The sequence below is a fragment of the Nocardia sp. genome (assembly GCF_025465275.1).
Lineage (GTDB): Bacteria > Actinomycetota > Actinomycetes > Mycobacteriales > Mycobacteriaceae > Nocardia.
On the sequence record NZ_JAODNK010000171.1, the window covers coordinates 1 to 51,459 of the forward strand.

The 51,459-nt window shown below is 66.5% G+C and carries 47 protein-coding genes; 22 read left to right on the forward strand and 25 right to left on the reverse strand.

The window, feature by feature from the left end; genetic code table 11:
* From rpmA to proB, 3 genes are all read left to right on the forward strand, one after another.
* Positions 1-221, forward strand: a 221-nt coding sequence (gene rpmA / locus JWN03_RS35285) for a 50S ribosomal protein L27 (protein WP_297624340.1), incomplete at its 5' end; no start/stop codon positions are given.
* A 153-nt stretch (positions 222-374) separates the two neighbouring features.
* Positions 375-1,829: a GTPase ObgE gene (gene obgE, locus JWN03_RS35290; protein WP_297624343.1), complete on the forward strand. Its 1,455-nt coding sequence runs from the start codon at positions 375-377 to the stop codon at positions 1,827-1,829.
* Between the two features lie 100 nt (positions 1,830-1,929).
* A complete protein-coding gene (gene proB, locus JWN03_RS35295) occupies positions 1,930-3,063 on the forward strand; it encodes a glutamate 5-kinase (RefSeq protein WP_297624384.1) in 1,134 nt (377 codons plus the stop codon).
* Here proB and JWN03_RS35300 read toward each other — a convergent pair.
* Positions 3,053-5,449, reverse strand: coding sequence for a DUF6585 family protein (locus JWN03_RS35300; RefSeq protein ID WP_297624387.1), 2,397 nt, complete (start codon positions 5,447-5,449; stop codon positions 3,053-3,055). The genes proB and JWN03_RS35300 overlap by 11 nt on opposite strands.
* A gap of 362 nt (positions 5,450-5,811) precedes the next feature.
* Between JWN03_RS35300 and JWN03_RS35305 the strand changes: the two genes are divergently transcribed.
* Positions 5,812-6,330: a DUF4254 domain-containing protein gene (locus tag JWN03_RS35305; protein WP_297624389.1), complete on the forward strand. Its 519-nt coding sequence runs from the start codon at positions 5,812-5,814 to the stop codon at positions 6,328-6,330.
* 255 nt (positions 6,331-6,585) lie between these two features.
* On the opposite strand, the gene JWN03_RS35310 is transcribed toward JWN03_RS35305, so the two are convergent.
* The 4 genes from JWN03_RS35310 to JWN03_RS35325 form a co-directional block, all read right to left on the reverse strand.
* Positions 6,586-7,677 carry a methyltransferase gene (locus tag JWN03_RS35310; protein WP_297624392.1) on the reverse strand — a complete coding sequence of 364 codons (1,092 nt, stop codon included), beginning with the start codon at positions 7,675-7,677 and terminating at the stop codon, positions 6,586-6,588.
* Between the two features lie 167 nt (positions 7,678-7,844).
* Positions 7,845-8,255, reverse strand: a complete 411-nt coding sequence (locus JWN03_RS35315) for a hypothetical protein (RefSeq protein ID WP_297624395.1) — start codon at positions 8,253-8,255, stop codon at positions 7,845-7,847.
* Between the two features lie 15 nt (positions 8,256-8,270).
* Complete coding sequence (locus tag JWN03_RS35320; RefSeq protein ID WP_297624398.1) at positions 8,271-9,668, reverse strand: MFS transporter; 1,398 nt, start codon at positions 9,666-9,668, stop codon at positions 8,271-8,273.
* Positions 9,669-9,712: 44 nt separating this feature from the next.
* Positions 9,713-10,558: an NAD(P)H-binding protein gene (locus tag JWN03_RS35325; protein ID WP_297624400.1), complete on the reverse strand. Its 846-nt coding sequence runs from the start codon at positions 10,556-10,558 to the stop codon at positions 9,713-9,715.
* Between the two features lie 111 nt (positions 10,559-10,669).
* Between JWN03_RS35325 and JWN03_RS35330 the strand changes: the two genes are divergently transcribed.
* Positions 10,670-11,158 carry a MarR family winged helix-turn-helix transcriptional regulator gene (locus JWN03_RS35330; protein WP_297624403.1) on the forward strand — a complete coding sequence of 163 codons (489 nt, stop codon included), beginning with the start codon at positions 10,670-10,672 and terminating at the stop codon, positions 11,156-11,158.
* 140 nt (positions 11,159-11,298) lie between these two features.
* Here the strand turns inward: JWN03_RS35330 and JWN03_RS35335 are convergent, their stop codons facing one another.
* Positions 11,299-13,419, reverse strand: a complete 2,121-nt coding sequence (locus tag JWN03_RS35335; RefSeq protein WP_441343124.1) for a RecQ family ATP-dependent DNA helicase — start codon at positions 13,417-13,419, stop codon at positions 11,299-11,301.
* 135 nt (positions 13,420-13,554) lie between these two features.
* Positions 13,555-14,157 (reverse strand): TetR/AcrR family transcriptional regulator, encoded by a 603-nt coding sequence (locus JWN03_RS35340; protein WP_297624409.1) that lies wholly within the window; start codon positions 14,155-14,157, stop codon positions 13,555-13,557.
* A gap of 70 nt (positions 14,158-14,227) precedes the next feature.
* Here JWN03_RS35340 and JWN03_RS35345 point away from each other — a divergent pair, with 70 nt between their 5' ends.
* Positions 14,228-14,974, forward strand: a complete 747-nt coding sequence (locus JWN03_RS35345) for an MBL fold metallo-hydrolase (protein ID WP_297624412.1) — start codon at positions 14,228-14,230, stop codon at positions 14,972-14,974.
* Positions 14,975-15,193: 219 nt separating this feature from the next.
* Positions 15,194-15,595 (forward strand): hypothetical protein, encoded by a 402-nt coding sequence (locus tag JWN03_RS35350; RefSeq protein ID WP_297624415.1) that lies wholly within the window; start codon positions 15,194-15,196, stop codon positions 15,593-15,595.
* Between the two features lie 53 nt (positions 15,596-15,648).
* Here JWN03_RS35350 and JWN03_RS35355 read toward each other — a convergent pair whose 3' ends face one another.
* Complete coding sequence (locus JWN03_RS35355; protein ID WP_297624418.1) at positions 15,649-16,869, reverse strand: RtcB family protein; 1,221 nt, start codon at positions 16,867-16,869, stop codon at positions 15,649-15,651.
* 80 nt (positions 16,870-16,949) lie between these two features.
* Positions 16,950-17,504, reverse strand: a complete 555-nt coding sequence (locus tag JWN03_RS35360; RefSeq protein WP_297624421.1) for a TetR/AcrR family transcriptional regulator — start codon at positions 17,502-17,504, stop codon at positions 16,950-16,952.
* Between the two features lie 84 nt (positions 17,505-17,588).
* On the opposite strand from JWN03_RS35360, the gene JWN03_RS35365 reads away from it, so the two are divergent.
* From JWN03_RS35365 to JWN03_RS35375, 3 genes are all read left to right on the forward strand, one after another.
* On the forward strand, positions 17,589-18,017 hold the full coding sequence (locus JWN03_RS35365) for a nuclear transport factor 2 family protein (RefSeq protein ID WP_297624422.1): 429 nt from the start codon (positions 17,589-17,591) through the stop codon (positions 18,015-18,017).
* Between the two features lie 97 nt (positions 18,018-18,114).
* On the forward strand, positions 18,115-18,582 hold the full coding sequence (locus JWN03_RS35370) for a MarR family winged helix-turn-helix transcriptional regulator (RefSeq protein ID WP_297624495.1): 468 nt from the start codon (positions 18,115-18,117) through the stop codon (positions 18,580-18,582).
* Positions 18,579-18,947, forward strand: coding sequence for a DUF5313 family protein (locus tag JWN03_RS35375; protein ID WP_297624424.1), 369 nt, complete (start codon positions 18,579-18,581; stop codon positions 18,945-18,947). The genes JWN03_RS35370 and JWN03_RS35375 overlap by 4 nt, the downstream gene beginning before the upstream one ends.
* A gap of 113 nt (positions 18,948-19,060) precedes the next feature.
* On the opposite strand, the gene JWN03_RS35380 is transcribed toward JWN03_RS35375, so the two are convergent.
* The 4 genes from JWN03_RS35380 to JWN03_RS35395 form a co-directional block, all read right to left on the reverse strand.
* A complete protein-coding gene (locus JWN03_RS35380; protein ID WP_297624426.1) occupies positions 19,061-19,477 on the reverse strand; it encodes a DUF4189 domain-containing protein in 417 nt (138 codons plus the stop codon).
* 92 nt (positions 19,478-19,569) lie between these two features.
* Positions 19,570-20,523 carry an alpha/beta hydrolase gene (locus JWN03_RS35385; protein ID WP_297624428.1) on the reverse strand — a complete coding sequence of 318 codons (954 nt, stop codon included), beginning with the start codon at positions 20,521-20,523 and terminating at the stop codon, positions 19,570-19,572.
* A gap of 116 nt (positions 20,524-20,639) precedes the next feature.
* A complete protein-coding gene (locus JWN03_RS35390) occupies positions 20,640-21,392 on the reverse strand; it encodes an SDR family NAD(P)-dependent oxidoreductase (RefSeq protein WP_297624430.1) in 753 nt (250 codons plus the stop codon).
* Between the two features lie 30 nt (positions 21,393-21,422).
* Positions 21,423-22,553, reverse strand: coding sequence for an LLM class flavin-dependent oxidoreductase (locus JWN03_RS35395; RefSeq protein WP_297624432.1), 1,131 nt, complete (start codon positions 22,551-22,553; stop codon positions 21,423-21,425).
* A gap of 168 nt (positions 22,554-22,721) precedes the next feature.
* Here JWN03_RS35395 and JWN03_RS35400 point away from each other — a divergent pair, with 168 nt between their 5' ends.
* The 4 genes from JWN03_RS35400 to JWN03_RS35415 all read left to right on the forward strand — a co-directional run bounded on the left by JWN03_RS35400 (position 22,722) and on the right by JWN03_RS35415 (position 26,842).
* Positions 22,722-23,477, forward strand: a complete 756-nt coding sequence (locus JWN03_RS35400; RefSeq protein WP_297624434.1) for a glucose 1-dehydrogenase — start codon at positions 22,722-22,724, stop codon at positions 23,475-23,477.
* Between the two features lie 13 nt (positions 23,478-23,490).
* Positions 23,491-25,230, forward strand: coding sequence for a 3-oxosteroid 1-dehydrogenase (gene kstD, locus JWN03_RS35405; RefSeq protein WP_297624436.1), 1,740 nt, complete (start codon positions 23,491-23,493; stop codon positions 25,228-25,230).
* A 1-nt stretch (position 25,231) separates the two neighbouring features.
* The gene (locus JWN03_RS35410) at positions 25,232-25,963 is read left to right on the forward strand and encodes a glucose 1-dehydrogenase (protein WP_297624437.1); all 732 of its coding nucleotides are present in this window, start codon (positions 25,232-25,234) and stop codon (positions 25,961-25,963) included.
* Positions 25,964-26,026: 63 nt separating this feature from the next.
* Positions 26,027-26,842, forward strand: a complete 816-nt coding sequence (locus JWN03_RS35415; protein ID WP_297624439.1) for an SDR family NAD(P)-dependent oxidoreductase — start codon at positions 26,027-26,029, stop codon at positions 26,840-26,842.
* Between the two features lie 147 nt (positions 26,843-26,989).
* On the opposite strand, the gene JWN03_RS35420 is transcribed toward JWN03_RS35415, so the two are convergent.
* The 3 genes from JWN03_RS35420 to JWN03_RS35430 all read right to left on the reverse strand — a co-directional run bounded on the left by JWN03_RS35420 (position 26,990) and on the right by JWN03_RS35430 (position 29,594).
* Positions 26,990-27,424, reverse strand: a complete 435-nt coding sequence (locus JWN03_RS35420) for a hypothetical protein (RefSeq protein ID WP_297624441.1) — start codon at positions 27,422-27,424, stop codon at positions 26,990-26,992.
* Positions 27,421-27,681, reverse strand: coding sequence for a hypothetical protein (locus tag JWN03_RS35425; RefSeq protein ID WP_297624443.1), 261 nt, complete (start codon positions 27,679-27,681; stop codon positions 27,421-27,423). The genes JWN03_RS35420 and JWN03_RS35425 overlap by 4 nt, the downstream gene beginning before the upstream one ends.
* A gap of 293 nt (positions 27,682-27,974) precedes the next feature.
* A complete protein-coding gene (locus JWN03_RS35430; protein ID WP_297624445.1) occupies positions 27,975-29,594 on the reverse strand; it encodes a FadD3 family acyl-CoA ligase in 1,620 nt (539 codons plus the stop codon).
* A 371-nt stretch (positions 29,595-29,965) separates the two neighbouring features.
* On the opposite strand from JWN03_RS35430, the gene JWN03_RS35435 reads away from it, so the two are divergent.
* Together JWN03_RS35435 and JWN03_RS35440 are read left to right on the forward strand one after the other, a co-directional pair.
* On the forward strand, positions 29,966-32,131 hold the full coding sequence (locus JWN03_RS35435) for a pyruvate, phosphate dikinase (RefSeq protein WP_297624447.1): 2,166 nt from the start codon (positions 29,966-29,968) through the stop codon (positions 32,129-32,131).
* Positions 32,121-32,909, forward strand: coding sequence for a tyrosine-protein phosphatase (locus JWN03_RS35440; protein WP_297624451.1), 789 nt, complete (start codon positions 32,121-32,123; stop codon positions 32,907-32,909). Before JWN03_RS35435 ends, JWN03_RS35440 begins: the two co-directional genes overlap by 11 nt.
* A gap of 64 nt (positions 32,910-32,973) precedes the next feature.
* Here JWN03_RS35440 and trpS read toward each other — a convergent pair whose 3' ends face one another.
* On the reverse strand, positions 32,974-34,014 hold the full coding sequence (trpS, locus tag JWN03_RS35445; protein WP_297624454.1) for a tryptophan--tRNA ligase: 1,041 nt from the start codon (positions 34,012-34,014) through the stop codon (positions 32,974-32,976).
* Between the two features lie 366 nt (positions 34,015-34,380).
* Positions 34,381-35,472 carry a winged helix DNA-binding domain-containing protein gene (locus tag JWN03_RS35450; protein ID WP_297624456.1) on the reverse strand — a complete coding sequence of 364 codons (1,092 nt, stop codon included), beginning with the start codon at positions 35,470-35,472 and terminating at the stop codon, positions 34,381-34,383.
* A 119-nt stretch (positions 35,473-35,591) separates the two neighbouring features.
* On the opposite strand from JWN03_RS35450, the gene JWN03_RS35455 reads away from it, so the two are divergent.
* The 4 genes from JWN03_RS35455 (at position 35,592) to JWN03_RS35470 (ending at position 39,817) form a co-directional block, all read left to right on the forward strand.
* Positions 35,592-36,434 (forward strand): glycosyl hydrolase family 32, encoded by an 843-nt coding sequence (locus tag JWN03_RS35455; RefSeq protein ID WP_297624458.1) that lies wholly within the window; start codon positions 35,592-35,594, stop codon positions 36,432-36,434.
* Positions 36,435-36,524: 90 nt separating this feature from the next.
* Positions 36,525-37,943, forward strand: a complete 1,419-nt coding sequence (locus JWN03_RS35460) for an L-fucose/L-arabinose isomerase family protein (RefSeq protein ID WP_297624461.1) — start codon at positions 36,525-36,527, stop codon at positions 37,941-37,943.
* Position 37,944: 1 nt separating this feature from the next.
* Positions 37,945-39,426, forward strand: a complete 1,482-nt coding sequence (locus JWN03_RS35465; protein ID WP_297624463.1) for an FGGY-family carbohydrate kinase — start codon at positions 37,945-37,947, stop codon at positions 39,424-39,426.
* A gap of 220 nt (positions 39,427-39,646) precedes the next feature.
* Entirely contained in the window at positions 39,647-39,817 is a 171-nt protein-coding gene (locus JWN03_RS35470; protein ID WP_297624466.1) for a hypothetical protein, read from the forward strand.
* Here JWN03_RS35470 and xylB read toward each other — a convergent pair.
* The 5 genes from xylB to JWN03_RS35495 form a co-directional block, all read right to left on the reverse strand.
* Positions 39,808-41,196, reverse strand: coding sequence for a xylulokinase (xylB, locus tag JWN03_RS35475; protein ID WP_297624469.1), 1,389 nt, complete (start codon positions 41,194-41,196; stop codon positions 39,808-39,810). The two genes, JWN03_RS35470 and xylB, sit on opposite strands and share 10 nt — an antisense overlap.
* A gap of 16 nt (positions 41,197-41,212) precedes the next feature.
* Positions 41,213-42,223 carry a zinc-dependent alcohol dehydrogenase family protein gene (locus tag JWN03_RS35480; protein ID WP_297624472.1) on the reverse strand — a complete coding sequence of 337 codons (1,011 nt, stop codon included), beginning with the start codon at positions 42,221-42,223 and terminating at the stop codon, positions 41,213-41,215.
* Positions 42,224-42,391: 168 nt separating this feature from the next.
* Positions 42,392-43,417: a glycoside hydrolase family 172 protein gene (locus JWN03_RS35485; protein ID WP_297624475.1), complete on the reverse strand. Its 1,026-nt coding sequence runs from the start codon at positions 43,415-43,417 to the stop codon at positions 42,392-42,394.
* Between the two features lie 164 nt (positions 43,418-43,581).
* A complete protein-coding gene (locus tag JWN03_RS35490) occupies positions 43,582-44,532 on the reverse strand; it encodes a tyrosine-protein phosphatase (RefSeq protein WP_297624478.1) in 951 nt (316 codons plus the stop codon).
* Between the two features lie 189 nt (positions 44,533-44,721).
* Entirely contained in the window at positions 44,722-47,115 is a 2,394-nt protein-coding gene (locus JWN03_RS35495; protein ID WP_297624480.1) for a PEP-utilizing enzyme, read from the reverse strand.
* A 165-nt stretch (positions 47,116-47,280) separates the two neighbouring features.
* On the opposite strand from JWN03_RS35495, the gene JWN03_RS35500 reads away from it, so the two are divergent.
* On the forward strand, positions 47,281-48,789 hold the full coding sequence (locus JWN03_RS35500; protein ID WP_297624483.1) for an FAD-dependent oxidoreductase: 1,509 nt from the start codon (positions 47,281-47,283) through the stop codon (positions 48,787-48,789).
* Positions 48,790-49,024: 235 nt separating this feature from the next.
* Here the strand turns inward: JWN03_RS35500 and JWN03_RS35505 are convergent, their stop codons facing one another.
* Positions 49,025-49,390, reverse strand: coding sequence for an iron chaperone (locus tag JWN03_RS35505; RefSeq protein ID WP_297624486.1), 366 nt, complete (start codon positions 49,388-49,390; stop codon positions 49,025-49,027).
* Positions 49,391-49,458: 68 nt separating this feature from the next.
* Between JWN03_RS35505 and JWN03_RS35510 the strand changes: the two genes are divergently transcribed.
* Complete coding sequence (locus JWN03_RS35510; RefSeq protein ID WP_297624489.1) at positions 49,459-51,216, forward strand: alpha/beta hydrolase; 1,758 nt, start codon at positions 49,459-49,461, stop codon at positions 51,214-51,216.
* Between the two features lie 62 nt (positions 51,217-51,278).
* Here the strand turns inward: JWN03_RS35510 and JWN03_RS35515 are convergent.
* Positions 51,279-51,459 (reverse strand): hypothetical protein (locus JWN03_RS35515; protein WP_297624492.1); only part of this gene is annotated, 181 nt, incomplete at its 5' end.

Sequence of the window (51,459 nt, forward strand, 5' to 3'; positions counted from 1 at the left end):
CGAATGCGCAGCGACTCGGCGTCAAGCGTTTCGGCGGCCAGGTCGTCAAGTCCGGTGAGATCCTGGTTCGCCAGCGTGGCACGCACTTCCACCCCGGCGTGAACGTCGGCCGTGGCGGCGACGACACACTGTTCGCCCTCGAGGCGGGTGCGGTCCAGTTCGGCACCAAGCGTGGTCGCAAGACCATCAACATCGTGGTTCCGGAGCCGGTGTCGGCCTGAGCCGCACTGGAGCTAATCCACACGCACTTCGCGACGCGGGTCAGGGTGTTCACCCTGGCCCGTTTCGCTGTTTTCAGAGCTGAGAGTTCGAAACGTCGGCCACCTGGCCGTGCGATAGCAATCCGACTGTCCTGAAGGAGGATGATCACCGATATGTCCAAATTCATCGACCGTGTCGTATTGCACGTGCATGCGGGCAAGGGTGGGCACGGATGTTCCTCGGTACGCCGAGAGAAGTTCATGCCGCTCGGCGGACCCGATGGCGGTAACGGCGGTAATGGCGGTGACGTCATCCTCGAGGTCGACGGCAACGTCCACACCCTCCTGGACTTCCACTTCCATCCGCACGCCAGGGGTGGCAACGGCAAGCCGGGCGAGGGCAACGATCGCAGTGGCAAGCGCGGCGAGGGGCTGCTGCTGAAGGTGCCGGACGGCACGGTCGTCATGAGCGCCGACGGTGAGATGCTGGCCGATATGGTCGGTGTCGGCACCCAGTTCATCGCCGCCCTGGGCGGCCGGGGCGGGCTGGGCAATGCCGCGCTGGTGTCGAAGGCGCGTAAGGCGCCCGGTTTCGCGCTGCTCGGCGAGGACGGCCAGGAGCGGGAACTGGTCCTGGAGCTCAAGTCGGTCGCGGATGTGGGCCTGGTGGGCTTCCCGTCGGCCGGTAAGTCGTCGCTCGTCTCGGTGCTGTCGGCGGCCAAGCCGAAGATCGCTGATTACCCGTTCACCACGCTGGTGCCGAACCTCGGTGTGGTGCAGTCGGGGGATACCACCTTCACCGTGGCCGATGTGCCCGGTCTGATTCCGGGCGCGAGCGAAGGCCGTGGCCTGGGTCTGGACTTCCTGCGACATCTGGAGCGCTGCGCCGTGCTGGCCCATGTGGTGGACTGCGCCACCATGGATCCGGGCCGCGATCCGATCTCCGATGTGGATGCGCTCGAGGCCGAGCTTGCCGCCTACCGGCCGGCGCTGAAGGCCGATGCGGAGCTGGGCGATCTGGCGGATCGCCCGCGCGTTGTCATTCTGAACAAGTCGGACGTCCCCGATGCGGCGGAGCTCGCCGAAATGGTGACCCCGGAGTTCGAGAAGCGCGGCTGGCCGGTGTACACCATCTCGGCGGTGAGCCGGGATGGCTTGCGGCAGTTGACCTTCGCACTGGCGGACCTGATCAAGGAGTACCGCGAGCTGCATCCGAAGGCCGAGGCCAAGCGCGCAGTACTCCGTCCGGTCATCAAGGGCGACACCGGTTTCAAGGTTGTTCGTGATCCTGAGGTCGAGGGCGGCTTCGTGGTCACGGGTGAGCGTCCGGAGCGCTGGGTGGCACAGACCCAGTTCGACAATGACGAGGCCGTGGGCTACCTGGCCGATCGTCTGGCTCGCCTCGGTATCGAGGAGGAACTGGTCCGGCTCGGCGCCCAGCCGGGTGCGCCGGTGACCATCGGCGACTTCTACTTCGATTGGGAGCCGCAGATTTCCGCGGGCGTGGAGACCATGATGACCCGCCGCGGTGTCGATCCCCGGCTCGAGCAGGTCGAGCGTATCGGCGCCGAGGAGCGTAAGCACGCCTCGCGGGCTCGTCGAGGTCTGCTGGACGACAAAGGTCTGTAGTGAACGCCCGCACCCGATCCCACTACGGTGGGACGGGGGCGGTGCGAGTTGATTCGAAGCGGCGATACTCGGTATCGCGGGCGAATTGAGGTGTGGTGCAGTGAGTTCGAGTATCACGCGGGTGGATTCGGGGCTCAGCGACGCTCGCCGTGCCATTGCGACGGCGCGCAGCGTAGTCGTCAAGATCGGGTCCTCGGCGCTGACAAGTCTCGAGGGTGGCCTGGAGACCGACCGGCTGGACCGGCTCGCCGATGCGGTGGAAGCCCGCATGCGCGCCGGATCCGATGTGGTGGTGGTCTCCTCGGGCGCGATCGGCGCGGGTCTCGCGCCGCTCGGATTATCCAAGCGCCCAAAGGATCTCGCGACCAAGCAGGCAGCGGCCAGCGTCGGCCAGCTGGCCCTGGCGCACGCCTGGGGCACCTCGTTCGCCCGCTACGATCGGGTCGTCGGGCAGGTGCTGCTGAGTGCCGGTGATTTCGGTCGCCGCGAGCATCACCGCAATGCGCAGCGCACCCTGGATCGGCTCCGCTCGCTGCACGCCATTGCCGTGGTGAACGAAAACGACACTGTCGCAACGGAAGAGATCCGCTTCGGCGATAACGACCGGCTGGCCGCACTGGTGGCGCACCTGGTCGGCGCGGACGCGCTGATCCTGCTCTCCGATGTGGACGGCCTCTACGACGGCGATCCCCGCAAGGGCGCAGCCACTTTCATTCCCGAGGTGCGCAGCAGCGCCGACCTGGACGGCGTGATCGCCGGCAGCGGTGGCGCTCTGGGCACCGGCGGCATGGCTTCCAAACTCTCCGCCGCCCGGCTCGCTGCCGACGCGGGCGTCCCGGTCCTGCTCGCCGCTGCCTCCGATGCCGCCGCCGCCCTCTCCGGTGCGACGGTCGGCACTGCCTTCGCCGCCCGCCCGGTTCGCCTGTCCGCCCGCAAGTTCTGGGTCCGGCACGCCGCCGACAGCCGCGGCGCGGTCCACATCGACGAGGGCGCCGTCCAAGCCGTGGCCGACCGCCGCCGCTCCCTCCTGGCCGCCGGCATCACCCAGGTACACGGCCGCTTCTACGGCGGCGACGTCATCGACCTCATCGCCCCGGACGGCCGCATTGTCGCCCGCGGCGTGGCCGCCTACGACAGCGATGAGCTGGAGTCCATGAAAGGCCGCTCCACCAGCGACCTTTCGGACGGTATGCAGCGCCCCGTCGTACACGCCGACGACCTGGTCAAGCTGTAGCCGAAACCCGCAGTCGCTCAGCGATTTCCAGGAAGACGAAGACGTTCGGAATGGCGCTCACCGTCACCTTGGTAAGCGAAAGCCACTGTCCGGCAACGCGGATCGATATGAACCCCTTCTGAACTCGTAGCTCCTGGATATCGCTCCACGGCACCGACTGCCCGTGTGCGGTCACCGCGTTCCGGTTCACCATGATCGACCCGAAGGTGAGCGTCTGCCCGGCATCGGCGGCCGCCAGCGCGCCGGGTAGCTGCGCCGCGGTCACCCGGTCCTGGATCGCCGGTCCCCACTGCGCGGCATCGGTGAAGTCGCCGGTGACCAGGTAGTTGTTGCCGCCGGGATCGGTGAGCTGGTAGCGGTAGGTCATCGAAACGCCGGTCTCGGTCCCGTACATCCGGTGCGAGGTCCGGACTATGTCCTGCAGCACCGTTACCGTGTCCCAGCGGAAGACGCTGGTTTCGGCACGGCCGAGGATCACCACGCCGTGCTCGAAGAGGCTCAGCTTGGCGTCTTTGAATCCGGTGCCGGTGGTCTTGCTGCCTACGTATTTCGCGCGCGCCACCGTATGCCGTGGCGCGGTGATCAACCGTTTCGCCTTGGCGAAGACGACGACTGCGGCGAAGAGCGCCATGACGGCCAGCGCCCCTGATACGCCATTCGTCACGCCGCTGGCGATCACGATCCCCGCCGCGACGGCGATCGGAATGCCGTAGATCCATACCGGTGAGCCGCCGTGCCAGCGGTGGGGGTGCGTGGAGAGATGTTGTCCGAGTTGGTGATTCGCGGCCGCTGTGATGATCAGGTCGGAAGGCTGTTGGCGCGGTGGAAGGTTCGATGCTTGCGGTGTGGCAGCGCCGGGCTGCTTCTCACGGCTGGTCCCGGTGTCCTGGTCGGGATGCAGTTCGATCTCGGCCGGCGGGCTGCAGGGGTTCGGAATTGCGGATGGGTGCTCACCGCCGCCGACGGTCAGTGATTGTTCTACACCGGATCCGGGATCCCTTGCGGTGACGACGATTTCGCCGTTGGTGTCGATGTCGGTGATGATCTCGATGCGAGGTGTGCCGCGTGGCGCGGGTGTCAAACCCCCGAGGTGCAGCACGCCGATCGGCTGATTGCTCGCCGCGCGTCCCCGCTCGGCCTCGAAGATATCGATGGATACGGAGGTCTGACCGTCGGCAACCGTGGTGACGAATACCGACGTCTTGGTGGGGATTGTGGTGTTGTCCATGAGTATCTCGGCGAACCCGCCTCCCCGAGTGGCGATTCCGAGGCCCCTCGGGAGGATGTCCAGCAGCAGCTGGTTTCTGATCGTCCCGTCGAGGATGGCGATCAAGACGGCCGCGCCGATGGCTACGGTCTCGTCGGGGTGCATGCCGCGGTACGGGTCCCGGCCGGCGGACAATTCGGTGACCAGTGCGGCGAACGCGGGCATGCGGCTCGCGCCGCCGATCGGAACTATGCGATCGATGTCGCGGAGCGTAATACCCGCTTCGGTCAGCACTTCGGTGATGGGTACGCGGCACCGATCCAGTAGATCGGCTGTGAGCTCGAGGAACTCGGCGCGATTCAGCGTCTCCGAGAGGAATAGTTGATCGCCCCGGGAATCGGTGGTGATGAACGGCAGCTCGACGGTTGTGCTCGAGAGGCTGGAGAGTTCGACTTTCGCTCGTTCGGATGCCGTCCGGAGCCGTTGCAGTGCAGGCGAATCCGTCCCGAGGTCGATGCCGGTGTTCGCCCGGAACTTGCGCACGAGGTGTTCGGCGATGCGCTGATCCCAGTCGTCACCGCCGAGGTTGTTGTCGCTCGCGACTGCTCGTACCTCGGCGACCCCCGCACCTATTTCCAGCACCGCGACGCTGAAAGTCCCTGCGCCGAGGTCCAATACGAGGGTCTTCTCGTCTCGGGGGTCGGCGTGCACGGCATAGGCGAGTCCGGCCAGGCCCGTCTCGCCGACGATGCGCAGCGCGCGCAAGCCCGCCAGCGTGCAGGCTTCCGCCGTGGCTCGCCGTTCGGCCGCGCCGAAATGCGCCGGCACCGAGATCACCACATCGCGGACTTCCTCGCCCAATTGGACTTCTGCGTCGCGCTTCAGTTTCATCAGCACACAGGCCGCGATTTTCGGTGCGCTGAACGTTCGCCCCTGATCGGTGAATCGCCACTCCGACCCGAGGTGCCGGCGCACCGAAGCGACTGTGCGATCGGGACTGAGCACGGCCCGGTCGACGGCCTGCCTCCCGACGAGCACCCTGCCGTCATCGGTGAAGCTGACCACCGACGGTGTGCAGGCGGCGCCCTCCGCGTTCGCGATGATTCTGGGCCGGCCGTTCTCGAGGACACACATGACCGACGTCGACGTACCCAGATCGATTCCCACCGTGCGCGCCATGACTGCCCCCTGTGCCAGTGATCTTGTGCGACAGCGACTGTGCCACAGATCGGAACCGGCCGACAACGCGAGAGTGCGCCGGATCGATGGTCGACCATCGCGAACCGGACGGTCTCCTTTATCACTTTCGGCCGCGTGTCGGGGCGGCGTGGCGGGTGAGGGGCATCGAAAGGCCATGGAAAGGGCAGTGGGCGGGCGCGATTTGCGGGGCATTCTGTAACTGCACCCGGCGCCGCATCGAGATGTGCCCTTCGCCGATAGCGGTTGCCTGGATCCGGCGCGGTCCGCCCTTGCCGCGCCGGGCTCGCGGTCCAGTGGCCGCCCGCGGCGCCGGGTGCGCCCGCACCGCCGTGGAGGTACGCATGTACATACCGCAACCGGACGACACCCAGCTGTCGTGGGCGAATGGCCGTGACAATGTCTTCGTACATCGCCCCCTACTCCCGGACTGGCATGAACTGCTGGCCGCCTTCTGCGGCCATATCGGGGATCAACCCGACGATCATCCGGTGACCCGCTGGGCCCGGGGTCTCGCCGAATTACATCTGGAGCGCCGGGAACAGCCCCGCGATGCCGGTGGAATCGACGAGCTCCGCGCGCAGACAGTCACTTTCATCGACGACTGGGTGGCCAGGCGGGCGCGCCGCGGTGTAGTACGCGGCGAATCACTCGGCGCCGTCGTCGATGTGATGGCCGCCGCGCATGTGCACGCCGTATATCTGCTCAAGACGGCCGAAAAGGTATCCGACCACGAAGTGCACGCGGCCTGGTACCGGCTGGCGAAGATGGCGGACGGCTGGACCGATCAAGCGGTAGAGGTCCTCGGCTCGCAAGAACGCCGAAACTCGCCTGCCTACCCACGACTACAGCGCCCGGCATGAGAGCGATCCTGCTCTCCCGGGACGGCAGCGCCCAGTCCGAGGTCGACGGATCTTCCTCTGCGGCAGCGGAGTTGGCCAGGACCAGGGGGTGAGCGACCCGGTGGCATTCGGAACGCCGGGTCGGGTGCGGTGGTGCGGTGCTGGAATGCTCTGGTGCGGCGGTTGTTCGAGGATTCCGGTGTGGCGCTGCTCGCGCCCTCGCGAGCGGTGATCGGCGCAAGGGGGCCGATCACCGTTCGGGGGTGGACTTTTCGGTCAGGGGGTCGGGCGCGCTTCGAGAATGACATCCGGTGCGGCGGTGGGCACGATGCGGGTGAGGGTGAATCCACTGCGGGCGAGCAGGTTTCGGAAGTCGGCCTCGGTGCGTTCGCGGCCGGTGGCATTGACCAGCATTTCCAGATCGATGAACTTTCCGGCATGCGGGCGATGATGTTCGGGCAGCACGATTTCGATGATCAGCACGCGGGCATCGGGTTCCATGGCGCTGCGCACGGTGCGCAGAATGCGTTCGGCTTCCGCGTCCGACCAATCGTGAACGATGTGCTTGAGGATGTAGGCGTCGCCGCCCTTGGGCACCGACTCGAAGAACGATCCGGTGTCCACGGTGAGCCGGTCCGCCAATCCCGCAACCTGTACCGGCCGCTCCGTCGCGACCTCGGGCAGGTCGAAGATGATGCCCCGCGTCAGGGGACTGCGCTGCAGGATCTCGACGAGCAACCCGCCCTGTCCCGCGCCGATATCGACAAGCGTGCCGAAGCGCCCGAAATCGTATGCGGCGAGCAGTGGTTCGGTCGACAGCGTGCTGATGCTGGTCATGGCGCGGTCGAACAGATCCCCGATATCGCGATGTGCGGCGGTGTATTCGAAGAACCCCATACCGTCCAGCGCCGGCCCGACCGACTGCCCGGTGCGCACCGCATCGGCCAGATGGGTCCAGTGCCTGCGGTGGTACTCGGATCCGAAGAACAGGAACAGGTCTCGCAGCGTGACCGGGGAATCGCTGCGCAGCGCCTGGGACATTCCGGTCAGCGCGTACGACCCGTCCCGCTTCTGCGCGAAGATATCGAAGCTGATCAGCAGCCGCATGAGCCGCCGCAGCCCGTCCTCGTTCACCCCGATCGCACCGGCCAGCTCGGCGGGCTGCCGCGGCTTGTCGATGAGTGCGTCGGCAATCCCGAGCTCGGCGGCCGCGTGGATCGCCTGTGTCAGGAATCCGGTCATCTGCAGTTCGAGAATGGCGATATGCCCGGGCACCAGCCGCCGATGCAGCGCGGCCAGCCCGTCGCGGAACAGTCCCAGCGCCCGCAGTAGTGGCAGCGGGGGAATTCTGGTTATTGCGGACGCCATGGTGGACTCCAGCGGTTGGCGGCAGCGCGGATAGGTGGAGCCTACGCGGTGGGGCCGGTCGGCAGGCTCATCCCGCACCGCAGCGTCGAATGGCGTCCTGCACCGCACTGTCGCCCGGCATGGCTGTACGCGGACCGTATAACGGCCCGCGTACAGAGGCGCAGCGGTTACTTCGCGTTCGATTCGAGGTTCTGGGTCATGCGTTCGAGAACCGAGACGGCGGTGCGGTATTCGTCATCGCTGATGCCGGTCATGGAAACCTCGCGGAAGGTGTTCACCTGTGCCGCGACCTTGACGAGGCGGTCGAGACCGTCGTCGGTGAGGGCGAGGTGATCGGGGGAGGGGCGCTGCGCCCAGCCGTCGGCGAGTACGAGGGCGATGGCGGCGGTGCGATCGGCTTCGGGCGCATTGGCGAACAGGACCGAGTGGACCTCGGTATCGGGCACGTCGCTGCCGTCGCGGACGACATTGAGAACCTGCCAGGCGAGCCGGGTGAGGCCGAATTCGCCGAGGGTGTTCTGCATGTAGTGGGTGATGGCGTGGTCGGTGCGATTGAGCCAGTAACCGATGGGCTTCATGAGAGTCATTCTCCTTCAGTGGGATTCGATGGGGGCGTGTTGCGGCAGGAGCCGGACCAGACCGCAGCAGACGAGCGTGAGGGCGGCGACGGCGGCGAGGCTGGTGGCGGCTCCGCTGCCGGTGTGGAAGTAGATGGTGGTGACGGCGGCGGCGCCGAGGCTGTTGGCCAGCTGCTGGACCGCGGTGAGCGAGCCGCTGGCGCTGCCGGATTCGGCAGGATCGATATCGCCGAGGGTGACCCGGTAGATGGTGCCGAAGCAGGTGCCGAGACCGAGACCGGTGAGGAAGATGGGGGCGATCAACAGCAGCCCCGTGCCGTCCGTGCCGGAGAGCTGGATGAGGGTGAACAGGGCCAGCACACCGGCCAGGGTGAGCAGGAGCCCGGCGAGCACGAGGGCGCGGCCGAAGCGGTCCAGCAATTGATGGGTCGCGATGGAGGCGGCAATGATGCCGACCGACAGCGGAACCAGCGCGACAGCGGTCTGCAGAGGTGTGCGGTGCACATCGTTCTGCAGGTACAGGGCGAGGACGAAGAGCAACCCCGAGGTGGTGGCGAAGTAGACCAGACCGAGCAGCAGGCCGGAGGTGAAGCCGCGATTGCGCAGCAGTGAGGGCTCGAGCAGCGGGTCGGCGGCGTGGCGCTGGCGCAGGCAGAACAGGACGAAGAAGGCGAGGCCGGCGATGAGGGCGAGGATCGGCCCGGCGGTCCAGCCATTGGCCGAACCGTCGATCAGGCCGTAGAGGACACCGAGCATAGCGGCGCCGAGCAGGGCCGAACCGAGGGCGTCGATGGTGACGGTGCGGTCACCCGGATCGCGGGGCAGCAGCCGGACGGCGAGTGCGGTGGCGAGTCCGCCGAGCACGATATTGATCAGGAAGATGGCGCGCCAGCCGAGGCCGAAAAGGTCTGCGTCGATGAGGAATCCGGCGAGGGTGGGCCCGCTCACGGCGGAGAGCCCGAGCACCGGGGCGAAGACCCCGAACGCCTTGCCGAGCTGGTCGCGGGGGAAGACCGCGCCGAGAATGCCGAACCCCTGCGGGATGAGCAGCGCACCGAAAGCGCCCTGTATCAAACGAAATGCGATGAGTGATGCGGGATCGAAGGCGAGCCCGCAGGCGAGGGAGGCGAGGGTGAAACCGATGATGCCGATGAGGAACAGCCGGCGTCGGCCGAACTTGTCACCGAGGCGGCCGCCGACCACCAGCAGCACGCCCATCGCGAGAGCGTAAGCGGCGCCGAGCCATTGAATGAGGGCTTCGCCGCCACCGAGATCGGCGGTTATGGTCGGAGCGGCGAGATTGGTGATGGTCGAGTCGAGCAGATCGAGAATGGCGGCGAAGAGGACTACCGCGAGGACGGCCCAGCGGGCGCGGACGGTGGTACGTGATTCGGAGGCCAGCAGCGAGGACATGAGATGCCTTGGGGGAGATGGGCCTCGCCGGGACGAGGCCGTGTTCAGGAATGGGTGAAAGCGGTGGCGTTCTCGCGAGCCCACAGTTCGAAGGTGCGGGCGGGCTTGCCCAGCAGGGTCTCGGTGGTATCGGCGATGGTCTCGGGCTGCGCGGTGGCGGCGGCCCAGTTGGCCAGCAGCGAATCGGCGATACCGGAGGGCATATAGGCCGACATCTGTTGCAGCGCTTCATCGTACGTGATGGTGGTGACCGGGATATCGCGGCCGATGGCCGCGGCGAGGAGGGCGATCTGGGCGCGGAAGGTCAATGCCTGCCCGCCGGTGAGGGTGAAGGCGCGACCGCGCAATTCGGTGGCGCCGGTGAGAGCGGCGACGGCGATATCCGCAATATCGGCGGTGTGGATGGGCGCGATGCTCGCCTCGGGATAGGGGTGTTCGATCGGCTGGTTATTGCCGATGGACCGGGCCCAGCCGAAGGAATTGCTGGCGAAGGCGCCGGGCCGCAGCACGGTGGCGGTGATACCCGAAGCGGTGAGCGCGTTTTCGACGGCGAAGTGCTGTGCGCCGATCGGATTTGTTGCGGCGTCGGGGGATTCGACCGAGGAAGACGAGAGCAGCACGATGTGCTCGACACCGGCGGCACGGGCCGCGGTGAGGAAGTTGTCGACGCCGGCGTGGGCGGCGTAGAGGAAGACCTGGTCGACACCTTCGAGGGCGGCATCGAAGGTTTCGGGTGCGTCGAAGCGAAGCGCGACGGCCTCGACGCCGGCGGGAACGGTGAGGGCGGCCGGGTCGCTGCTGGCGGCGCGCACCGGCAGTCCGGCGGTGTGCAGTGCGGTGAGGACGGCGTGGCCGATCTTGCCGCGAGCGCCGGTGACGAGGGTGGTCATGGGGTTCTCCCTGGGGCTGATGTTCTGTGTTTGTGTACATATGCATGTTGTCATGCACACGTTTGAGTGTCAACACATGTATTCGTTCTTTCATGGATATACGATGTGCATATGACTGCGAAGGACTCACGCACCGCCGATGACCTGCTCAATGCTGTCGGTCCGGCATTCGGGAAGCTGCGTCGGACCTCGCTGCTGGAGGTCGAAAACCCCATCTCGGCAAAGGATTTGAGCCGAACGCTGGTGCTCAATCTGGTGCGCGAGAACAGCCAGGAACCGGGCTCGGAGGTCACCGTCGGCAGAGTCGCCGAACTGCTCGGCACCGACCCCTCGGTGGCCAGTCGCATGGTCAGCGACATCATCAAGGCCGGCTATCTTGTGCGCGCCGCTTCGCAGTTGGATGGCCGCCGCACAGTACTCGAGCTCAGCCCCCACGGCGAGGAACTGATGAACCGCTTCCGCAAGCATCAGCGCGACGCCTTCGACTACATCACCGCCGACTGGTCCGAGGGTGACCGCCTCGACTTCGCCCGCCTCATGCTCCAGTACGTGGATTCACTGGACGCGCTCAAGACTCGCGGGCTCGCCAAAGACGCCTAGCCTCCATCATCCCGCATGCTTCCCCCGTCGTCCCGGCATGCTTTTGGCCGGGATCTACAGTGCAGCGGGCATCGGATCCATGTGGGTCCCGGCCAAAAGCGCGCCGGGATGACGAGCGGCTGAGCCAGGTCGAACGCGGGTCAGGAGGGGGTGGCCAGGGCGAAGGGGAGGATGGCGTCGGCTCCGGCGGCGCGGAGGGCGCGGGCGGCCATGGTGAAGGTCCAGCCGGTGTCGGTGAGGGCGTCGACCAGGAGGATGGGGCCCTGGACATCGGTGAGATCCGGTGTCTCCCAGGCATTGTTGAGCGCTGCCACGCGGTGGGCCGAGTTGACGGCGGAGATCGGGGGCAGATCGGGGCGCAGGTGCAGGGTGCCGAGGTCGCGCAGGCGGCCGATTTCGGCGAGGCGGGCGGCCAGCGAGGTGGTCAGCAGGCGGCGGCCGGGGGAGTCCAGGGCGATGACGGCGGTCGGCCGCTCGTTCCAACTCCATTCGCGCAGGACGGTGGTGCAGGCGCGGAAGACCTCGTCGGGCACCGGGGCATCGGGTGCGTCGAGCAGGGCGCGCAGCCGCTGACCCCAGCCGAGGTCGCTGAGGCGGCCGAGCACCCGGCCGACTTCGGGGGCGTCGGAAATCTTGCCGGACAGGGAGATTCCGAGTTTCGCCATACCGGTGGGCCACTGCTTACGCGGCGCGAGGTCGATGCCGGGGCGGTCCAGCCGGGCCCGAATGGCGGCCAGATCGGTGGCGTCGACGGCGGTGTTCTGGCGGTCGCCGGTGCAATTGTCGCAGCGGCCGCAGCCGGGCGCGCCCGGCAGCAGATCCGGATCGTCGAGCTGACCGCGCAGGAAGTTCATCCGGCATGCGGTGGTCGACTGGTAGTCGATCATGGCCTGCTGCTCGGCTTCCCGGGCAATGGTCAGGCGTTCGTAGCGCTCGGTGTCGTACTCCCAGGGCTGGCCGGTATTGAGCCAGCCGCCGCGCACCCGCTGCACCGCGCCGTCCACATCGAGCACCTTGAGCACCATTTCCAGGCGTGAGCGATTGAGCTCCACCAGCGGCTCCAGCGCGGCCGTCGAGAGGGCGCGGTCGGTGTTCAGCGCCGCCAGCACCGAGCGCACGATGTGCTCACGCGGGAAGGCCACGGAGGCGAAGTAACTCCAGATCTGGCGATCCTCCGGCCCGGGCAGCAGCACCACCTCGGCGCGGTCGGTGCCACGGCCGGCGCGGCCGACCTGCTGGTAGTACGAGATGGGCGAGGACGGCGCACCGACGTGCACCACGAAGCCGAGATCGGGTTTGTCGAAGCCCATACCCAGCGCCGAGGTGGCGATGAGCGCCTTGACCTCATTGGCCAGCAGCGCGGTTTCGAGGGCCTCGCGCTCGCTCGGATCGGTCTGCCCGGTGTAGGCGGCGACATGGTGGCCGTGCGAATTCAGCACATCGGCGAGATCGTGCGCGGCGGCGACGGTGAGCGCGTAAACGATGCCGGAGCCCGGCAATTCGTGCAGTCGCTTACTGAGCCAGGCGGTGCGCTCCACCGCATCGGGAATGCGCACCACAGACAGGTGCAGCGACTCGCGATCCAGCCCGCCGCGCAAAACCAAAGTGTCGGTGCCGATCTGGGTGGCCACATCGGTGACCACGCGATCATTGGCGGTGGCCGTGGTGGCGAGCACCGGCACATCCGAGCCGAGATCGGCGATGAGCGTACGGATTCGGCGATAGTCGGGCCGGAAGTCGTGTCCCCAGTCGGAGACGCAGTGCGCCTCGTCGATCACTACGAGCCCGGCATCGGCGGCCAGTTTGGGCAGCACCGCATCCCGGAAGTCCGGATTGTTCAAACGTTCGGGACTGACCAGCAGCACATCGACATCCCCGGCGGCGACCTGCGCATGGATATCGTCCCATTCGGTGACGTTGCCCGAATTGATCGTTGCCGCAACAACTCCGGCTCTCTCGGCCGCGACGACCTGGTTGCGCATGAGCGCCAGTAGCGGCGATACGATCACCGTCGGCCCGCGCCCCGCCGCCCGCAGCAGCTTGGCGGAAATGAAGTACACCGCCGATTTACCCCAGCCGGTGCGCTGCACCACCAGTGCCCGCCGTCGCTGCACCACCAGCGCCTCGATGGCGATCCACTGATCCTCCCGCAGCCGTGCCTGCGGCCCGGCCAGCTCGCGCAGCAGCCGTTCGGCGTCCTCCCGCAGGTCGGTGGAGAGGGTGCTGGTCGGGGTCGCGCCGGTCGAGGTCACGCGGTCCATCGTGCCTCACCGCACTGACACGCAGCAGCGCCAGTCGACCCTCGCACCCCGCCACGCCGTTGACCGGGTGCGAGTCGCACGACTCGCGCAGCTGGTATGCGCCCATTCACCGGCCGGATGCTGCCCCGGTGACGGCTACCGCGCCGCAGCGAGATGTGCGCCGACCATAGTGCGGACCAGCGTGTCGAGCGGGGGCCAGGGAAAGCTCGGCCGGTCCTGACGCAGCGTGATCAGCCCGTGCATGGCCGCCCAGAGGCAGGTGGCCGTCGCACGAGGGTCGGTACTCCCACAGGCCGCGGCGGCATCGGTGAGCAATTGAAATGTCGGCAGACCCGGCAGTTCCGGTTCGGTGGGTTCCCAGCCGGGGGTGCCCGCCGTGCCGAAGAGCACCCGGTAATGGCCCGGATGCTGGGTCCCGTAGTCGACATAGGCCCGGCACACAGCCGAAAGCCGTTCGGCGGCATCGCCTTCCGGCCTCGAATCGCGAGCGGCCAGCAGGGCATCACGCAGCTCTGTGAATCGCACCCGGTACACGGCCGTGAGCAGTTCGCGCCGATCGGCGAAGTGCAGGTACACACTCTGCGGGGCTATGCCCGCCGCCCGGGCGACCGCCCGCAGTGAAAGCGCCTCCTGACTGTCCAGATCTTCGAGCAGGGTACTGGCCGCAGCGACCAGGTCATCGCGCAGCCGGGCGCCTTCGCCGCGGCGATTACGGCTGCGAATAGGTTTGTCGGACACCTTGACAGCATAGCAAGACGGCCGTCTACTTACACATGTAAGCAGACGGCTGTCTTGTTAGGAAAATCCCATGCTCACAGTCACTCGTGTTGTCCACGCCAGCGTCCTGCTCGATTTCGGCGGAGCCCGCATCCTCACCGACCCCTGGCTCTCCGAACGCCCCTTCTACTACCAGGGCGAGCCGCGCAGCATCGCCACCGCCGCCGACCTGCCCGAGCTCGCGGGCATTGTGATCAGCCACGGTCACTACGACCACTGCGATCTCGACGCCCTCATCGAATATCCGGACAAGACAGTGCCTTTCGCGGTCGTGCCGGGACTGGCCGGGAAGGTCCGCGCCGCGGGTTTCGCCAATGTGGTCGAGCTCGCGCCCTGGCAATCGACCCATCTCGGCCCGATCGAGGTGACCGCCGCGCCCGCCAGCCACGGCGTCCCGGAGGTGACCTTCGTCCTGCGCGCCGACGGCCACACCGTCTACTTCGGTGCCGATACCCTCCGAATCCCCGAACTCGACGAGATCGCCCGCCGTTTCCCGGAGCTCGATCTGGCGCTGTTGCCGATCAACGGCTTGCGTATCCGTCCGGTGTTCAACCGCCAGGTGGTCATGGATGCGACCGAGGCCGCCGATCTGGCCCGAGCGCTGCGCCCGCGCCTGGCCGTCCCCATCCACTACGCATTCACCAGTGGCCCGCTGGGCGACCGGCTGATGACCAAGTCCGACCGGAATCGCCCCGATCTCTTCCGTGCTGCCGCAGCTGATCTCGCTCCAGACACGACCGTGCACATTCTCGACACGGGCCGGTCACTGCCGGTGTAGGGCAGATGGTTCGGCGGGCGAAATCCGGCGGTTGTCCGCCTTGGATTGCGGTGCGGTCAAGATCGCGCAGAAACCGCAGCTACAGCGGACAATGAGGTACCGGGAGCCGCTCGGCCTCCGGTGAACAGGGAGACGGTAGTGCAGGAGAAGTTTCCGTCGCCCGCGGGGTGGACTCCGCCGGGGGCGCAGTTTCGGACTAGTGGAACGGTTTCGCGAACCGTGGTCGGTTCGGTTATCTGCCTGATAGCGACGCCTATCGGGATTGCGTTCTCCGCACACGGTGCGGCCGACACCAGACAGTGGGTGATTCTCGGGGATTTTGCTGATCGGCTGGGCTCCACCCTCCAGATCTTCATGGGTGCGGCCTTGTTCCTGCTGGTGGCGGCGCTGGCCGCCTACTCACCGGTGGGAACCATTGTGGCGGGGCTGGTTTGGGGCGTGCTGCCCGGACTCGTCCACCTGATCTTCCCGGACGACACCTTTCGCCTGATCGGCGAAATCCCTTTGGTTTCAGACGATATGCACGTGGCGCTGTTCCAATGGCTGCAGGACGGTTTCCCGTTGATCGTCGGCATCCTCTTGATCGGCGCCGGCGTAGCGACCACACTGCGGCGGCGCTGACAACTACGCAGCATTGACCCGTCGCACCCACATCGGGTGCGACGGTTCAATATTCAGCCTTTCACGCACAGCACCTGCCGCAGCGTGGCTACCACATCCACCAGATCACTCTGTGCCGCAATGACCTGATCGATGTCCTTGTAAGCCGCGGGAATCTCATCGACCACCCCCGCGTCCTTACGCGACTCCACCCCCTCGGTCTGCGCAATCAGATCGGCAACGGTGAACTGCCGCTTGGCCGCATTCCGGCTCATCCGCCGCCCCGCCCCGTGCGAAGCAGACTGGAACGAAGCCGGATTACCCTTCCCGCGAACCACATACGACCGAGTCCCCATGGACCCCGGAATCAACGCCAGATCCCCGTCCCCGGCCCGCACAGCGCCCTTACGCGTCACGAGCATGGGAATCCCGTCGATGACTTCTTCCGCCACATAGTTGTGATGGCAGGAGATGGTGTCGTCGAACAGCACCTCGAGGCAGGTGAACTCCTCACGCACCGCCTTGCAGACCAGCGCCAGCATGACGGCCCGATTCCGTGCCGCATACTCCTGCGCCCAGGTCAGATCACGGCGGTAGGCATCCATTTCCGGTGTCCCGGAAAGGAATACGGCCAGATCCCGATCGGGCAGGTCGTGGTTGTGCGGCAGTGCCCGGGCGATCGACATATGCCGCTCGGCCAGCTCCTTGCCGATATTCCGGCTCCCGGAGTGCAGCAGAATCCACACGCGCTGCTCGGAATCCAGACAAAGCTCGCAAAAGTGATTGCCTCCTCCGAGGGTTCCCATCTGCTTGTGCGCCTTGGACTCCCGCGACTGTACGGCCGGATCGAGCGAATCGAACGCCTTCCAGAAGCGATCCCAGCCCGAGCGCAGAGTATTGCCGGCGCGGTGACCGGAGACCTCCGCATTCAGCCGATTCACATTCACCGAATCCTCGTGCGCGGCAAAGCCGACCGGCACCGCCGCTTCGATCCGTGACCGCAATGCATGCAGATTATCGGGCAGATCCGCAGCAGTGAGCGACGTACGAACGGCTTCCATTCCGCATCCGATATCTACACCGACTGCGGCAGGCGCCACCGCATCCTTCATAGCGATGACAGACCCGACAGTCGCACCCTTGCCCAGGTGTACATCTGGCATGACCCGTACCCCGTATACCCACTCCAGCTTGGCAATATTGCGCAGCTGCTGCAGCGCGGCCGGCTCGACCTCGTGCTCATGGGCCCACATGAGGGTCTGCGCTCGGGTACCGCGCAGCTCGACGGGAAACATTGGATTGTCCTTCCTTTGGATTGCTACTCACGGTAGGTGCACGACCCGTCCTCGCGCACCGCATTATTCGCGCGAGCAATTCAGCGCGGGCGGAGTCCGTCGGTGATGACGGCGAATGCGCGTTCCTGGAGTCCGGAGTCTGCCTTGTCGATGTGTACGGCTACGAAGAATCCCTTGAGGATTGTCATGAGGTCGTTGAGCCCGATATCGGTGCGGACGGCCCCGGCCTCTTGTGCGCGGAAAAGCAATTCGCCGATGACGGTTTGCAGTTCGCGGGCCGGGCCCTCGTAGGCGTTCGCGCGCTGGGGTCCGAGCGCGTCGACCAGGTCGCGCTTGACCCCGCCGCCCGCGATCATGCGCTGCAGGAAGTCGAAGAACGCGGCGCCTGCGTCGTCGGCGTTCAATGCCGCCCGGGCTCGGCTGGTCATCCGCTCGACGCGGTCCACCATGGCGGCCTCGAAAAGTGCTTCCTTGGTGGGGAAGTGGCGGTATACGGTGCCCGCGCCCACGCCGGCGCGTCGCGCGATCTCGTCGAGCGGGACCGAAATGCCTTCGGCGGCAAAGGCTTCCTGGGCGGCGGCCAGTACCCGCTCGCGATTGCGGCGGGCATCAGCGCGTAGCGGGCGTTCCGTCACAAGGGGCAGCCTACCCGCCCATTGACAAGCGGGGCGTGCGCCCCGAATATTAAACGGGTTATACGTTCCGTTTCAGGAGGCATGATGTCCACTTCCGTAGAAACCCCTCGCGAGCTGGTGGAACGGCTCTTCGAAGTGCTCCCCGCCCGCGATGCCGACGCGTTTGTCGCGCTGCTGGCCCCGGATGCCGTCTTCGAGATCCCGTTCGTGGTCCCCGGCTTTCCGAACCGGTTCGAGGGCCGCGAGGAGATTCGCGCGCACCTGGAGCGCTGGTGGTCACCGCAGCGGCTTTCGGGTGTTGTGGTGCACGGCGTCTACCCGACCATCTACGAGACCTCCGATCCCGAATTGCTGTGGGTGGAGAACGATGTCGAGCTCACCAGGCCGGGCGCCGAGCGCACCCGGATGCGCACATCCGTCAATGTCGTCGGCGTGCGCGACGGGCAGGTGGTGCTGTTCCGCGACTACATGGATACGAACCGGGTCGCCGGGATGATCCAGCTCATGCAGTGAGTGTGACCTGATCGACTCGTTAGATCGCGTGCCAATCGTTAGTGCGTTAACTATTCTTGCCCTAACGGTAGCGATCGAGGAGGGCTGAGCTGTGGAGCTGGATATCGAGGATCCACTGCGGTTGGACCGGCAGGTGTGTTTTGCGCTCGCGGTGGCCAATCGCGCGGTACTGGCCGTCTATCGGCCACTGCTCGAACCCATGGGGCTGACGCATCCGCAGTACCTGGTGATGCTGGCCCTGTGGGGGGAGGCGCCCATGTCGGTCAAGGACATCGGCGAGGCCATCCAGCTCGATTCGCCGACGCTGTCGCCGCTGCTCAAGCGGCTCGAGGCCGCCGGGCTCATTACCCGGCGGCGGGATACCCACGATGAGCGCAATCTCATTGTCGATCTGACCGCCGCGGGCCGGGAGTTGCGCACTGCGGCCGAGAGGATTCCGCCCGCGGTGGTCGAGCGGCTCGGCGTCAGCCTGGCCGATCTGGAAGACCTGCGCGATGTGCTCAACCGCGTGAACACCGCGGCTCGCCGTGCGGCGGCCGATACAGCGAAGGGAACCCGGCGATGAAGCGTCCCAACCCGATTCAGTGGGTCGGCTACTCCTTGGGCGCCCGGCTGCCGGATTCCTTGCAGGAGTGGGTTCGCAATGACTTGACCGGGAAGTTTGCCGTACCAAGGCATCTCGTGCGCGGATTGTTCCCGCTCACCCCGATCTTCGCCGCCTTCCTGCTCTTCCCCGGCGAACTATGGCTGCGCGGCGCGATGGTCCTGCTCGCCGTCCTGCTGGCAGGCTTCTACATCATCGCCTACATGCCCATGAATCGTGCGCACCGACTGGGAAAGCACGGTCTCCCAGAGGATTTGGAGAATCCCGTCCGCGCGAGCCGCCGTGCTGCCGAGCGGGCGTCCTACGAAGCTCGCTACGGCCGCTGAGCGTGCGTCCGAAAGCTACCCACGTCATCCCAGCGCGATCTTGCCCGGGATCCACTCCGCTGCAGTGGATCCCGGCCAAAAACATGCCGGGATGACGGGGCCGCTGTGCGCGACTACTGAATGTTCTGGGTGCAGGCCGAGGTGACGACGTGTGCCGCCTGCGGGCTGGCGCTGCCGAGGTCCGGGAACGGGGGATTGCTCTGCCCGAGTCCGGTGATGGCGGCCTGCTCGGCCTCGTCGCGGGAACCGGCTGCGGCCCAGCCGAAAGTTCCGTCCGCACCCTGGGCGACCGCGCCGCAGCCGTCGGTGAAACGCAGGACGAGATCGCAGTCGTAGCTGGCGCAGTCGCGAATGGCGTCGGCGTCGGCCGATACCTTGCTCCGATCGGTGGAGACGACCGCGGTATTGCGGAGCTTGGAGACGGCGATGGTGCCGTAGTACTGCGCGGCGGCCTCGGCGTTACCTGCTGCGGCCAGGGCACAGGCAATGGTTACGGCGGCGGTGAGGGCGGTGGTGCGTGCAACCGACAAGAGAATTCCCGATGTTTCAAACAAATGACGGACGTCCGCGATGCTAGCCGTGCCTCGGTCGGTCGGCCACCAATTCGCCGATCGAGATGTGGTCAGCGGGTGGGGATCCGGGTGAGTGCCTTGCGGAGGGCGGTGAATGCGGCGGCATTGGCGCGCTGGGTTTCCGGCAGATGCCAGGCCATGGACATGAAGCCGTGGATGGTGCCGTCGCAGCGCTGGATCTCGGTCTCCACACCGGCTTCGCGCAGCAGTTGGCCGTAGACCTCGCCCTCGTCCCGCAGCGGATCGAATTCCGCGGTGGCGATATACGCGGGCGGGAGACCGGTGAGATCGGCGACGAGCGGGTTGGCGTAGGGGTCGTCCGTCTCGGTGCCCGAATTCAGGTATTGCTGCCAGTACCAGCGCAATTGGGGTGCGGTGGTGAAGTAGCCGTCGGCGTTCTCGGTATAGGAGACGCTGTCGCAGGCCGGGTCCAGCATGGGATATATCAGCAGCTGGAACGCCACGTCGGGGCCGCCATTGTCCCGGGCCTGCAGGGCGGCGACGGTGGCGAGATTTCCGCCCGCGCTGTCACCGGCCACCGCGACGCGGGCCGGATCGCCGCCCAGGGATTCGGCATTGTCGGCGACCCAGCGCAGCACTGCGTAGGCATCCTGCGCGGCAGCGGGGAACCGGGCCTCGGGGGCACGCCGGTAATCCACCGAAATCACGATCACCCCAGCGGCATTCGCCATGGTGCGGCAGAAGCGATCATGGCTGTCTAGATTGCAGAGTACGAACCCGCCACCGTGATAGAAGACCACCACGCCGGGCACCTTCTCGGCATCGAGCGGCCGGTAGAGCCGTACCGGTACTTCGGGGGCATCGAGAGGGCCGGGGACCAGCCACTCCTCCACTCCTGCAACGGGAATGGGCTCGACCACCGGCGCGGGGCGAGCGGCGAGGAAGGCGCGCGCCTCGGTCGCATCGACCACCTCGGTACCGAGAGCGGGGAAGGCGGCGGTCGCCGCGTCGACGAAGACTTGCCATTCGGGCGACAGTGGCATCGCGGACTCCTCAGGTGGACAAGGGATTTCAGTTGGAATGGTGCGCCGCCCGCCTCGCAGGTGCGGGCGGCGCACCGACCCGCGCGGAACGTCCGAGAACAGTTCCGCACGGATGGTCACATGCCGCGCGGAATGAACTTGCCCGCGGCGAGCCCGCCGTCGATGGCCACCTCGGCGCCGGTGATGTACCCGGCCGCATCCGAGGCGAGGAAGGCGACCAGTTCGGCGACCTCCTCGGGCAGGCCGCTGCGCTCCAGCGGCAGGTTCGGGAAGCTGCCCGGACCGGTGGTCAGGTACGGGACCATCGGAGTGGCGATGGGACCGGGATACACCGAATTGACGCGGATCTGGGACAGGCCCAGCTCCAGCGCGGCGACCTTGCTCAGCCCGCGCAGGCCCCACTTGGACGAGCCGTAGGCGGCGTGGTTCATCAGGCCCTCGAGCCCGGACTGCGAGGAGATATTGACGATGGAGCCGCCACCCGCCTCGATCATCGACGGGACGACGGCCTTGATGCCGTTGAACGCACCGACCAGGTTCACCTTCAGAATGCGTTCCAGCTCATCGGAACCGGTCTCCATGAGCGGCTTCATGGTGTAGATGCCGGCATTGTTGACCAAGACGTCCAGCTTGCCGAAGGTCGAAACCGCTGCGCTGACCGCGGCATCCCAGCTGTCGGTGTCGGTGACATCGTGATGCACGAAAAGGGCGGCGCCGCCGAGGGATTCGGCGAGCTCCTTACCCTCGGTCTCCAGCAGATCGCTGATGATCACCTTCGCGCCGCGCTCGACGAACAGTCGCGCCTCGGCAGCGCCCTGACCGCGGGCGGCTCCGGTAATCAGTGCGACTTTGCCGTTCAGATCAACCATTTCGCGTTCCTTCTACTCGTTTCGACAGTGCTAGTTCGTATTACGGAAGCGGGGGATGACCTTCTCGCCCCACTGCCGAATGGTCTCCATGCACGCTTGCTGCGGCACCGTGCCCATTTGGATGAGGCACAGGATCTCGTCGGCGCCGGCCGCCTGTAGTCGCTCCACATAGGCGATGGCGTCATCGGCATTGCCGTAGGCGTGCTCGGCATTGAAGATGGCGGTCGACCCGGACTTCACCGGAATCTTGGCCTCGTGCAGGTAGGCGACGTGCTCCTCAGCGGCCTCGCGGATCTTGGCGACCTCGTCGACAGTCGGATCCACGGCTTCGTCGGGCACCGGCCCCGCGCCGTAGTAGTGCTTGATGGCCTGCGCGAAGAACCGCTGCCCGCGCGCCCCGATCTGCCGAGCCTGCTCACGATCATCGAGCACGATGGTCGGGCACAGCGCCGCGAAATGGTCGTTGACCACGGTCGAGACGAATCGTTCCCCGGTCCGGGCCGCAATGGCCGCGTCGTAGATGTGCCGCAGTTCCGCGATCTCCTCGACCCCCGCGAATCCGAGCACCAGCGCCCCGATGCCATAGTCGGCGGCAAGCTTCAGCGTGTCCTTCCTGGTGCACGCCATGAACAGCGGCGGATGCGGGCGCTGCACCGGCCGCGGCAGCAGGTGATGCGGCTCGATATCCAAAAGCTCACCGTGGTAGGAGAATTCGCCTTCCGGATCCTGCCAGGCGCTCGCGATCAGGCGCAGCGATTCCTCGACTTCCTGATAGGTGCGTGCGGGATCGACGCCGCACATGGAGGTCTCGACAGCGGTGGCGCCGCGCCCCGCACCCAGGTTCAGGCGACCGCCCGACAGCACATCGAGCATGGCCGCCCGTTCGGCGGCGCGCACCGGATGATTGAAGTTGAACGGCATGCAGACCACGCCGTGCCCGATGCGAATCCGCTCGGTCTGCGCGGCCACCCAGGTCAGGAAGATCTCCGGTGCGCTCATATGCGCGTACCACTTGAGCCCGTGGTGTTCGACCGCCCACACGGTGTCGAAGCCCATCCGGTCAGCGAGCACGGCTTGGGCCACCGAGTCGCGCAGCACCTGTGCTTCGTGCTCGGCGGTGGGATTCGCCATCTGCGCTTCGAAGATCATGGAGAACTTCATCCGGGGCTCCTTGCCAGCTGCAGGCCCGTCCGGCCGCTATGCCTAACCGGAATACTTCAGGACCCATACCCTCAGGTCATTCGGTTGTCTCAGTGGCCGGGACCACACCGTGCCGCCATGCATCCCCGGTCTTAGCGTCGGTTCAAATGCTGAGGAAGGACGGAACCGGTGGGACAGCTGGACGGGAAGGTCGCCCTGATCACGGGCGGTGCGCGGGGTATGGGCGCGGAGCATGTGCGCCGATTCGTCGCCGAGGGCGCTCGTGTGGTGTTCGGCGATGTGCTCGATGACGAGGGCAAGGCGCTGGCGGCCGAGCTCGGCGCCGCCGTCCACTATGTACACCACGATGTCACCGGTGAAAGCGACTGGCAGGCAGCGGTTTCCGTGGCTGTGGCCCAGTTCGGCCGACTGGATGTGCTGGTCAACAATGCGGGCATCCTGCGGTTCAGAAAGCTGCTGGAGATGAGCCTGGATGAGTGGAACCTCATGCAGAACATCAATGTGACCGGCGCTTTCCTCGGTATCAAGACCGCCGCGCCCGCCATGATCGAATCCGGTGGCGGCGCGATCGTCAATGTCTCCTCGGTCGAGGGGTTTGTCGGCGCGGCCGGGCTCTCCGCCTACAGTGCAAGCAAATTCGCGCTGCGCGGGCTCACCAAATCCGCCGCCCGGGAACTGGGGCACTCGGGAATCCGGGTCAACTCCATTCACCCCGGCGGTATCGCCACCCCCATGACCGCGTCCGTCGCGGGCGCGACCGGGCTGGACGGCAATAGTTTCTTCTCCGATCTGCCCATTCCGCGCTGGGGACAGCCCGTGGAGGTGTCCGAAGTGGCGCTCTTCCTGGCTTCCGATGCCTCGAGCTACTGCACCGGCGGCGAATTCGTCGTCGACGGCGGCATGCTCACCAGCTGCGGCTACTAAGGACTGATACTCAATGGAATTCGAATTCGACGTTGTTGTCGTGGGTTCCGGCGCCGCCGGTATGACCGCCGCGCTGACCGCTGCATACCGCGGCCTGTCGGTGACCCTCATCGAGAAGAGCCGGCTCTTCGGCGGCTCCACCGCGCGCTCCGGCGGCGGTGTGTGGGTGCCCAATAACCCGGTGCTGCAGGCGGCGGGTGTACCGGACAGCCCCACCATGGCCCGCACCTACCTGAAAGCCGTTGTCGGCGATCGGGTTCCGGAAGCCAAGCAAGATGCCTTCCTGGACAATGGCCCGGAGATGTTCTCCTACATCGGAGCTCGCTCCAAGTACTGGGAGTTCGTCTACGACCGCGGCTATTCCGACTACCACCCGGAGTTCCCGGGCGGTTTGGCGCAGGGCCGCAGCATCGAGCCCGCGGTGATCGACGGACGATTGCTCGGCGGCGATCTGCACAAGATCAACCAGCCGACCATGTCCGCGCCCAAGGGCATTGCGATCACGGTCAGCGACTTCCACGACCTGAATATGATCGCCCGCACCTGGGCGGGCAAGAAGACCGCCATGAAGGTCGGCGCCCGCACCGCGCTGGCGCTGGCCAAGGGCGCACTGCCGCTGAGCCTGGGCAAGGCCCTCGCTGCCCGGCTGTGGCTGTCGCTGCGTGATGCCGGAGTGCCGGTGTGGCTGAATACGCCACTGACAGAACTGATTATGGAAGGCGACACCGTCGTCGGCGTGCGCGCCGAGCACGAGGGACGTCCTGTCACCATCAAGGCCCGCCGCGGTGTGGTGCTGGCGGCCGGCGGCTTCGAGCACAACCTGGAGATGCGCAAGCAGTACATTCCGGGCCCACAGTCCACCGAATGGACCGTCGGCGCCACCGAGAATGTCGGCGAGGGCATTGTCGCGGGCCAGAAGGCCGGCGGCGCAGTCGATCTCATGGATGACGCCTGGTGGGGTCCGTCGGTGCGCAGCCCCGAGGGCCGTCCGCCGTTCTTCTGCCTGGCCGAGCGTTCGCAGCCGGGCGCGATCATCGTCAATGATCTGGGCGAGCGGTTTGTCAATGAGTCCGCGCCGTATGTGAATGTGGTGCACAAGATGTACGAGCAGGAGGCGGCCGGCGTCGGCAGCATTCCCGCGCACTTCATTTTCGATCAGAACTTCCGCGACCGGTACCTGTTCCTGGGCAACTTCCCGAAGCGTCCACTGCCCCAGGCGTATTTCGACAAGGGCATCATCAAGCAGGCCGATACCCTTGCCGAGCTGGCGGGCAAGTTGAATATCCCGGCCGACAAGCTGCAGGCCACCGTCGAGCGCTTCAACGGCTTCGCCGAGAACGGCCGCGACGAGGACTTCCTGCGCGGCGATTCGGCCTACGACCGCTACTACGGCGATCCGACCGTGAAGCCCAACCCGACCATGGCGCCGCTCACCCGCGGCCCGTTCTACGCGGTCGAGATGGTTCCCGGCGACCTGGGCACCAAGGGCGGTCTGGTCACCGACGAGCACTCCCGCGTGTTGGACGACAACGGCAAGGTCATCTCGGGTCTGTATGCGGCAGGCAATAATTCGGCCGCAGTCATGGGCAACGACTATGCCGGTGCGGGCGCGACTATCGGACCCGCCATGGTGTTCGGATACATCGCCGCCAATCACCTGGCCGATGCCGAGCCCGCAGCGGAGTCGGTCGCGGAACCGGTCGCTCCGGCCAAGCGCACGGCCCGCCGTGTTGCCGCGAATCAGGGGAACTGACATGGGACGAGTCGATACCAAGCATGTGATCGTCACCGGCGGCGCCCGCGGCATGGGCGCGGCCTTCGCCCGCAGGCTTGCCGCCGAGGGTTCCAAGGTGGTCATCACCGATGTGCTCGTCGACGCGGGCGCGGCGCTGGCCGCCGAGCTCGGGGAGAACGCGCTGTTCCTGCCGCTCGATGTGACCGACGAGGCGGCCTGGAACGAGGTGGTCGCCACCGCCGAGTCGAAGTTCGGCCCGGTCTCCGGGCTGGTCAACAATGCGGGCATCGTGCACGTGGACCCGATCGAGAAGCTCTCGGAAGCGGACTACCGCAAGGTCATCGACGTCAATCAGGTCGGCGTCTTCCTGGGCATGAAGGCCGTGGTCGGCTCCATGCGCCGGGCGGGCGTCGGGTCGATCGTGAACATCTCCTCGACCGGCGGGCTGATCGGTTACTCGAACATCCTCGGATACGTGGCGTCCAAGTGGGCGGTGCGCGGTATGAGCAAGACCGCCGCACAGGAGTTCGCCGTCGATAACATTCGGGTCAACTCCGTGCACCCCGGCATTATCGCCACCGAGATGGTCGCGACTTCCGCACGTTCCCAGTCGATTGCGGCCAATCAGCCCATCGCTCGACCGGGCACACCCGAGGAGCTCGCCAACCTGGTGCTGTTCCTCATCTCCGACGAATCCTCCTACAGCACCGGGGCGGAATTCATCGCCGACGGTGGCTTCACCACCCAGTAGCACGGCACCACCCGGTAGCACCGCACCACTCAGTAATACAGCTGCGAGACAAGGAAATTCGTCATGAAGGACTTCCACGGCAAAGTCGCCGTCATTACCGGTGCCGGTGCCGGCATCGGCCGGGCGCTCGCCCTCGAACTGGCCCGCGGTGGCGCGCAGCTGGCGCTGTCGGGCCGTAATCTCGAGAGTGTCGCCGAGACTGTGGCGCTGTGTGAGAAGCACGGCGCGAAGGCCCGCGCCTACAAGCTGGACGTCACCGATCGGGCAGCGGTCTATGCGCACGCCGATGAGGTTGTCGCCGACTTCGGCAAGGTCAATATTGTGGTCAACAATGCCGGAGTCTCGTTGACCGCCAATATCGAAGACGTCTCGTGGGAAGACTTCGAGTGGATTTTCAATATCAACTTCTGGGGCACCGCCAATGGCACCAAGGCGTTCCTGCCGCATGTCATCGCCTCCGGTGACGGGCATATCGCCAATGTCTCCAGCATGTTCGGCCTGGTGGCCTGCCCGAGCCAGAGCGGTTACAGCTCTTCGAAGTACGCCATGCACGCCTTCACCGACGCACTGCGCCAGGAAATGATCATCGCCGGTCACCACGTCGGTGTCTCCAGCGTGCACCCCGGCATGATCAAAACCGAGATCGCCTGGAAGGCAAGGGCTTCCGCCAACCGAGACCGTGACGCCCTGGCGACCAACTTCGACGGCCTGGCCAAAACCTCGCCCGAGCAGTGCGCGCAGATCATCGCCAGCGGCATGAAGAAGAACAAGCCGCTCATCCTGATCGGCACCGACGCCAAGGCCATGAACTGGATGCGCCGCCTGCTCGGCTCCGCCTACATGAAGCCCCTCACCGCGCAGATGCGCAAGGAGATCTAGCTCCGGCCACTGCCGCGATCAGCGGCCGGAGCTTCGCCCGGTAGCCCTGCACACCCCTAGGTGTGGGGCTACCGGTTTTTATGTGAGTCCCATTGGTGCAGAGAGGCTTCCGATGTCCTCGACTACGGCTGACTGATTTTGTCCGGCCTACTGCTCCGTGCTCGGTTCGTCATCTGTGAACTGGACAATGCTGATCACGAACGGCATTCGAGCCTCGGTGTCGCCCCACCGTGATCGGTCGGTGGTGATGATTTCCCAGTCCAGGTAGCGAGCCACCGCCACCGTATGAGCAGCCGACAGGTCGATCGGTTCACTCGCGGCGGCTTGGACGTCGGCGAGTTCGTTCGCGTCGTCGGTCGTAGTCAAGGCAGCGATCTGGATCGTGGCGAGGTTGTCGACCGCGCCGTTGACCTGGGCGCGTTGGTCTTCGGACAATCCGACCAGACTGGTGGCCAGCGCGAGGAACGGGACAGCGATGCGAATGTCACGGGCATCGAGGACGGCGATCAAGTTGGAGACATTGGGGTCACCGTGGGCGTAGGCGTGGAGGACGGTGTCGTCGAGGACGTAGCCAGCGCTCATCCTTGCGCCGCCCGCCGCTGCGCGAGCCGAGCGGCGAGTAGGTCTGCCTGTCGTTCAGCCCACGCCACAGCAGTGGGATCTTTCCGGTCCTTCGCGATGCGGGTCTCCCACGCCAACCGGTTGCGTGTCTGTGTGGACTTGAAGTGTGTGATCAGGCGTGAGATCACCGCGTCGAGCGATTCATTGGGCTTGGCTAGAGCTTGCAGCTCGTCCCTGGTGGTGGGGCGCGCGGTGATTGTGGTCTTGTTCTCAGCCATGCCTCCAAGCATATAGGTAATGCTTCAGGCATTGCCCGCATTAGCGTCATCCCTGGGGAACTGAGCAGAGTCGGCCTTTTCGTGCACTACTGCGCGGAATATGGCGGTATCCGGGCTGTTGCGAAATGCCAGCCTCATCTCACATGCTGGACAGACACGCCCGGGCGGTCTGGAAGTCCTGGCGAAACGCCCGACTCCCGCGGCGTAATCTGAGGTGCGATCTCACTATGCGAGACGACAATTCGATTCTGCAACAGCCCGTATCCCGCCGAATTCACGCCGATAGTGCACGATCAGGCCGGGTTGCGCAGCTGTCCCTTGATCACCTTGCCGCCGGCATTGCGGGGGAGTCGGCCGGTGAAGACCACCTCGCGGGGAACCTTGTAACCGGCGAGGCGGCTGCGGGACCATTCGATAATGGCGGCGGGGTCGGGGGCGGCGTGATCGGTCGGGACGACGACCGCGCGGCCGACTTCGCCCAGTCGGGCATCCGGGACGCCGATGACCGCGACCTCGCGAATATCTGGGTGCTGCAGTAGGACTCGTTCGATTTCGGCGGGGTAGGCGTTGAAACCGCCGACGATGAACATGTCTTTCAGGCGGTCGGTGATGCGGAGGTAGCCGTCTTCGCCGAGAGTTCCGATATCGCCGGTGTGCAGGTAGCCGTCGGTATCGATGACGGCGGCGGTCGCTTCCGGATCATCGAGGTAGCCGCGCATGACATTGGGGCCCCTGACGATGATTTCGCCCGGCTCGCCCGGCACCACATCGGTGCGGTCCCGGTCGACAATGCGAATTTCGGTGTCGGGCAGCGGCTTTCCGACCGTTTCCGCCAGCAGTTCGGCGGGGGCGTCCGGCGGGCAGACCGTGACCACGCCCACCGATTCGGTGAGACCGTAGGCCGTGAAGACGTAGGGCACACCGAGGTCTCGGCGAATGCGCTCCACCAGTTCGGCGGGAATGACCGCACCGCCGGTGCCCGCGAGCCGGAGCGAACCGAGTATGTGGTCGCTGTGATCGGCGGCCAGCAGATCCGTGAACAGTGTTGGCGGCCCGGCTAATACGGTGACGCGTTCACTCTCGATCAGGCGCAGCGCCTGCTCCGCCTCGAAGCGTTCGACCGGAATCATGGTGGCGGTGCGCAGCAGGCAGGCGATGATGCCCGCCTTGTATCCGAAGGTGTGCGAGAACGGATTCACCAGCAGATACCGGTCGCGCGGGCGCAAGGTCACCGCATCCGCCCAGCGGGTAAACACCTCCAGGGTCTGCCGGTGCGTGGCGAGCACACCCTTCGGCTCGCCCGTCGTGCCGGAGGTGAAGAGGATGTCGGACACCGATTCCGGATCGACGCTCGCCGCGCACGCCTGTGCGATCTCGGGCGGCACCACGGTCCCCGGCCCGAGAAAGCCTGCCCAGGAACTGATATCCCAGTTGGGGGCGGCCTCGCCGACCGAATCATCCAGCAGGATCAGGTGTTCCAGACTTGAGAGCGCCAGGCCGGAATTGGCCAGCATCCACGGATAGTCGTTGCCCAGAAACTCCTGCACCGTGCAGACCGCCTTGGCGCGGCTGCGCGTGAGTATGTCGGCGGTCTCCGGCCCGCGCAGCCGAGTGCTGATCGGCACCAGCGTGGCCCCCGCGCCGAGCATGCCCAGCGCGGTCACGATCCAGCGATTGCTATTGGGCGCCCACATGCCGACCCGGTCACCGGTCTCGATGCCCGAGGCAATGGCCGCACGCGTCACCGCCCCGACCTGCTCCGCCAGCTCGGCGAAGCTCACTCGCCCGGCCGGACCCGTGATCGCCACCGCATCGGGGTAGCGCCGCGCTCTATCCGCCACCAGGGCAGGAATGGTCGAAACCGGGACGGACGCAGCACCGCCGCCGATGGATGCCGCATACCGCCGATCCATGCGCCCATCCTGCCGTACGACCCCGTCCCCGATGCCCGTTTCAACCGTGCCATCCCGCTGACCGGGCGTGCCGTGTTGCCTCACACCCCACTTCCCGAACCAATCCCGCAAAGACATCCGCCCCAAGGTCGCGGCCGTCCCGGTTCTGGACTGAGTGGAGCGGGGGAGCGCAGCGGAGGAGCGGAAGGAGGGAAGAACCGGGACCAGAGGCCGCGACCCCGCCGGAGCGAAGCGGAGGCAGATAAGCACAGTTCCGCTGATTGGGATGCGTGTTGGGGGTGAGGGCCGTCACGCGGCACGCTCGATAACAGGTTCCCGGAGGCTGCGGGACGAGGCGGGGGCTGATGAATTCAGAACATCGAAGGAGTGACATGACCGCCGGAGCGGAGCTTGCGCAGCGACCCGATGTGGCGGCCGACGCCGTGACCGTTGTCGAACTCGACGGCGTTTGCGGGCTGTCGCGGCAGCAGATCGGCGGCAAGGCGTGGAGTATCGATCACATGCGGGCCCTCGGGCTGCCGGTGCCGCCGGCGTTCGTCATCACCACCGAGGGCTGGGCCGATTACACCCGGCGCGGCGCGATCGCCGACGAGATCTGGGAGCAGGTGCGCGCCGGGATCACCACCATCGAGCGCGGCACCGGGCGCATCTTCGGTTCCTCTGATCGGCCGCTGCTGGTCTCGGTGCGCTCGGGCGCGGCCATCTCCATGCCCGGCATGATGGACACCGTCCTGAACCTCGGCATGACCGATGCGGTGCAGCAGGCGCTGGCCACCCAGACACAGAATCCCGACTACGCCAACGACACTCGGCAGCGCTTTGTGCACCAGTACCGGGAGACTGTGCTCGGTGATGCGAACGGCGCGGTGCCGCTGGACCCGTGGGATCAGCTGCGCGGCGCCATCGAAGCGGTGTTCCGTTCGTGGGATTCCGCGCGCGCCAAGACTTATCGCCGCAATCGCGGTGTGTCCGACACGCTCGGCACCGCGGTCACCGTGCAGGCCATGGTATTCGGCAATCTTGATGAGCACTCCGGCACCGGCGTGCTGTTCAGCCGCAATCCCAATACCGGCGACGGTCCCGTGTACGGCGAATGGCTGGTCGGCGGGCAGGGCGAGGATGTGGTCTCCGGCCGCCTCACCCCGCGGCCGCTCGACGAGCTGGCCGCGACCCAGCCGGACGTGCACGCCCGGCTGATCGCCGCCACCGAACTGCTCGAACGTGACGGCCGTGACCTGCAGGACATCGAGTTCACCGTCGAATCCGGCACCCTGTGGATGCTGCAGTCGCGTTCGGCCAAACGGTCCGCGCGGGCTGCGGTGCGCACCGCGGTCGCCATGGTGGCCGAGGGTTTGATCAGCGCCGATGAGGCGCTCGATCGGATCACTCCCGATCAGGTGCGTGAGGTGCTGCGCCCCGCGTCCGGTGTCACGACCGGGCAGGAGCCGCTCGCCCGTGGCGAATCCGCTTGTCCCGGACTGGCTTCCGGCGTCGTCGTCACCGATCCCGATGAGGCCGAAACCCGTGCGGAGGCCGGTGAGGACGTCATTCTGGTGCGTCCCACCACCAGTCCCGACGATCTGCACGGCATGATCGCCGCGCGGGCCATTGTCACCGAATTGGGCGGCACCACTTCGCATGCCGCGCTTGTCAGCCGCGAACTCGGCCGCCCCTGCGTGGTCGGTTGTGGTCCCGGTGTGGTCGCGGCGCTGGTCGGCCGGACCGTCACCATCGACGGCGGGGCCGGGCTGGTGCTGGCGGGCGAGATTGTCGCCAAGCCGGTCGAGCAGATCATTCTCGACGATGTGGCGCAGCTGGCGCAGTGGGCGGCTGTGGAGGCTGCGCAGCTGGTGGATCGGCTCGAAGAACGTGCTGCTGCCCCGGAAAGTGCTGAGCAGGAAAAGGATACCGTTGTGGACAGCCCCGTCACCGAACTTGCCTTGCTGCGACTGGTCGGCATCAAGGGCCGGGTGAACGCCGACAATGTGGCGCTGAGTCTCGGCGCTGATGCGGGCGAAATCGCCACTCACTGTGCGGTTCTCGTGGCCGCAGGGGTCTGTGTCACCACCCCCGCCGGCTTCCGGCTCACCCCCGAGGGCCGTGCCCGGCTGGAGCAGTTCCTCACCGAAGAGCGCACCACCGTGGACGCCGCCGCTCTCACGGCCGCCTACGACGAGTTCTGCGTCTACAACGCCGATCTCAAGGTCATCATCACCGATTGGCAGATGAAGGACCCGGCCACCGTCAACGATCATGCCGACGCCGATTACGACGGCGCGGTCCTGGCTCGTCTCACCGACACCCATCAGCGCCTGCGCCCGCTGGTGCAGCGACTCGGTCAGCTGGCTCCCCGCCTGGTCCGCTACACCGACCGCCTCGACCGTGCTGTCGAGCGCATTGCCGAGGGAGATCACACCTACGTGGCCCGCCCCATTATGGACAGCTACCACACCGTCTGGTTCGAACTCCACGAGGATTTGATCGGACTGTGCGGCCTCACCCGCGCCGAAGAGGCAGCAGCCGGCCGTGCCCACTGATCCGATGGTTTCCCTCGCCGCTCAGCGCTGGATCGACTTCGCTGAGATCGACAATGTTCGCGACCTCGGCGGACTGCCCGTAACCGGCGGTGGGACAACCCGTTTCGGTATGGTCTTCCGCTCCAGCACCCTGCAGCAGGCCACCTGCGAGGATCTGACGCAGCTGCTGGAACCGCTCGGCCTGCGCACGGTCATCGACCTGCGCCTCCCGGACGAGGTGGAACGCGAAGGCTACGGACTGTTCGCCGACGCGGCCGTCCACATTGCCAATCTGCCGATCCGGAAGTCGGTTCAGTCATCTTTGGCTGCAAGGGATCTGGTTCCCGATAAGACTCGGGTGGATCTGACCGATCTCTACGGACAGCTGCTGAACGGCAGTGGCGATCACATTGTGGAAGCAGTCCGGCTGATCATCGATCCGGCGCGGCGTTCGGTGCTGTTCCACTGTGCCGCAGGCAAAGACCGCACCGGTGTCCTTGCCGCAGTGCTGCTGGACGCGGTCGGAGTCACGGCCGAGGCCATTGCCGACGACTACGAAATCACCAACCAGCGTATGCGGCGAGTCCGCGACCGCTTGGACGCGCTGCCCTCCTATGCCGGTCTGCCGCAGGCGAATACCGGCATTCTCGCCATCAGCGCCGATGTCATGCTCCGCTTCCTGGAGAAGCTGCACGCCGAGCACGGTGGCGCGGGCGCATGGCTCCTCACCCAGGGCCTCACCGAGACGGAATTGCACCAACTCCGTCAGACCCTGGTAGAACTCCCCGCGAGTAACTGACCCGCGCACACATAACACCCCGTCATCCCGGGGTGCTTTTGGCCGGGATCCCCACGGGCAGCGTTCAATACACGGTTCCCATCGCGGACCGCACCTCGTCGAGCGTGTGGTCCGCAATGTCGTTCGCACGCCGATTTCCTTCGCGCAGCACCGTGCGCGCGAAATCCGGATCCCGTGCCAATTCGGCGCGGCGCCCGCGATGCGCGGCGAAATAGTCGTTCACCGCATCTGCGGTGAGCTTTTTGAGCGCCCCCGCACCACTGTCGCCGATACGATCCGCCAGCACCTTCTCATCAACTCCGGTGCACAACGCGGCGGTGGTGAGCAAGGCCGAGACGCCCGGCCGGAGCTCCGGGTCGAAGCTGATCCGTCGCTCCGAATCCGTTGGCGTGCGCCGGATCAGCGCCGCCGTCTCATCCGCGGTCATGGCGAGCGTGATCGCATTCCCGTAGCTCTTGGACATCTTCCGCCCGTCCAGCCCCGGCACCTCCGGGGCCGGCGTCAGCAGCGCCTCGGGCTCCGGAAAGACTTGCCCGTAGCGCTCATTGAACCGCCGCGCGATCACCCTGGTCAGTTCGACATGGGGCAGATTGTCCTTGCCCACCGGCACCAGATTGCCCTTGCAGAACAGAATGTCCGCAGCCTGATGCACCGGATAGGTCAGCAGCAGCCCACTCAAAGCCCTACCGGCAGCGGCATGTTCGGCCTTGACCGTCGGATTGCGGTGCAACTCGGCCTCGGTGACCAGACTCAGGAACGGCAGCATGAGCTGATTGAGCGCCGGCACCGCCGAATGCGCGAAGATCGTCGCCCGGCTCGGATCGATCCCCGCCGCCACATAATCCAGCACCGCATGAAAAACGTTGTCCCGCACCGGCCCGAGGCCGTCCCGATCGGTGATCACCTGATAATCGGCCAGAATGACAAACGTCTCCACTCCGAGATCGTGCAGCCGCACCCGCTCCGAAATCGTCCCGAAGTAATGCCCCAAATGCAGCAACCCCGTAGGCCGCTCCCCGGTGAGCACCCGGTACCGCCCAGGATTTTCGGCAATATCGGCGCCCAGCCGCTCACTACGCCCCCGCGCAGCCGTAAAAGAATCCATCGCACAGTTCCTACCTACTAAGTGGACTGCACGACCCCTCGCTCCACACCACGGAACCCACAGGCTGCGTACAGCCCATGAACATGATCATTCAGGCTGCGGTCGCAGCCACCACCACACCTGCCGGAGGTTCATCACCCCGCCACAATAACAACCCCGCCGCTACCTTCGCGACGGAGATTCCGCCACCGAATCGCCCAAGCGGTCGATGTCAGCGCAGGTGGAGAGCTCTGCCCCGCCGGTCCGAACGGTCAGAAGTCGCTGTGAAGCGGCAAATCGTGTCGTGCCGTGCTGGTTTGTGACCGTGTAGGCCGATCGCAGCGACGATGCTTGCGAGCAGTCACCGCGCTATCCAGCGATGTCGGGTCAAGGTTGGTTGATGAGGACCTTGCTGTCCTCGCCGGGCTTCATCAGAGTGAGCAGGCGTTCGGCTTCGGTGCGGATGTCGGCTTCGGCGGTGGCTGAGAGGGGGTGCCACGGGGTGATCTGGATAGTGGCGCCGTTGATGGACCATCGGCCGTGGACGAAACCGTCTACGAGGTACATCGGGACGCCTCCGGAGGCGATCTTGGTTATGCGGGCGCGGTCTTCGTCGCTGATCACGCGGGTGCGGTCGCGGTGGCCGAGGAGGGCGTTGTCGAAGGCGGGGAGTAGGCGGACCGGAGCGGGCAGGTCGGGGTCGGCCAAGGGGGCGTCGGGGAGGTCGAAGAGGTCTCGGCCGGATTCGTCTCGGTAGACGCGCAGTTGGGGGCGCAGGCGTGCGAGCACTTCGGCGAGGCGGGTGGTTCCGGACCACGCCTGGATGTCGGCGACGGTGGCCGGGCCGAATGCTGCCAAGTAGCGGAGGATCATGGTCTCTGGCTGCGGCGACTCCGCGAGAGGTGTGCCCATCCATTCCTCGGCGAGGGAGACCGAGACGCGGCGATTGCGCCATGCGCCCCACACACCGGCCTCGGGATGGTGCACCATCGGGAGCATGACGCCGAGCGCCTGGGCGAGCCTGCCGGGATGCGGGCTCGGGAAACGGTCCGCGAGCATCTGTGCGAGCTCGATGCGGGTCAGTGTCCGGCCGGTGAGCAGTTCCCTTCCGGCAGTGCCGAATTCGATGCGATCGATGCCGTCGATCGCCTCCTGGAAGTAAGGCGCCTGCAGCGCGGCCTCGATGACCGGCCGCACCGTCGGATACAACCAGCGATAGTCCGCAGCGTCCGCCAGATGCACGGTGCGCCGAATCATGGTGGACCGCACCACACTCCGATCGTGCAGTAGCGCAGCGAGATCCTCGTGCCGGAAATCGGTCAACCGAGTCCACAGCCCCACATAAGGCCAGTTCGGCTCCTGCCCCTGCACCGCGATCAGATGCCGAATGAGATCACCCGCAGGCATCGAAACCCGTTCGGCCAGCATCTGCCGCACGAGCAGGGTCCGATTCAACTGGCGCAGCGATATTTCCGTCATAACCCCATTGTCGAACCTAAGTAGGACAGCTTCTGTCCTATCTTGCGCAGCATCTCCGATCCGCTCGGTATGCAGCTCGAATCGCTGTTTGCGCGGCGCTGACCGCGCACACTCGGGGGATGAGTGGGTTGGTCGGGGTGGGGGCGTTTCGGCGGGTGTTCGAGCCGCGGGGGGAGGGTGGGCGGTGGTATGTCAACGACCACACGGTGATTCGGGCGCAGGACGGGCGGTGGCATCTGTTCGGGATCACGCATCGGGAGCCTGCGGATCCGTTCGATGAGACGGTGTTCGCGCATGCCACCGCGGGGGAATTGGGTGGGCCCTGGGTGCAGGAGTCGCCGGCGTTGACGGTGGATCGGGAATATGGGGAGACGCATCTGTGGGCGCCGTTCGTGGTGTGGGACGGGGCGCGGTACTGCATGTTCTATGACGGGGGAGGGGCGGATCGGACGGCTACCGGGATGAATCTGGCCACCTCTGCCGATCTGTTCCAGTGGACCAGGCATCCCGGTGGTCCCCTCTTCCGGGACGGGTATGACGCGCGTGATCCGATGGTGCTGCGCATCGGGGACTGGTGGGTTATGTACTACTGCGCCACCAGCACTCGTGCGGGCGGTAATCACGTGGTCGCCTATCGGACGAGTACGGATCTGGTGGAGTGGGGCCGGCGCCGCATCGCCTATACCGATCCGACCGCCGGAACCGAGGCGGGCAATACGGAATCGCCGTTCGTCGTGCCGCACGGCGGCTACTGGTATCTGTTCATCGGCCCGCGTCCGGAGTATGTCGGCACCGAGATCTTTCGCAGTACCGACCCGTTTCACTTCCAGCCCCGAGACCGCCTCGGCCATATCGCCGCGCATGCCGCCGAGGTGGTGGCGGACGGGGATTCGTTCTGGATCACCGCCGCCGGCTGGGGGCAGGGCGGAGTCCGGCTGGCTCCCTTGCACTTCCCGAGCTAGCCGATCTTCCTCATTCGGGCGTGCCCGGCCCGTCGAACTGGGATTCTGGAGTACGAGTCGAGAGTCCACCCACTGTCGGGAGGCAAGGCAATGGCCCGGATCGGCGTTATCAGTATTTCCGATGGCCGTGACTACGTGCACGGGGGAATCGTCGGATTCATTCGTACAGTGGAAGATCGGCTTGTCGCCGAATTGACCGCGGCCGGTCACACGGTGGTGCGCGGGCGTGAACCGGTCGCCGGCAATCAGCAGGCCGTCGCGGTGGCGCGGCGCGTGCAGGCCGCAGGGGTGGATCTCACGGTGCTGCACTACGCGGTGTGGGCCTTCCCGCACTTCACCATGCTGGCGGCGGGACAGCTGACGAGTCCGATACTGCTGCTGTCGAATATCGATCCGGTGCAGCCCGGAATGGTGGGCATGCTGGCGGCGGGCGGTGCACTCGACCAGATCGGCCGGGAACACGGACGGCTGTGGGGAGATCCGGGCGACCGGGAGCTGATCGAGGCCATCGGGGTGCGGGCGCGGGCCGCTGCCGCGGTGGGAAGTCTGCGGGGCAGCACCTTCGGGCGGATCGGCGGCCGGCCGATGGGTATGAATACCGCGGTGGCCAATACCGACCAGTGGCAGCGAACCTTCGGGATCGATGTGGAGGAGATCGATCAGTGGGAGATCGTCCGGCGGGCCGAGCTCGCCGATGCGGGGGAGGCCAAGGGCGCCCGAGAATGGCTGGAGCGCAATACCGCCGGGGTGCACTACGACGGCCGCAAGCTGACGCCGGAACTGCTGGAGCGGCAGATCTGCTCCTACCTGGCCATGCGGGATCTGATCGCGGAGTGGCATCTGGACTTCTCCGGCATCAAGGGCCAGCCGGAACTGACCCAGCATTTCGCGACCATGGATATCACCGAGGCCTTTCTCAACGACCCGTACGACTGGAACGGCCCGAAACAGCCGCATGTATGCGCCACCGAGGCGGATATGGACGGCGCGCTCACCATGCAGCTGCTCAAGCAGATCTCCGGTACCCCAGTACTTTTCGCGGATGTCCGGCACTATCACGCCGACCGTGATATCTGGGATCTGTGCAATTCCGGGCAGCACGCCACCTGGTTCGCGGCCCGCAGCGACGATCCCGCCGAGAACCTGGCTCGTGTGCACCTCTACCCGGAGGTGTTCTTCTTCCCCGCCGGTGGTGCGTCGGTGCATCATCTGGCCGCGCCCGGGCAGATGACCTTCGCCCGGCTCACCCGTAAGAACGGTGCGTACCGAATGCAGTTGATGCTCGGTGATTTCGAGACCTACGACGATGCGACCAATGAGGCGCTGATGAAACAGTCCACCCGGGAATGGCCGCATGCCTTCGCCCGCCTGGATGCCGAGGCCCCGGATTTCCTGTCCCGCTTCGGCGCCAACCACATTCACGCCGTTCCCGGTGACCGCAGACCCGAGGTGCGGGCCGCCTGCGAGCTACTCGGCGTCACCCTCGACGAATTCAGCCGGGCGAGCTGACATGCTGCTCGGCATCGATATCGGAACCTCCGGATCCAAGGGTGTGCTGGTCGATCACCGCGGCATGGTGGATATGAGAGCCGAACGACCACACCGGGTCTCGACTCCACGTCCCGGTTGGGTGGAGCACGATGCGGAGACGGTGTGGTGGGCGGACTTCGTCGGCATCGCGCGGGAGCTGGTGGCCGCCGCCGACGGCGCACCCCTCGAGGCGCTCGCGGTGAGCGGGATCGGGCCCTGCCTGCTGCCCGCCGATGCCGAGGGCAGGCCGCTGCGGCCCGCCATCCTGTATGGCGTCGATACCCGCGCCGTTATCGAAATCGAGGAACTGACCGCCGAATTGGGTGCGGACACCGTGCTGGAGCGGTCGGGGTCCCCGCTCACCAGTCAAGCTGTCGGCCCGAAACTACGCTGGCTGGCCCGGCACGAGCCGCAGGTCTGGAAAGAAACCCGAATGCTGTTGATGGCCAGCTCATTTCTGGTCCACCGCCTCACCGGCCGCTATGTGCTCGACCATCAGTCCGCCAGCCAGTGCGTACCCATGTACGACCTCATGTCGCAGACCTGGGCCACCGACTGGGCCGATTCGGTGGCGCCCGGCCTACCTCTACCCGAATTGGCCTGGCCCACAGAGATAGTCGGCCACGTGACGCCCGAAGCCGCAGCGGCGACCGGACTTCCGGTAGGGCTGCCCGTCACGACCGGCACCATCGACGCCTGGGCCGAGGCCGCCGGTGTCGGCGTCCGCGACCCAGGCGACATCATGATCATGTACGGCACCACCCTGTTCCTCACCCAGGTGCTCACACACCCGCATCCGCATCCCGGCTTCTGGACCACGTGCGGAACCTGGCCCGGCACATACACATCCGCCGCCGGCATGGCCACCTCCGGCGCAATCACCGACTGGCTGCGCGCCCTCACCGGGAGTGACTTCGGCGACCTACTCGACGAGGCCGCCGACGTCCCGCCGGGCAGCCGCGGCCTACTGGTGCTGCCCTACTTCGCGGGTGAACGCACGCCCCTCTTCGATCCCGATGCCCGCGGCATCATCGCCGGACTGACCCTCACCCACCAGCGTGCCGATATCTACCGTGCGGTCCTGGAGGGCATCGGCTACGGCGTCCGCCACAATCTCGAGGTCATGGCGTCCGCGGGCGGCGACGCCCGTCGCCTGATCGCGGTGGGCGGCGGCACCAAGGGCGGCCTCTGGACCCAGATCGTCTCCGATATCACCGGCCTCCCACAGCAACTCCCCGCCGACACCATCGGCGCGGCCCTGGGCGACGCCCTGCTGGCGGCGGAAGCCATCGGCCTGGACACCTCCGCCTGGAACCCCATCACCACCACCATTGACCCCAACCCCTCCCGCACCGTCCACTACACCCCCTACTACCGCCACTACCGCTCCCTCTACGAATCCACCCGCACCACAGCCCACTTCCTGGCCGCCGAACAACACCGCGCCGCCACCCACGACTGACCCCTGCCGGACCGTCACCCACGACGGACCGCTACCCGCCCGTCATCCCGGCATGCTTTTGGCCGGGATCCACACAGTCAGCGCCGCAACGGGTCCGGTGGATTCCGGCCAAAAGCGCGCCGGAATGACGGGGCGGCGAGCCCTACCGGCGGGTATGTGACGGTTGCCCGGCAATCGCGGAACCTAGGACAACAGGGACTCCAGGTGGTATGACTTTCGCGTGGCATGGACGTTGCGGCTCAGCGAGCACGAAGAGGCTGCGCTGTGCGCGCAGGCGGTACTGGAGGGGCGATCGAAGCAGGAGATCACCCGGGATGCGCTGCGCACCTATTTGGAGCGCCATCGTGCCTGGGAGGGCTTCCTGTCCGACGACAAGGTCGTCTACGGGTAGTAGGTGTCACGAATGCGGGCATAGCGCTCGCGAATCGCCATGCCGACTCCGGGCGCGACGGGGTGGAACTCCGTCGGCGCCAGCGTCGGCCAGCGCGGCGGTCGCGGCCCGCCCCGCAGCGCCCAGGCGGCCTGCCGTGCCGCGCCGAGCGCCACGTACTCGCTCGGATTCGGCACCGAGACAGTCTGTCCGAAGATGGTCGCCGCCGCATGCGCGATCAGCCGTGACCGCGCCGCCCCGCCGATGAGCAGAATCCGGTTCGGTGTGGTCGGCAAGCGGTCGAAGGCCTCGGCGATATTGCAGAGCATTCCCTCGATCGCCGCCCGCGCCAGATGATGCGGTCGCATGGTCTCCGGGCGCAGGCCGTGCAGACTTCCGGTGGCATGCGGCAGATTCGGCGTGCGCTCACCGGCGAGGTAGGGCAGCAGCGTCAATCCGTCGGCGCCCGGCGGTGATTGCGCGGCCAGCACCTCCAGCCCGGACAGATCGGTGCCGAGCAGATTCGCGGTGGCATCCAGTACCCGCGAGGCGTTCAGCGTGCACACCAGGGGCAGGAACGCCCCCGTGGCATCGGCGAAACCATTGACCGCCCCGGAAGCATCGGCGCTGGGATGCCCGGAGCGGGTGAAGACCGTCCCGCTGGTGCCCAGCGACACCACCACATCACCGTCCGTGATTCCCAAACCGAGTGCGGCCGCGGCATTGTCACCGGTTCCGGCCGCCACCAACCGCCCGCCCGGAGTGCGCCCCGCCACCTCCGCCGGATCGAGCACCCGCGGCAGTGCCGGGGTGCGGCCGCGGAAGGCCATCGATAGCAGATCGGTGCGATAGTGCCCGGAGGTGGGCGACCAGTATCCGGTGCCCGAGGCATCGCCACGGTCGGTGGTGGTCTCGTCGTGCGGATCGCCGCCGCGCAGCTGCCAGGTGAGGTAGTCGTGCGGCAGCAGCACCCGCACGGTGCGGTCGGCGAGCTGTGGTTCGTGATCGGCGAACCAGCGCAGTTTGGCGACGGTGTGCGCCGCGAGCGGCACGCTGCCGACGGCATCGGCCCACGCCTGCGGTCCGCCGAGTTCGGCGACCAGTTGGGTCGCCGCCTCCGCCGAGCGAGTGTCGTTCCACATCAAGGCGTCTCGCACCGGCTGCCCGTCGGCATCGAGCGCCACCAGCCCGTGCTGCTGTCCCGCGACGGCAATGGCCTCGACATCCCGCATCATCCGATCGCAGGCCTGTCTCAGTGCGTCCCACCAGATCGAGGGCGCGACCTCCGTGCCGTCGGGGTGCGGTATCTGACGCTGCCGCAATACCGTTCCGGTATCGGCGTCGCACACCACCAACTTGCAGGATTGAGTCGAAGAGTCCACTCCGGCAACGACCGTCATTGGCCCCTACCCGTCTCTAGCGTGCCGCTACCCGTCCGGGACGCAGCTGGATTTTGCGGCCGGTGCCCGCGCGGAAAGTGCGGAGGGCATCACCGAATTCGCCGAGCGCGAAATCGTGGGTGATCATGGTGTCGGCATCGATGACGCCTTCACCCATCAGATCCACGGCTCGCCCGAAACTGTGCAGGACCGCCATCGAACCGACAATGGTGATCTCGTCGTTGTAGATGCGGAATGGTGAGATGGCGGCCCGCGCCTGCGCGGGGGCGACACCGAATTGCTGATAGGTGCCGCCGCGCCGAACTCGCGACAGCCCGTCCTCGATGGCGGGAATCGTTCCACTGCAATCGATGACGATCTCCCAGCCCTCCGGCCGATCCATATCGTCGGCGGCGGTGGTGGCCGCGTCCGCGCCGAGCCTGCGCGCGACCGCCAGTCGATCGGGATTGGTGTCCACCACCGATACCGAGGCAGCGCCGGCCGCGCTGGCCAATTGCAGCATGAGCAGCCCCATGGTGCCCGCACCGTAGATCAGATAGTGCGCGCCGAGTTGCCGTGGCAGCACATCGAATCCGTGGACGGCGCACGAGAGCGGTTCCACCAGTGCACCGTGCACCGCCGAGAGATGCCCGGGTAGCCGATAACAGTTGGCGGCGGGCACTTTCACGAACTCGGCCATGGCGCCGTCGACGGTATCGCCGATGGCGCCCCAGTTCTCACAGAGATTTCCGCGCCCGATCGCGCAGTAATGACAGCGGCCGCAGAACAGTGAGGGATCGACGGCGACCCGATCACCCACCCGCACTCCGGCGGCATCCGCGCCGAGAGCCACGATCTCCCCGGCGAATTCGTGTCCCGGGATGATCGGATAGGGCGTGGGCGGGAATTCACCCTCGACGATATGGATATCCGTGCCACAAATTCCGACCGCGTCGACCCGCACCACCGCTTCCCCCGCCCCCGGCGTGGGATCCGGCACCGTATCGACCGAGAACTGTCCAGGCTTCTCGACAACCAGCGCGCGCATACAAATACCATGCACCCGAACGCGGTTCACCAAGTGCGTTTTACCCAATAGAAATCACAATGTCGTCATCCCGGCGTGTTCTCGGCCGGGATCTACAACCACCAGTGGATTCCGGCCAAAAGCATGCCGGAATGACGGGCCGGCAACTACTTCTGGACTTCGACCGCATTAGGGGAGAGGGGTGTGCGCGGGGTGTGATTGATACCAAAACGCGGTAGTCGCGACATGCGCGTGTTCCAGCGGAAGGTAGTGCCCGTCCTCGCGCCAGCCGAGCGCCTGGATGGTCGCGCTCAGACTGTGGTCGAAACAGATCGGATCCGGAATGTGCCAGCGGTACATGCCGAATCGCTGCTGTGGTTCGTAGATGCGTTCGCGCGGTTGCACCTGCACCAGCCCCAGATAAGGCGTCGAGTAGGGCAGTTGCGCGCCGCCCAGATCGAAATTCCAGGCGCCGCCGAAATAGTCCTCGGTCCCGGTGCCGCAGATGGTCGGGAATTCGGTGTCATCGTCCAGATAGAACTTGAGCTCGCCCTCACCCCACCAGCCGGGTGCGCGCGGTTCGATCGCCAAATACGTGCCCACATAGCGGCCCGGACCGCCGACTACTTCGACGAGTGGATGTACGGCAGGGGAGCCGAGTGGATCACTGCAGCGCCAGCAGGCATGCAGATATCCGGATGCTTCCGGCACATCCTCTTCCATATAGGTGATCTGGTAGTAGACGGGTGCGGCGCGTTCGGCGCCATTGTGCAGGGTGATGAGCGCATGCATACCGAACGGCATGGGCCAGTAGCTGTTCAGCCCGCCCGCCGGGGCGACCACCACCATCTGTGAATTGACCAGCGCCAGTTGCTCCCAGCCATTGCAGAAGAAGTCGCCCAGCGGCACCGCGACGGCGGGTTCGAGCGCGCCGTCCCAGTACATCTGCAGGGTGAAGTGCTGCAGCAGACTGCGATCGGTGGTGAGCCAGAAATGCCGGATTACGCCAGGCCCGGCGATATCGGCGAGGGTGATCGTCTGGCCGGGTTCCAGATCGATCGACGGCGATACCTTCCAGCCGCGACCGAGCCCCGCGGCTGCGAACGCCCCGGTCCCGGCGATGGCCCGCCCGCCCGCGCCGGGCTCGCCGGTGGGGTTCTCCGGACTGATCGAGCGGGTGCGCCGCCCGTCGAGATGCCAGATCTCCTGCACCATGGGAATTTTCGCACGGTGTCGCCCGGCGTGTCCCCGACATGCCGCAACCGGAACTGCGCAGTGCTTGTCATGGAATGCGCAGTGCTGGTCGGGAACACGAAATGCCGGCGCCATCCCACACGGGGCGCCGGCATTTCAGAGCGAGTTACTTCAGACTGTCAGTGCTAGCTGCCGAACGATCCGGTGGAGATGCCACCGGTCTTGATCAGCTTGTCCTGCAGCGCCTTGTAGGTGCCGGCATCGATGCCCAGCTTCTGCGTGATGTAGTTCGACACCGAGCCGGAGGCCGCCGTGGCCGCGGCGAAGGCCGCGTCCAGGTAGTCCTGCTGCACACCCAGCACCGGACCGAACAGTGACGGATCGGTCACCAGGCCCCGGGCTACCAGCGCATCGAGGGTGGCCTTGTTGCTGGCCGCCAGACGATCGTTGGACGCCAGGTAGTTTGCATTGATCTGGCTCTGCGGAGTGCCGAGGATGGTCATCAGGAACGCGGTCATCATGCCGGTGCGATCCTTGCCCGCGGTGCAGTGGTACAGCACCGCGCCGGAGGAGTTGGCGATCTCCTTCAGCGCCGCGCCGAACTGCCCCTGCGAGGTCGGATCGTTGACAACCCAGGAGTAGTAGTCGCGCATGTACTGCGCGCCCTTGCCGTCGCCCAGCGCCGCCTGCTGCGCGGCCGGGCCGCTCTGCACGAGCTTGCCGAAGAACACGTAGAAATCATTGCTCGGGTCGTAGATCGGCAGCTGCACGGTCTTGATCGAGGCCGGCACCTTGTCCGGGCTGGCCGCCCGCTCGGTGGGGCTGCGGAAGTCGATGACCTCGGTGACGCCCGCGGCGGTCAGCGTCTGCTGATCGGCATCGGTCAGATTGTTGAGTGCGTCGGTGCGGTACACCAGACCGGACTTGATGGTCCCGTTCTGTGCCGAAACCCCGCCGATATCACGGGCATTCGGTGCACCGGCGAGCTTGAAGTCCGCGCCGATCGGAGCCTGGTGCAGGATCGAGATATTCGGGGCGGCGAGCGCGGGGGTGATCCCAGCGGCCGGAAGTACGGCGATGAGCGCGGCGGTTACACCGGTCAGTAGGGTGCCGCGTACTGCGCGCGAAATCGTCACTACAGGTATTCCTTTCAATCACGAGCCGAACAGTGGGTTCCCGGCCCGGGCTTCAGCAGCCGTGCGGCCGACGAGATGTCCTCGGCCGCACGACCTTCGGGATACGCCCCAGCGGTTGCCGGGCGCATCCCGCACGATGACCCGCGGGTTATGGCGGGCATCTCGCGCGAAGTGCGTTGTGGTGCGGTGCTACTCGGCGTCGGACAGCAGCGTGATGGTGCCCGCCGCGCCGTCGACCCGGACGCGCTGTCCGTCGGCGAGGCTGGTGCTGGCGGTCTTGGTATCCACCACGCAGGGGACGCCGAACTCGCGCGCCACAATGGCGGCATGGGAAGCGGCGCCGCCGATATCGGTGACCACCGCGCCCGCATAACCGAACATGGCGGTGTGGCCGGTATCGGTGACCGCGGCGACCAGGATGTCGCCGGGCTCGATATCGTCGTCGATCGACAGCACCCGCTTGACGATGCCCTCGACCACACCGGGGCTGACGCCGAGGCCGGTGAGGACGCCGCCGACCGGCAGCGCGCCGGAGATCTCCTCCGGCTCCCAGTCGCCATTGATCACATCGGGCATGCGGACGCCCTGGTAGCGGGTGCGCTCGGCGCGGCGGCGGGCCACGCGCTCCTGCAGATCGGCAGGCGCCCAGAGGATTTCGTCGAGGGTGAGGAAGGCCGAATCCTCGATCTCGGTGAGCTTGCCGACCTTGACCAGGCGGGCGGCCCGCTCCTGGGTGGCCATGCGCAGGCAGTTGGTGACCCGCACCACGGCATCGCGAGAGCGCTCGCGGTAGACGGTCGCGCCGACCGCCATCTTGGCGGTGCGGCTGCTCGGCTCGGCCACCGGTTCCCGGTGCGGCGCGGGCATTTCGGCGGCGCGGCCGCCGGCGGTCACCAGCAGTTCGGGGCGGTCGCCGAAGGTGGCGTTGATGAGCTCGCACTCACCCGGTCCGCGGTGGCCGATCTTGCCCAGCTCCTCGGCGAGGGCCTTGGCGAATTCCGGCGACTTCTCCCGCGCGGCGGCCACATCACCGCTCTTGGCGATGGTCTGCAGCCCGGAGTCCTTGCGGCACAGCGCCGCCAGCCGCTCGACGGCCAGCATGGTCTTGGCCGACTCGAGCCGGTTCAGGTCGATCTTCACCTCACCCTTGTGTGCCGCGGTGGCCGCGCCTGTCATCATGACGCCAATGGAGGCGGCCTGCCACGCCTGGTTCAGGCGATCACGCCACAGCAGTGCACGGGCGTGCAGCTGCTCATCGGTGAGTTCGGAAATCTGGTCGCGGGTAAGGGCTTCCGCGTGCGAGGCGGCATTGATCAGCTCGGCGGTCTTGCGGTAGCTCAGGGCGGTGGCGCCCACGCGGCCCAGCGCCTTGAAGGTGCCCAGGCGGGCGGCGAAGCCGGTCGACATGGACGGTCGGCCCTTGGGATGCAGTTCCACATCGCCGATGGCGCCGTAGACGTCGCGGCGCACGCTCTCCTCGTCCCAGCCGGGCATGTTCTCGGCGGAGAACACGCCGATGGACGCATTGATGTACATGTGATGGCCCATGACGCCGGTGACGCGGGAGACCCAGTGCTCCAACGCGATTCCCTCGATGGCGATCATATGGCCCATGGCCTCGTTGCCGAGCCGGATCGCACCCGCCTGCAGATCGATGGTCAGCGGGGTGAGCGGGCCGGGCAGCGCCTCGGAGGTATTGGTGGCGGTGAACACCGGAATGCGATCGTCGAGCAGATCGTCGAACTCACCCTGGAGTCCTTCGGGCGCAGATGCTTTCAGCGTGTACCCGTCAGAGGTGGGCGCATTCTGCGGCACCACATGGGAGGGCAGCGGGATCGCGCCGTTGCGGGCGCGCAGACCCGAACCGTCGGCCTTGCGGCCGTGCAGACCGCGCACCACATCGGCGACGGTTTCGCGGGCGGTCCAGCCGTAGCGGAAACCCCACTCGTCGCGAGCGGCCGTGGTGTCCACCTGGGCGTGGCCCGAGGACGAACGGGGCAGCCACGCAGCGTATTTGATGCCCGCGTCCTTCAACGCACGGCGCATATCGTCGCCGGAGATCTCACCGGGAGCGGCCAGGCCCACGGCGCCGCTGCGCTGCGAGAGCGCGGCCAGCACCAGGAAGCGCTCCAGATCGTCGTAGTGCAGCACCTGGAGGGCGGCATTGCCGCGCGCACCGGCCAGATTCTCCAGTGTGCGCCAGCTGCTGCCGTCGATGCGGCGGCCGGCGACCAGCGCGGTGCGCACGATGAGCGCATCGACGCCACTGCTCGACACAATGCGTTCCGTCGTCGAATCCGCGCCTGCCGCAACGGGAACCACCAGTCGCGCGCCGGCTTCACGAGCCGCCGACACGATTCCGGCGATCGCGCGGCCGGCCAGATGCAGCACGACATCCACGCCCGCGACGGCCCGGGCGCAGACCTGCGCATCGGACAGATCGCCGACGGTGACCACAACGCGCGGGTCGACCAGCCGATAACGTCGCCGGTCCAGGCCGACGACCTCGTGCCCGGCCGCCAGCAGCATGCGCGCCACGGAACGTCCGCTCGGCTCGGTGACTCCGGTGACCAGAATCCGCATTGACTCTCCTCCTTGAAAGGCGCCCCCAACCACAGTGACGCCGTTCACACACCATCCCCAGTGCACTGCCGGGGGACCGGTCACAGTCCCGGTCAACGGGATCGGAGAGTCGGTGAGCAAGATGGGGCGCTATACCTGGCCGGTGCCAGCGGGCACCGTGCAGGCATGACAGCGCGGAATTCGGTGACGCCAAGGGCGGCCGGCGAGGTGAGCCACTACGACATCGATACCGATGTGGTGATCGTCGGTTACGGCGCGGCCGGCGCCGCAGCCGCCTTCGAGGCTGCTCACACCGGGGCTCGGGTCCTGGTGCTGGACCGCTCCGGCGGGCCCGGCGGCGCCTCGGCCATGTCCGGCGGCGAGATCTATCTCGGCGGCGGCACGCCCGTTCAGGTGGCCTGCGGCTTCGACGACACCCCCGAGGACATGGCGGCCTTCCTGAAGGCGGCCATGGGTGCGGGCGCGGACGTGGCCAAGATCGAGGAGTACAGCGCGGGCAGCGTGGAGCACTTCCACTGGCTGGTCGATCGCGGTGTGCCGTTCAAGCCGACCATGTGGGATGCGCCGACCTGGGTGCCGCCCACCGACGACGGTTTGATGTGGCTGGGCGAGAACAGCTGGCCCTTCACCGAATTGGCCAAGCCCGCCCCGCGCGGCCACCGGCCGACGGCCAATGACTTCGGCGGCAAGCTGCTGATGGAATGCCTGTCGGATGCGGCCGAATCCGCCGGTGCCACAGCAATATTCGATGTGTACGTCACCGCGCTGATCGTCTCGGACGACAATGCGGTGGTGGGAGTTGTTGCCCGCCAATACGGTAAGGAGATCACCATCCGTGCCCGTCGCGGCGTGGTGCTCAGCACCGGCGGATTTGTCGACAATGACGCCATGCTCGCCGCGCACGCCCCCGAGCTGCTCGGCCACACCAAGGTCAGTGCGGGCACCGATGACGGCAGTGGCATCCGCATGGCGCAGGCGCTCGGCGCGGCGGTCCGGCACATGTCCTCCGGTCAGGTCGGCATATCGCTCATCCCCGGTCTGGCCGCCCGCGGCATGGTCGTGAATGCCCGTGGCCAGCGGTTCATGAACGAGGACACCTACCCCGGCCGCATCGGCCAGGCTGCGCTGTACCGCCAGAACATGGGCGGCAGCTGGGCGGGTTATGACACCGCCATGTGGGTCATCGTCGACGAGCAAGGTTTCGAAGACGTCCCCGAACCCCAGCGCTGGGGCGTCCAGCCCACCCATGTCGCGGAAACTGCCGAAGAGCTCGAACAACTCACCGGCCTGCCCACCGGCTCACTGGTCGATACCCTCGGCCGCTACAACGAATTCGCCGCCGCCGGAGCCGATCTCGACCTCCACAAGGCCCCCCGCTGGGTCCGCCCCCTGTCCTCGCCGTTGGCTGCCATCGACGTGAAGGCAGGCATCCGGCCACCGGCTGAAGCAGGGGACCGGCGTGGCACCGGCGCGTCGGTCTTCACGCTCGGAGGGCTGCACACCGACCTCGACGGTCACGTCCTCGACCTCGACGGCACCCGCATCCCCGGCCTCTTCGCCGCAGGCCGAGCCACCAACGGCCTCCACGGCATCGGCTACATCTCCGGCACCTCCCTGGGCGACGGCACCTTCTTCGGCCGCCGAGCCGGCACCTCCGCCGCCCGAACCGAATAACCCACACCTCACAGCCCGCCGCCCATCGGCACAGCGCCTGTCAAGGCTGTGCGGCTTGGACACGAGCTGTGCCATCGCAAGAAGGGCGTTCGGCCACTCCGTGGCGGAAGTGGCTGCCTCTGTCGACCTACAGCTCCTCACCACACAGCTCGCCTTTAGACCGCGCAGCCTCTACAGACCCTGTGCTGATTGGAGGCGGGCTGTTTGGTTGGGTAGGGCCGGGTGAAACGGGGGGTCAGCAGATCTGGCCGGGAGTGGTGGCGTTGGCGGAGAGGAGGTTTCGGATCAGGGCGAAGTCGATGTCGGCGGGGGTGCGGAAGCGGAGGCAGCCTTTGCCCATGTTGTGGGTGGAGAGGGCCTCGGTGAAGGTTTCGCGGACATCCGTGCGCAGGAGGTAGATCGAGATGTATTGCTGCTGGCTGGCGAAGGCGAATTCGACTTCGTTGGTGCGGGCGTAGCTGGGCATGCCGTACGCCATCAGCTCGGTGAAGCCCTCTAGTTCGGTGCGGCACATTTCTCGCAACCTGGTGAGGGTGGGTGCGCGGTTCTCGGGGAGGGCGGCCAGGTAGGCGTCTACGTCTGCTGCTTCGCTTCGGACCACGGGGTGAGCCTATCGGCGGTGCGTGTCGCTGGAGGATGGGACAGCTAACTGTGGGTGACACTCTGGGGATGACGGCTGAGCCACAGCGGGGGAGATCGTTCGGGGCGCGGGTTGCGGGGGTGCTGCGGGCTGCTGATCGGGCGGTGCGGCCGAACTATGCGGGGGTGGTGGTGGGGGCGATCTTTTTCGCTTGGTCGGTGTCGCCGTCGCTGCTGCCTCGGGAGTGGATTTTTCAGGGGCTGGTGAGCGGGATCAGCGCGGTGATCGGGTACGGGGTGGGGTGCGTGCTGGAGTGGATATTCAGTCGGTGGGTGCGGCCTCGGCTGCCGGAGTCGGTGAACAAATGGGCAGCGCTGTGGCAGCCCTCGGGCAGGACTCGTGAGATCACCAAGTTGGTGATCATGGCGGGCGCTGCGATCGGGGCGGCGGCCATTCTGGCGCGGTCGGCTCGCTGGCAGCGGGATCTGGAAGTGCTGATGGGGATGCAGCCGACGACCACGTCCAGCTATTTGCGGACCGAGGTGCTGGCGGCGGCGACCGTGGCGCTGGTGATCGGGGCGTATCGCGGGGTGCGGTGGTTGGTGCGGTGGGTTATTCGGGTGCTCAATATCGACTGGCGGATTCCCCGGGCCATTGCCGCGCCTGGCGCCTTCGTGCTGGTGTTGGTGCTGGCCGTCCTGCTTTTCCAGGGCGTGCTGGCGAAAGCCTTCTTCTCCGTGGCGAATTCGGCATTCAGCGTGCGCAATGGCAATACCTCCGCGGCGGCGATCCAGCCGACCCTGCCCGAACGATCCGGCAGCCCACAGTCATTGGCTCCCTGGAAGACGCTGGGATCGGAAGGGCGCTGGTTCGTCTCCTATGTGCCCACCGCCGAGCGGATCGCACAGGTGACGGGAAAGCCTGCGCGCGAACCGATTCGCGCTTATGCCGGATTGGAATCCGCGCCGACGGCGGAGGATGTCGCGAATCTCGTGGTGCGCGAGCTCGATCGCACGCACGCCTGGGAGCGTCAGGTCGTGGTGGTGGTGACCACGACCGGCACCGGCTGGGTGGACTCGACCACGGCGGCGGCCATCGAGTACATGTACGGCGGCAACTCCGCCATTGCCGCCACGCAGTACTCGTATCTGCCGAGCGTGCTGTCGTTCCTGTCGGACAAGCAGAAGGCGGCCGATGCCGGGCGGTTGCTGGTGCACGCGGTGCACGAGCGCTGGGCCACGTTGCCGCCGGATCACCGGCCGAAACTGCTGGTGTACGGGGAGAGCCTCGGTTCGCAGGGATCGGAGGCGGCCTTCACCGGGCTCGATGACATTCGCACCCTGGTCGACGGGGTGCTGTGGGTCGGGCCGCCGAACTCGAATCGGCTCTGGAGCCAGCTCACCGAGCGCCGTGATCCGGGCACGCCCGAAATCCTGCCGATCTACGCCGACGGTCTCATCGTCCGCTTCGCCGCCGACGCCGAGAATCTGAATCGTCCGGACCGGCAGTGGATTTCGCCCCGCGTCGTCTATCTCCAGCATGCTTCCGACCCCATTGTCTGGTGGTCGCCGGATCTGCTGTTCAGCCAGCCGGACTGGCTGAAGGAACCGCGCGGCTCCGACGTCTCCAAATCCATCCGCTGGTGGCCGATCGTCACCTTCTGGCAGGTGAGCGCCGATATGGCGCACGCCCAGAAGGTCCCCTCCGGTCACGGCCACCGCTACGGCACGCTCGTCCTCGACGGCTGGGTGGCGGTATCCCAGCCTGCAGACTGGAATCCCGACCTCACCGGCCGCATCCGCCAGGCCCTCGACCAAGACATCGACTGGGAGTACGCGCACAAATAGTCCTTCGTACCCACTCCACCAGCCGCCCCCGCTGCTCGGCAGCGGGGGCGGCGTCTGTCCCTTCACCGGGATGAGATTCCGTTGATCGGGACTTTTCCGGCCGCCGGGTGCTCTGGGCCATAGCGTCGGGTGCAGGAACCACTGCACGAGGAGGAAACACCCGCATGACGAACAAGGTGCTCGATCAGGTTCGGGATCTGCTGCCCGCGATCCGGGAACGGGCGGTGCAGGCCGAAGAGCAGC

Excerpts from the sequence above, each read along its gene's own strand:
- obgE (WP_297624343.1), top strand. The coding sequence starts at position 375 with ATGTCCAAATTCATCGACCGTGTCGTATTGCACGTGCATGCGGGCAAG.
- JWN03_RS35300 (WP_297624387.1), bottom strand. The coding sequence starts at position 5,449 with ATGGCGCGCACGGTGGGAATCGATCTGGGTACGTCGACGTCGGTCATG.
- JWN03_RS35305 (WP_297624389.1), top strand. The coding sequence starts at position 5,812 with ATGTACATACCGCAACCGGACGACACCCAGCTGTCGTGGGCGAATGGC.
- JWN03_RS35310 (WP_297624392.1), bottom strand. The coding sequence starts at position 7,677 with ATGGCGTCCGCAATAACCAGAATTCCCCCGCTGCCACTACTGCGGGCG.
- JWN03_RS35315 (WP_297624395.1), bottom strand. The coding sequence starts at position 8,255 with ATGAAGCCCATCGGTTACTGGCTCAATCGCACCGACCACGCCATCACC.
- JWN03_RS35320 (WP_297624398.1), bottom strand. The coding sequence starts at position 9,668 with ATGTCCTCGCTGCTGGCCTCCGAATCACGTACCACCGTCCGCGCCCGC.
- JWN03_RS35325 (WP_297624400.1), bottom strand. The coding sequence starts at position 10,558 with ATGACCACCCTCGTCACCGGCGCTCGCGGCAAGATCGGCCACGCCGTC.
- JWN03_RS35330 (WP_297624403.1), top strand. The coding sequence starts at position 10,670 with ATGACTGCGAAGGACTCACGCACCGCCGATGACCTGCTCAATGCTGTC.
- JWN03_RS35335 (WP_441343124.1), bottom strand. The coding sequence starts at position 13,419 with ATGGACCGCGTGACCTCGACCGGCGCGACCCCGACCAGCACCCTCTCC.
- JWN03_RS35345 (WP_297624412.1), top strand. The coding sequence starts at position 14,228 with ATGCTCACAGTCACTCGTGTTGTCCACGCCAGCGTCCTGCTCGATTTC.
- JWN03_RS35355 (WP_297624418.1), bottom strand. The coding sequence starts at position 16,869 with ATGTTTCCCGTCGAGCTGCGCGGTACCCGAGCGCAGACCCTCATGTGG.
- JWN03_RS35365 (WP_297624422.1), top strand. The coding sequence starts at position 17,589 with ATGTCCACTTCCGTAGAAACCCCTCGCGAGCTGGTGGAACGGCTCTTC.
- JWN03_RS35375 (WP_297624424.1), top strand. The coding sequence starts at position 18,579 with ATGAAGCGTCCCAACCCGATTCAGTGGGTCGGCTACTCCTTGGGCGCC.
- JWN03_RS35385 (WP_297624428.1), bottom strand. The coding sequence starts at position 20,523 with ATGCCACTGTCGCCCGAATGGCAAGTCTTCGTCGACGCGGCGACCGCC.
- JWN03_RS35390 (WP_297624430.1), bottom strand. The coding sequence starts at position 21,392 with ATGGTTGATCTGAACGGCAAAGTCGCACTGATTACCGGAGCCGCCCGC.
- JWN03_RS35395 (WP_297624432.1), bottom strand. The coding sequence starts at position 22,553 with ATGAAGTTCTCCATGATCTTCGAAGCGCAGATGGCGAATCCCACCGCC.
- kstD (WP_297624436.1), top strand. The coding sequence starts at position 23,491 with ATGGAATTCGAATTCGACGTTGTTGTCGTGGGTTCCGGCGCCGCCGGT.
- JWN03_RS35410 (WP_297624437.1), top strand. The coding sequence starts at position 25,232 with ATGGGACGAGTCGATACCAAGCATGTGATCGTCACCGGCGGCGCCCGC.
- JWN03_RS35415 (WP_297624439.1), top strand. The coding sequence starts at position 26,027 with ATGAAGGACTTCCACGGCAAAGTCGCCGTCATTACCGGTGCCGGTGCC.
- JWN03_RS35420 (WP_297624441.1), bottom strand. The coding sequence starts at position 27,424 with ATGAGCGCTGGCTACGTCCTCGACGACACCGTCCTCCACGCCTACGCC.
- JWN03_RS35425 (WP_297624443.1), bottom strand. The coding sequence starts at position 27,681 with ATGGCTGAGAACAAGACCACAATCACCGCGCGCCCCACCACCAGGGAC.
- JWN03_RS35430 (WP_297624445.1), bottom strand. The coding sequence starts at position 29,594 with ATGGATCGGCGGTATGCGGCATCCATCGGCGGCGGTGCTGCGTCCGTC.
- JWN03_RS35435 (WP_297624447.1), top strand. The coding sequence starts at position 29,966 with ATGACCGCCGGAGCGGAGCTTGCGCAGCGACCCGATGTGGCGGCCGAC.
- trpS (WP_297624454.1), bottom strand. The coding sequence starts at position 34,014 with ATGGATTCTTTTACGGCTGCGCGGGGGCGTAGTGAGCGGCTGGGCGCC.
- JWN03_RS35450 (WP_297624456.1), bottom strand. The coding sequence starts at position 35,472 with ATGACGGAAATATCGCTGCGCCAGTTGAATCGGACCCTGCTCGTGCGG.
- JWN03_RS35455 (WP_297624458.1), top strand. The coding sequence starts at position 35,592 with ATGAGTGGGTTGGTCGGGGTGGGGGCGTTTCGGCGGGTGTTCGAGCCG.
- JWN03_RS35460 (WP_297624461.1), top strand. The coding sequence starts at position 36,525 with ATGGCCCGGATCGGCGTTATCAGTATTTCCGATGGCCGTGACTACGTG.
- JWN03_RS35465 (WP_297624463.1), top strand. The coding sequence starts at position 37,945 with ATGCTGCTCGGCATCGATATCGGAACCTCCGGATCCAAGGGTGTGCTG.
- xylB (WP_297624469.1), bottom strand. The coding sequence starts at position 41,196 with ATGACGGTCGTTGCCGGAGTGGACTCTTCGACTCAATCCTGCAAGTTG.
- JWN03_RS35480 (WP_297624472.1), bottom strand. The coding sequence starts at position 42,223 with ATGCGCGCGCTGGTTGTCGAGAAGCCTGGACAGTTCTCGGTCGATACG.
- JWN03_RS35485 (WP_297624475.1), bottom strand. The coding sequence starts at position 43,417 with ATGGTGCAGGAGATCTGGCATCTCGACGGGCGGCGCACCCGCTCGATC.
- JWN03_RS35495 (WP_297624480.1), bottom strand. The coding sequence starts at position 47,115 with ATGCGGATTCTGGTCACCGGAGTCACCGAGCCGAGCGGACGTTCCGTG.
- JWN03_RS35500 (WP_297624483.1), top strand. The coding sequence starts at position 47,281 with ATGACAGCGCGGAATTCGGTGACGCCAAGGGCGGCCGGCGAGGTGAGC.
- JWN03_RS35510 (WP_297624489.1), top strand. The coding sequence starts at position 49,459 with ATGACGGCTGAGCCACAGCGGGGGAGATCGTTCGGGGCGCGGGTTGCG.